General features: G+C 41.3%; 58 protein-coding genes and 2 pseudogenes (1 of these 60 running past the window's edge). 38 read left to right on the forward strand and 22 right to left on the reverse strand.

What is annotated here, in order from left to right; genetic code table 11:
• A pseudogene (locus tag DWZ47_RS30930) lies at positions 1-739 on the forward strand (mobilization protein); the annotation flags it as partial.
• Positions 740-944: 205 nt separating this feature from the next.
• Here the strand turns inward: DWZ47_RS30930 and DWZ47_RS10195 are convergent.
• The 4 genes from DWZ47_RS10195 to DWZ47_RS10210 all read right to left on the reverse strand — a co-directional run bounded on the left by DWZ47_RS10195 (position 945) and on the right by DWZ47_RS10210 (position 3,517).
• Positions 945-1,517, reverse strand: a complete 573-nt coding sequence (locus DWZ47_RS10195) for a porin family protein (protein WP_004295701.1) — start codon at positions 1,515-1,517, stop codon at positions 945-947.
• A gap of 195 nt (positions 1,518-1,712) precedes the next feature.
• Positions 1,713-2,228, reverse strand: a complete 516-nt coding sequence (locus DWZ47_RS10200; RefSeq protein WP_004295700.1) for an outer membrane beta-barrel protein — start codon at positions 2,226-2,228, stop codon at positions 1,713-1,715.
• A gap of 429 nt (positions 2,229-2,657) precedes the next feature.
• On the reverse strand, positions 2,658-3,137 hold the full coding sequence (locus DWZ47_RS10205) for a hypothetical protein (protein ID WP_117513014.1): 480 nt from the start codon (positions 3,135-3,137) through the stop codon (positions 2,658-2,660).
• Complete coding sequence (locus DWZ47_RS10210) at positions 3,134-3,517, reverse strand: helix-turn-helix domain-containing protein (protein ID WP_117513017.1); 384 nt, start codon at positions 3,515-3,517, stop codon at positions 3,134-3,136. The genes DWZ47_RS10205 and DWZ47_RS10210 overlap by 4 nt, the downstream gene beginning before the upstream one ends.
• 113 nt (positions 3,518-3,630) lie before the next feature.
• Between DWZ47_RS10210 and DWZ47_RS10215 the strand changes: the two genes are divergently transcribed.
• From DWZ47_RS10215 to DWZ47_RS10355, 32 genes and pseudogenes are all read left to right on the forward strand, one after another.
• On the forward strand, positions 3,631-3,822 hold the full coding sequence (locus DWZ47_RS10215; RefSeq protein WP_004318078.1) for a hypothetical protein: 192 nt from the start codon (positions 3,631-3,633) through the stop codon (positions 3,820-3,822).
• 21 nt (positions 3,823-3,843) lie between these two features.
• Positions 3,844-3,999 carry a hypothetical protein gene (locus DWZ47_RS30615; protein ID WP_008761316.1) on the forward strand — a complete coding sequence of 52 codons (156 nt, stop codon included), beginning with the start codon at positions 3,844-3,846 and terminating at the stop codon, positions 3,997-3,999.
• Between the two features lie 32 nt (positions 4,000-4,031).
• Positions 4,032-4,265 carry a hypothetical protein gene (locus tag DWZ47_RS10220; protein ID WP_004318077.1) on the forward strand — a complete coding sequence of 78 codons (234 nt, stop codon included), beginning with the start codon at positions 4,032-4,034 and terminating at the stop codon, positions 4,263-4,265.
• Positions 4,266-4,284: 19 nt separating this feature from the next.
• Positions 4,285-4,554: a hypothetical protein gene (locus DWZ47_RS10225; protein WP_008761315.1), complete on the forward strand. Its 270-nt coding sequence runs from the start codon at positions 4,285-4,287 to the stop codon at positions 4,552-4,554.
• 106 nt (positions 4,555-4,660) lie between these two features.
• Positions 4,661-5,617 carry a recombinase RecT gene (locus DWZ47_RS10230; RefSeq protein ID WP_117513019.1) on the forward strand — a complete coding sequence of 319 codons (957 nt, stop codon included), beginning with the start codon at positions 4,661-4,663 and terminating at the stop codon, positions 5,615-5,617.
• A gap of 18 nt (positions 5,618-5,635) precedes the next feature.
• Positions 5,636-6,832 (forward strand): hypothetical protein, encoded by a 1,197-nt coding sequence (locus DWZ47_RS10235; RefSeq protein ID WP_117513021.1) that lies wholly within the window; start codon positions 5,636-5,638, stop codon positions 6,830-6,832.
• A 2-nt stretch (positions 6,833-6,834) separates the two neighbouring features.
• Complete coding sequence (locus tag DWZ47_RS10240) at positions 6,835-7,497, forward strand: hypothetical protein (protein WP_117513023.1); 663 nt, start codon at positions 6,835-6,837, stop codon at positions 7,495-7,497.
• Positions 7,498-7,499: 2 nt separating this feature from the next.
• A complete protein-coding gene (locus DWZ47_RS10245) occupies positions 7,500-7,937 on the forward strand; it encodes a DUF1367 family protein (protein WP_032850348.1) in 438 nt (145 codons plus the stop codon).
• Positions 7,934-8,146, forward strand: coding sequence for a hypothetical protein (locus tag DWZ47_RS10250; RefSeq protein WP_008761310.1), 213 nt, complete (start codon positions 7,934-7,936; stop codon positions 8,144-8,146). Before DWZ47_RS10245 ends, DWZ47_RS10250 begins: the two co-directional genes overlap by 4 nt.
• Positions 8,115-9,551, forward strand: a complete 1,437-nt coding sequence (locus DWZ47_RS10255) for a DEAD/DEAH box helicase (RefSeq protein WP_073345834.1) — start codon at positions 8,115-8,117, stop codon at positions 9,549-9,551. Before DWZ47_RS10250 ends, DWZ47_RS10255 begins: the two co-directional genes overlap by 32 nt.
• Positions 9,552-9,902: 351 nt before the next feature.
• Positions 9,903-10,301 carry a hypothetical protein gene (locus tag DWZ47_RS10260; protein ID WP_117513025.1) on the forward strand — a complete coding sequence of 133 codons (399 nt, stop codon included), beginning with the start codon at positions 9,903-9,905 and terminating at the stop codon, positions 10,299-10,301.
• Between the two features lie 19 nt (positions 10,302-10,320).
• The gene (locus tag DWZ47_RS10265; RefSeq protein WP_008761307.1) at positions 10,321-11,235 is read left to right on the forward strand and encodes a hypothetical protein; all 915 of its coding nucleotides are present in this window, start codon (positions 10,321-10,323) and stop codon (positions 11,233-11,235) included.
• Positions 11,236-11,442: 207 nt separating this feature from the next.
• Positions 11,443-11,649: a hypothetical protein gene (locus tag DWZ47_RS10270; protein ID WP_004318054.1), complete on the forward strand. Its 207-nt coding sequence runs from the start codon at positions 11,443-11,445 to the stop codon at positions 11,647-11,649.
• Positions 11,650-11,662: 13 nt separating this feature from the next.
• Entirely contained in the window at positions 11,663-11,938 is a 276-nt protein-coding gene (locus DWZ47_RS10275) for an HU family DNA-binding protein (RefSeq protein ID WP_073345836.1), read from the forward strand.
• Complete coding sequence (locus DWZ47_RS10280) at positions 11,935-12,600, forward strand: DUF4494 domain-containing protein (RefSeq protein WP_073345838.1); 666 nt, start codon at positions 11,935-11,937, stop codon at positions 12,598-12,600. The genes DWZ47_RS10275 and DWZ47_RS10280 overlap by 4 nt, the downstream gene beginning before the upstream one ends.
• Entirely contained in the window at positions 12,542-12,970 is a 429-nt protein-coding gene (locus DWZ47_RS10285) for a VRR-NUC domain-containing protein (protein ID WP_004318048.1), read from the forward strand. Before DWZ47_RS10280 ends, DWZ47_RS10285 begins: the two co-directional genes overlap by 59 nt.
• On the forward strand, positions 12,955-13,935 hold the full coding sequence (locus tag DWZ47_RS10290; RefSeq protein ID WP_117513027.1) for a DUF4373 domain-containing protein: 981 nt from the start codon (positions 12,955-12,957) through the stop codon (positions 13,933-13,935). Before DWZ47_RS10285 ends, DWZ47_RS10290 begins: the two co-directional genes overlap by 16 nt.
• Complete coding sequence (locus DWZ47_RS10295; protein WP_117513029.1) at positions 13,932-15,101, forward strand: DNA cytosine methyltransferase; 1,170 nt, start codon at positions 13,932-13,934, stop codon at positions 15,099-15,101. Before DWZ47_RS10290 ends, DWZ47_RS10295 begins: the two co-directional genes overlap by 4 nt.
• Positions 15,102-15,113: 12 nt before the next feature.
• A complete protein-coding gene (locus DWZ47_RS10300; protein WP_008761301.1) occupies positions 15,114-15,311 on the forward strand; it encodes a hypothetical protein in 198 nt (65 codons plus the stop codon).
• Positions 15,312-15,322: 11 nt separating this feature from the next.
• Positions 15,323-15,496: a hypothetical protein gene (locus tag DWZ47_RS30620; RefSeq protein ID WP_008761300.1), complete on the forward strand. Its 174-nt coding sequence runs from the start codon at positions 15,323-15,325 to the stop codon at positions 15,494-15,496.
• Entirely contained in the window at positions 15,493-16,398 is a 906-nt protein-coding gene (locus tag DWZ47_RS10305) for a phosphoadenosine phosphosulfate reductase family protein (RefSeq protein ID WP_117513031.1), read from the forward strand. The genes DWZ47_RS30620 and DWZ47_RS10305 overlap by 4 nt, the downstream gene beginning before the upstream one ends.
• Before the next feature lie 26 nt (positions 16,399-16,424).
• Positions 16,425-16,907 (forward strand): DNA N-6-adenine-methyltransferase, encoded by a 483-nt coding sequence (locus DWZ47_RS10310; protein ID WP_117513034.1) that lies wholly within the window; start codon positions 16,425-16,427, stop codon positions 16,905-16,907.
• A gap of 28 nt (positions 16,908-16,935) precedes the next feature.
• Positions 16,936-17,163 (forward strand): hypothetical protein, encoded by a 228-nt coding sequence (locus DWZ47_RS10315; RefSeq protein ID WP_117513036.1) that lies wholly within the window; start codon positions 16,936-16,938, stop codon positions 17,161-17,163.
• 19 nt (positions 17,164-17,182) lie between these two features.
• Positions 17,183-17,662: pseudogene (locus DWZ47_RS10320) on the forward strand (methyltransferase); the annotation flags it as partial.
• A 229-nt stretch (positions 17,663-17,891) separates the two neighbouring features.
• Positions 17,892-18,500: a hypothetical protein gene (locus DWZ47_RS10325; RefSeq protein WP_117513038.1), complete on the forward strand. Its 609-nt coding sequence runs from the start codon at positions 17,892-17,894 to the stop codon at positions 18,498-18,500.
• A gap of 19 nt (positions 18,501-18,519) precedes the next feature.
• Positions 18,520-18,753, forward strand: a complete 234-nt coding sequence (locus DWZ47_RS10330; RefSeq protein ID WP_147330781.1) for a hypothetical protein — start codon at positions 18,520-18,522, stop codon at positions 18,751-18,753.
• Positions 18,746-19,018 carry a hypothetical protein gene (locus DWZ47_RS10335; protein WP_117513042.1) on the forward strand — a complete coding sequence of 91 codons (273 nt, stop codon included), beginning with the start codon at positions 18,746-18,748 and terminating at the stop codon, positions 19,016-19,018. The genes DWZ47_RS10330 and DWZ47_RS10335 overlap by 8 nt, the downstream gene beginning before the upstream one ends.
• Positions 19,019-19,223: 205 nt before the next feature.
• Positions 19,224-19,382, forward strand: a complete 159-nt coding sequence (locus tag DWZ47_RS30630) for a hypothetical protein (RefSeq protein ID WP_199488150.1) — start codon at positions 19,224-19,226, stop codon at positions 19,380-19,382.
• A 12-nt stretch (positions 19,383-19,394) separates the two neighbouring features.
• The gene (locus DWZ47_RS10340) at positions 19,395-19,631 is read left to right on the forward strand and encodes a hypothetical protein (protein ID WP_004318022.1); all 237 of its coding nucleotides are present in this window, start codon (positions 19,395-19,397) and stop codon (positions 19,629-19,631) included.
• A gap of 36 nt (positions 19,632-19,667) precedes the next feature.
• On the forward strand, positions 19,668-20,093 hold the full coding sequence (locus DWZ47_RS10345) for a hypothetical protein (protein WP_073345859.1): 426 nt from the start codon (positions 19,668-19,670) through the stop codon (positions 20,091-20,093).
• A 101-nt stretch (positions 20,094-20,194) separates the two neighbouring features.
• Complete coding sequence (locus DWZ47_RS30935) at positions 20,195-20,359, forward strand: hypothetical protein (RefSeq protein ID WP_195442786.1); 165 nt, start codon at positions 20,195-20,197, stop codon at positions 20,357-20,359.
• A 63-nt stretch (positions 20,360-20,422) separates the two neighbouring features.
• On the forward strand, positions 20,423-23,071 hold the full coding sequence (locus DWZ47_RS10355; RefSeq protein WP_073345861.1) for a hypothetical protein: 2,649 nt from the start codon (positions 20,423-20,425) through the stop codon (positions 23,069-23,071).
• Between the two features lie 91 nt (positions 23,072-23,162).
• Here the strand turns inward: DWZ47_RS10355 and DWZ47_RS10360 are convergent, their stop codons facing one another.
• The 16 genes from DWZ47_RS10360 to DWZ47_RS10435 form a co-directional block, all read right to left on the reverse strand.
• Positions 23,163-23,693, reverse strand: coding sequence for a hypothetical protein (locus DWZ47_RS10360; protein WP_117513044.1), 531 nt, complete (start codon positions 23,691-23,693; stop codon positions 23,163-23,165).
• Positions 23,694-23,702: 9 nt separating this feature from the next.
• Entirely contained in the window at positions 23,703-24,218 is a 516-nt protein-coding gene (locus tag DWZ47_RS10365) for a hypothetical protein (RefSeq protein ID WP_008761290.1), read from the reverse strand.
• Between the two features lie 23 nt (positions 24,219-24,241).
• Complete coding sequence (locus DWZ47_RS10370) at positions 24,242-24,691, reverse strand: hypothetical protein (protein WP_004318011.1); 450 nt, start codon at positions 24,689-24,691, stop codon at positions 24,242-24,244.
• A gap of 2 nt (positions 24,692-24,693) precedes the next feature.
• The gene (locus DWZ47_RS10375; protein ID WP_073345866.1) at positions 24,694-25,260 is read right to left on the reverse strand and encodes a DUF6808 domain-containing protein; all 567 of its coding nucleotides are present in this window, start codon (positions 25,258-25,260) and stop codon (positions 24,694-24,696) included.
• Positions 25,247-25,846 carry an N-acetylmuramoyl-L-alanine amidase gene (locus DWZ47_RS10380; RefSeq protein WP_117513046.1) on the reverse strand — a complete coding sequence of 200 codons (600 nt, stop codon included), beginning with the start codon at positions 25,844-25,846 and terminating at the stop codon, positions 25,247-25,249. Before DWZ47_RS10380 ends, DWZ47_RS10375 begins: the two co-directional genes overlap by 14 nt.
• Positions 25,847-25,848: 2 nt before the next feature.
• The gene (locus tag DWZ47_RS10385) at positions 25,849-26,451 is read right to left on the reverse strand and encodes a hypothetical protein (RefSeq protein WP_004318005.1); all 603 of its coding nucleotides are present in this window, start codon (positions 26,449-26,451) and stop codon (positions 25,849-25,851) included.
• A complete protein-coding gene (locus DWZ47_RS10390; protein ID WP_008761285.1) occupies positions 26,448-26,684 on the reverse strand; it encodes a hypothetical protein in 237 nt (78 codons plus the stop codon). Before DWZ47_RS10390 ends, DWZ47_RS10385 begins: the two co-directional genes overlap by 4 nt.
• A gap of 6 nt (positions 26,685-26,690) precedes the next feature.
• Positions 26,691-27,173 (reverse strand): hypothetical protein, encoded by a 483-nt coding sequence (locus DWZ47_RS10395; RefSeq protein WP_117513048.1) that lies wholly within the window; start codon positions 27,171-27,173, stop codon positions 26,691-26,693.
• Positions 27,174-27,480: 307 nt separating this feature from the next.
• Complete coding sequence (locus tag DWZ47_RS10400; RefSeq protein WP_233525032.1) at positions 27,481-28,731, reverse strand: RNA-directed DNA polymerase; 1,251 nt, start codon at positions 28,729-28,731, stop codon at positions 27,481-27,483.
• A gap of 251 nt (positions 28,732-28,982) precedes the next feature.
• On the reverse strand, positions 28,983-29,294 hold the full coding sequence (locus DWZ47_RS10405; protein WP_004317997.1) for a helix-turn-helix domain-containing protein: 312 nt from the start codon (positions 29,292-29,294) through the stop codon (positions 28,983-28,985).
• 4 nt (positions 29,295-29,298) lie between these two features.
• The gene (locus DWZ47_RS10410; RefSeq protein ID WP_008761282.1) at positions 29,299-29,643 is read right to left on the reverse strand and encodes a type II toxin-antitoxin system RelE/ParE family toxin; all 345 of its coding nucleotides are present in this window, start codon (positions 29,641-29,643) and stop codon (positions 29,299-29,301) included.
• A 179-nt stretch (positions 29,644-29,822) separates the two neighbouring features.
• Complete coding sequence (locus DWZ47_RS10415; protein WP_117513050.1) at positions 29,823-37,751, reverse strand: hypothetical protein; 7,929 nt, start codon at positions 37,749-37,751, stop codon at positions 29,823-29,825.
• Positions 37,748-38,386: a hypothetical protein gene (locus DWZ47_RS10420; protein WP_004317992.1), complete on the reverse strand. Its 639-nt coding sequence runs from the start codon at positions 38,384-38,386 to the stop codon at positions 37,748-37,750. The genes DWZ47_RS10415 and DWZ47_RS10420 overlap by 4 nt, the downstream gene beginning before the upstream one ends.
• Positions 38,387-38,403: 17 nt before the next feature.
• On the reverse strand, positions 38,404-38,913 hold the full coding sequence (locus DWZ47_RS10425; protein ID WP_117513052.1) for a hypothetical protein: 510 nt from the start codon (positions 38,911-38,913) through the stop codon (positions 38,404-38,406).
• A gap of 77 nt (positions 38,914-38,990) precedes the next feature.
• Positions 38,991-40,445: a hypothetical protein gene (locus DWZ47_RS10430; protein ID WP_117513054.1), complete on the reverse strand. Its 1,455-nt coding sequence runs from the start codon at positions 40,443-40,445 to the stop codon at positions 38,991-38,993.
• Positions 40,446-40,485: 40 nt separating this feature from the next.
• Complete coding sequence (locus DWZ47_RS10435; protein ID WP_073345888.1) at positions 40,486-41,265, reverse strand: hypothetical protein; 780 nt, start codon at positions 41,263-41,265, stop codon at positions 40,486-40,488.
• Between the two features lie 154 nt (positions 41,266-41,419).
• On the opposite strand from DWZ47_RS10435, the gene DWZ47_RS10440 reads away from it, so the two are divergent.
• From DWZ47_RS10440 to DWZ47_RS10460, 5 genes are read left to right on the forward strand one after another with little or no spacing between them, the layout of a single operon-like run.
• On the forward strand, positions 41,420-41,833 hold the full coding sequence (locus tag DWZ47_RS10440) for a hypothetical protein (protein ID WP_233525033.1): 414 nt from the start codon (positions 41,420-41,422) through the stop codon (positions 41,831-41,833).
• Positions 41,794-42,312: a rhomboid family intramembrane serine protease gene (locus tag DWZ47_RS10445; RefSeq protein WP_073345895.1), complete on the forward strand. Its 519-nt coding sequence runs from the start codon at positions 41,794-41,796 to the stop codon at positions 42,310-42,312. The genes DWZ47_RS10440 and DWZ47_RS10445 overlap by 40 nt, the downstream gene beginning before the upstream one ends.
• Positions 42,305-44,419 (forward strand): terminase, encoded by a 2,115-nt coding sequence (locus DWZ47_RS10450; RefSeq protein WP_073345897.1) that lies wholly within the window; start codon positions 42,305-42,307, stop codon positions 44,417-44,419. The genes DWZ47_RS10445 and DWZ47_RS10450 overlap by 8 nt, the downstream gene beginning before the upstream one ends.
• Before the next feature lie 33 nt (positions 44,420-44,452).
• On the forward strand, positions 44,453-44,782 hold the full coding sequence (locus DWZ47_RS10455) for a hypothetical protein (RefSeq protein WP_073345900.1): 330 nt from the start codon (positions 44,453-44,455) through the stop codon (positions 44,780-44,782).
• Positions 44,782-45,015: a hypothetical protein gene (locus tag DWZ47_RS10460; protein ID WP_004317974.1), complete on the forward strand. Its 234-nt coding sequence runs from the start codon at positions 44,782-44,784 to the stop codon at positions 45,013-45,015. The genes DWZ47_RS10455 and DWZ47_RS10460 overlap by 1 nt, the downstream gene beginning before the upstream one ends.
• Positions 45,016-45,061: 46 nt before the next feature.
• On the opposite strand, the gene DWZ47_RS10465 is transcribed toward DWZ47_RS10460, so the two are convergent.
• Positions 45,062-47,032 carry a hypothetical protein gene (locus tag DWZ47_RS10465; protein ID WP_008761277.1) on the reverse strand — a complete coding sequence of 657 codons (1,971 nt, stop codon included), beginning with the start codon at positions 47,030-47,032 and terminating at the stop codon, positions 45,062-45,064.
• 66 nt (positions 47,033-47,098) lie between these two features.
• On the reverse strand, positions 47,099-57,671 hold the 3' portion of the coding sequence (locus DWZ47_RS10470; RefSeq protein WP_117513058.1) for an LPD38 domain-containing protein. Its footprint extends 6,089 nt past the window's final position; the window shows 10,573 of its 16,662 coding nt (coding positions 6,090-16,662); its start codon lies off the right edge, out of view — the gene reads right to left on this strand; its stop codon occupies positions 47,099-47,101.

The following is a 57,671-nucleotide window of genomic DNA, read 5'->3' on the forward strand; positions in this document are numbered from 1 at the left end:
TTATCGGGATATACAGAAACTCTCCGACGACCTCAAAGCGGAAGTGGTGGATTTGCAACAGCAGAAAGAAACGGCACGGGAAGAACTAAGACGGGCGAAAAAAGAAATACAGACCGAGAAGCTGAAAGGGGCGGCAACCACCGCAGCCACCAACATCGCCGAGAGTGTCGGTTCTCTTTTCGGCAGCAACAAGGTCAAGACATTGGAAAAAGAGAACACCGCCCTGCATAGGGAGGTAGCCGACCACGAGGAAACCATCGAAGCCCTGCAAGATAGAATACAGACCATGCAGGCAGACCACAGCCGACAGATGGCGGAAGTAGAACGGAAGCACCGCAGGGAGATAGCGGACAAGGAAACGAAGCACAAAGAGGAAATATCTTTCTTGAAAACGGTAATCGCAAAGGCTGCGGCATGGTTTCCCTATTTCCGTGAAATGCTCCGTATCGAAAACCTCTGCCGCCTTGTCGGGTTCGATGAAAGGCAGACCGCAACGCTCGTCAAGGGAAAGCCGTTGGAGTATGCAGGGGAACTCTACTCGGAGGAACACGGACGGAAATTCACGACCGAAAAGGCTGGGTTTCAAGTCGTGAAAGACCCCACGGACGGGGCTAAATTGGTTCTTGCCATCGACCGAAAGCCCATTGCCGAATGGTTCAAGGAACAGTTCGAGAAGTTAAGGCAGAACATACGCCGACCTATACAACCGCAAAGGAAAAGCAGAGGAATGAAACTGTAATCGACTTATTACGCTGAAAAACACAAAAAGTACCGTTCATCAGTCATGTATGAACGGTACTTTTTGTACCTTTGCAGGTGGATTTTATAGTTATAAATGCATTTTCCCAAATACAGGGTATGGTTTTTTAATATCAGCTTTTTAAATAAAAAAGCCGCCGCGAATTGTCTTCCGCAACGGCTTTCTGTATTTCGGTGTTTTCTTATCAGAACTTATATCCCACGATAATAGAGAAGTTCATGTTTTTAGGATTACCAACTTTTTCCACATCAACCAGACCAAATTGACCATCCAAGCCTGCAATGATTCTACCAAATTCCAATGCAACTCCTACACCAAGACCTGCATCAAAACGCTTCAAAGCATCATCACCAAAAGTGTCGACTTTACGTTCTGTGTCATTACCTAAGTCAAACTTTGTTTTACCGGCAATACCACAAGCAAAATAAGGACCTGCATTCACCACCAGATTAGTATTATCTGCTACATTGAAACGTGCAGCAGCCATTACTGGCAATTCCAAATACATTGCATTAATGCTATTGCCATCTTTCTTTGCACCTTTACTAGTTAAGAATAATGAAGGTTGCAGTGACCATGTATCAGTAAAAGCATATTCAAAACCTCCACCAAGTTTGAATCCAACCTTTGCATTCAGATCAAGATCACCGGTGTAATTACTAAAGTTCATACCTACTTTGGCATTCCAACCTGTAATTTGAGAGAAACCTGCCACTGAAATCAGTGCAAATAAAACAAACAAAACACTCTTCTTCATAATTTTAAAGTTTTAAATTAATACTAAAGGTTTTTATTGACCTCATTGTTTAACAATACAAATGTATAATTGTAATTTGTATTAAACAACTTTTTCGTTAACAAGTGCGCAATTTATAGAGATTATACATAAAAAAAGGGAATTCCCTATTTTTGAGAACTCCCTTTCCTAATTTGTTGATTTGTTTTCTTCTTATTAGAATGCGTAATGGAAACCAATTGAAAGATCTTCACTAGTAAGTTCAAGACCAAAAGAATCTCCAAGCGTATTTATATTTCTACGATATCCCAGGAAACCATACTTGGCAATGAAAGAGAAGTGATCATTCAATTTAACAGCAATCCCCGGTCTAAGTCCCACTTGTCCGGCTTTAGTAGTGTCTCCGTCTTTAACCTTCACGAAGCCGAGAGCAGCAGTTCCGTCCAGGAACAGGCGAACCGCACCGGTTTCACAGTAAGACCAACGAATGTATGGAGCAACAATTACTGAATTTTTTGTTAGTCCACCATTATAATTATGTGAATAATCCAATTCAGCACCCAATGCCCATGTTTCATTAAAGTTGTATCCAACTTCCGGAGCAACTTTAAAAGAAGTAGTGTTGCCTGTGCTGTTACGCCAAACGTTCAAAGATCCGCCTACGTAAATGTCTTGTGCTTTTACAGCGATAGTTGCTAACATTACAACTACCAATAATAAACCCTTTTTCATTTTCTTTGTTTTTTTAAATTAAACGTTAGACCCCAATTCGGTCGATTTCTGGGGTGCAAATGTAAAGCTGTTTTTATGATTAAACAAACATTTAGTTAGTTTTTTATAATAAATACCAAATAAATATTGGGTGGTAAACGGACATCAGTACCCAACAGGCATAAAATAAAATAGACTGCAAATACTTTCACAAGTATTTACAGTCTATTTATCAGATAGTTAAGTACCTAACCAGCGTATTTGACTATCCTTCTATTGCTGCTTGCGCCGCAGCTAATTATCGTTGCTTTTCAACGAGTTCTATAATATTGTACAACTATTTGTTAACAGCGTTTTTTCATTCAATTATTTCACATTTTCCTATCTCCAGCATTGGTTTTATTCATATCGCCGTGAAGTATATACATATAAAACTCCACTAACCTTTTTTCATTTATATCGTTTATCACTTCTTGCAAAATCCTTATAATCAAATTGATTGACTCCTATTTGTCCATCGTTTAAATCATGATAAATGAAACGAAACTTTAACCCTGTACCCTTTAGATATTCATATAATTCACTTTGGGTAAACTGATAACTCCCATTCGAAATCATAGTAGGTATCTGTTTCTTCTGCTTATCTCTAATACCCTTCATAAACTCCTTCAACTCTATATCTTGGTAATCTGCCATATTTATCTCAACTGAATAATAACACATCATAGTCCAATTGACAAAAGCGACAGATTTGAGTGTAGTAACCTCATCTACTCTCATTGGCAACTGTTTATTTAATTGAGAACAAAAAGTAACATATTGATTTTCTATTTTCTTTTTTGTTTCCTCAATTGATTTTGTATTTTGTCCTTTACAGACCAAACACATAGAACAGAAAGCAAGAAGCAATATTAAGACTTCCTTTTTCATTTCCTCTCCATTAAAACCTTAATCAGCCTTTCTTTCTCCGCAAGCAGTTCCTCTAAATGTTTCACCTTTTCTTGCAAAACAATAATATCCATATTACCATTCACCGCATCACCATGAAGTGAAGCTGGTGAAAAATCGCCATGAGTTAAAACCTGCTCAACTTTTGCAGTCTCTTCCCCTGTGAGAAGCCAACGGGCGTCCACATTAAGTATATTGACGATTTTAGCAATCATATCAACGGAAGGTTTAGACGCTCTTTGCTTTCCTAAATAATTAGATATACTTGTTGGCACGATTCCAATGGCTTTTGCAAAAGCAGCTTTATTGCCATCAAATTTTTCATTGACAATCCATTGCAGCCTGTCGTTTATGGTTTCCATATTTTAATAAAAGTTAATTTACTTGTTAAATCAGTATATTTACTCCTACAATCAAGTAGATTGATTATCTTTGCACTATAAAGTTAAACAATAAACCATAAACCTCAAAGAAAATGGCAGAAAATCAAGTAAAAGTACGTCCAGCTTTAACGGATTTGAAAGTAGGCGGAGAGATTACTTTCCCCATAGCGAAAACCAAGAGTGTGCGTGCCCAGGCATCTGACCTCGGGTTAATTCTTGACCGCAAGTATCAAACAGAGACTGATCGCGAAAAACGCACCATAACAGTAACCCGATTAAAATAATCCATAAATAACAAAGAAGTAATGAGAAGTATACTAGAATCACTAAGAGATAAAGTTGAGAATGGTTCAATAACAATCAGAGAAGCGGCAATTGCACTACATAAAGCCGGTTGGACAAACTTCATCGACATAAATGCAACCAATGCGTTGCTTTTCAATCGTGAAAGAAATCACTAGATAAATACAATGTGTACGTAAAAAATTAAATTATGAATTTCAACAGAGTCACTAAACAAATCGTCGTTTTTGTAGCAGGCTTCATTATGTTCTTCTGCTTGCTCGGTATAGCAGGTACCACTGATCGTACAGAACAAATAGTTTATGCTATGCCACAAGAGGCATACGAGGCTATATATCTGAAACTCGGTAATGGATGCACCGACCGCCAAATAGCCGATGAATATATGGCCAATAAACAATATTACGATGCATTGTCACAATAATCAAAGAAAGTAACACTCTATGTTCACACTTGATTTCACAGATAAATCTGTCACTTATGACACATTCATCCACGATGTTGCTACATCAGTGGTTCGAATGCTTGCTGACACACGCAACGATCCCGAAATGGTTAGCCAGCGACAAGCATACGCAATGTTCGGTCGCGGCAATGTGGATAGATGGCGCAAGCAGGGTAAGATAAATCCCTGTAAGCGCCCGGGCAAAGTTGAATATCGCACAGTAGAGTTACGCGTCCTTCAACAAAAACAACAAGACTATTTCAAATGACAACCAGATCCGATAGTGTAGGAAGCACATCAATAGAAAGTAGTAGTTCAAATCTGCTTCGGATCACAAAAGCAAACTGTATTATAAACCTTTTAAATTTTTAATTATGAGCAATGCTATTTCATTGGCTAAAGAGTTGCAAGAAATGAAAGCAACCGAAGTAATACGTAACGAACGTGTACGTAGCCAGTTCATCAGCGTGTACAATTCCATTTGGAAAGAGGGAGGTGAACAGGTCTACGAGCGAGAGGCTATCTATTTCAACCAACAGCTTCGAGACAAATCAAACCTCCGTGAATGTTCCGGGACTTCTATCTTCTACGCATTCATTGACCTTGCGGTAAAGGGGCTAACCCTTGCCACGGGAGCACAGGCCCTCTGTTACCTCATCCCTCGTTCTGTAAAGATAGGAACGAACGACAAGGGTAGCGATGTATGGGAAAAAGTTTGCAATCTTACCATTTCCGGCTACGGAGAACTGGTACTCCGCAAAAATGCCGGACAGATACGCCACTCCGACAATCCTATCATCGTCTACGAAGGCGACAGTTTCCAATATGGCGAACAGAACGGACAAAAAGTAGTAAACTACATGTCCGCATTTCCCCGTAAGTCGAATAAGATTATCGCCTGCTTCATGAAAATCACCCGTGCAGATGGCTCTATCGACTACTCCGTCATGACGGAACAAGATTGGATGCGCCTGAAAGGATATTCCGACAAGCAGAACACCTATTTCGACCGCAAAGAAAACAAGTGGGTAACAAGACCCAATGAACTCTACGACAAGGACGGTCAGATAGATACGGGGTTCCTTATAGCAAAGTGTATCAAACACGCTTTCAAGACTTATCCTAAAATCAATATCGGCAAAGGTTCAGTCATGGAATCTGACATAATTGATAACCCGCAAGGAGGTTTCGATCCTTACAGTGGAATTGACACCACGCAACCCGAACCACAGGAAAAGCAGGAAGAACAGCATTTTGCACCTCAACCTGATATGTCGGCAGGGGTAACTATTGACCCAGCAAGTCAAGGAGATAACGATGATACTTTCTAACCTTAATACATTGTACATATGTCTTCAGAATTAGTAATCATCAAGCAGGAAAATATACAGACCATAGTGTCTGCTGCTCCACAATCATATAGTGACAACAAGCTGTCATGTGAAAGATGTATCAGTGCCGGGCAATCCATACTCAATACCATTACAACTAATGGTGGAATGACTGACGAACTTGATAAAGAGGCAGCTCTTTTCATCGAAAAAGCACGTAAAACAGTCAAGAAGATGAACGAGAAACGTTCGCCTGTCACAAAACTTTTTGATGACATCCGTCGAGAGTTTACGGTAATAGAGAATGCTATTGACCCCACCAAAGTTGATACTATCCCCTATAAACTCCAACAATACCGTAACCAATATGCAGCAAAGAAACGTGCCGAAGAAGAAAAACGCCGTCAGGAAGAGTACAAACGTCAACAAGCGGAACAAGCCCGTGTAAAATTGAGACAAGACATTGAAGGGGATTTTAAGGCACAATTTCAAACATATCTCAATCAATCCATCAATTGGCTCACTACAAAGGATAACAGTGTTACGCTCGAGAACTATAACACAGTGTACAGTGAGGTAAAGAACTTTTCGGTTTCTCTTCCTGCTGACTGGTTACATAATCTTCATACTCTCATCCGTATACCTGCCAATATTTCGGTAGACGAGCTTCGACAATTTGAAACTGACACAAAGGAACGCCTTGGTAAGCAATTTACCGAACAATACACTGCAGAAATCCAAGACAACAAGGATTTCATTCTTGACCGTCTGCCCTCAAAGAAAACAAACCTCGAACGCATGGCACAAGCTGATGCGGCCGAAGCTGCACGTGTCAAAGCTGAAATGGAAGAACGCCAACGCAAGGAAGCCGAAGAGCGAGAGGCAGAACGCAAACGCAAAGAAGAGGAAGAAAAGCAAAAGGCGGAAATGGCACGCCAGCAAGCTGAAATGAACGGATTATTTTCTGAACAGGCTTCTATGCAGAATTATCAACCCAAAGTAAAAGTCACTCAAAAGATAGAGTTACTTAATCCTGAAGGTATCATGCCAATACTCTCAATGTGGTGGAGTAAAGAAGGGTGCACACTTTCGGTTGAAGAGTTGAGTAAGTTATTCAAAAAACAAATTACGTTCTGTGAAAAACTGGCTAACAAGGATAGTGTCTATATTGAAAATGAGAGTGTACAATATATTGACGATGTGAAAGCAAAGTAACCATGAGTCACAATCCTGATACATATTACAATCGTAGTGAGGTTAGTAACTCTGACCTCACCGAACTAAAAAACATTCTCCATCCTCGGATGCAATTCGGTGATAAGGAAGCTGCATTTCGTTTCGGCTCGCTGGTAGATGCAATTATTACCGAACCTGCACGGGTAGACTACTACCGCCTAACAGTAGATGATGAACAATATACCGAAGATGAGTTCCGACATGCACAAGAAATGCAGAAAGCACTTCGCATGGAAGCACGCCACGATGAGTTCCTTTTTAAAGTGCTTGGTTATGCCGAAACACAGCGTTTCATGGTAAACACACAACAACAATTTACTTATTGTGGCTTCCCCTTTTCGCTTGATACACGATGTAAGTGGGATTGGTGGCTCGGCCTTTTTGGCGGTGATCTTAAAACCACATTTGCCTCAACACAGCAACAGTTTGAAGAAGCGATTGACTTCTTCGATTGGGACAGGAGTCGTGCTTGGTATATGGACATTGCAGGTTCCAACCGTGATTTCATTTATGCTATCAGCAAAAAGAACTGCAAAGTATTCAAGAAGTTCATCAATCGGGATGATAAGGTCTACAACCGTGGACGCGAGAAATATGAAGAATTGGCTTTCCAATACTGGTGTTTAACTCCACAAGACAATTAACAATGGACATATATTGCAAAGTAACTCAATATGGATTAGTTCCTCTATATAATACAGACCTCGAACTAAAGAAACACTTGAAGATTGGTAATGTAGTCAAGTGTAAGGTAAGCAATCCACGCAATTATGAGCACCACAAAAAGTTTTTCGCTTTGGTACGCCTTACTTTCGACAATTTGCCCCTGCCATTAGTCGAGAAGTGGCACATACATAATGAACAGGATATGCTTCGCCGATTCAAACGTGACCTTGGCTACTTCACTAATACTCTCAATGAATATGGTGAACATGAAATAGAGTATCTCAGTATATCGTTTGCCGCCATGGAACAACACGAATTTGAGAAATTCTATAACCAATGCATTGACCTTGTTCTCAATAAGTATATCAAAGGCATTGACAAAGATGATTTAATCACAGAAATAGAAGAATTCAAATGAAACCACAGGTAGGACAATATCATTACACTCCACACGGACGAGGATTCCGCATATACCGCTATACAGAGGTAACAGATAGCTTTCAGTCAGCCTCTCCGGTACTTAGTGAGCCAATCTTCTACGATCGTGAGAAAGCAAAGAAACGTGTTTATGAACTTAATGGTTGGAAATACAACAATGAACGGACTCAAACATCATCTGCGCGTTGAACCATACGACTATCAACGTGAAGGTATAGTTTATGGACTGGAACACCGCCGTCTTATTATCGGTGACGAACCGGGATTAGGAAAGACATTGCAAAGTATCGGCATTGTTGATACAGCCAATGCATATCCTTGTCTTGTTATCTGCCCGTCCTCGCTCAAAATCAACTGGCAACGCGAGTTCGAGAAATTCACGGATAAATCTGCGGTCGTTCTTGACAATGCTGTACGTACAACATGGAATTACTTGTTATCTATGGGAGTGCATCAGGTAGCAGTGGTAAATTACGAAAGTTTGCGCAAATATTTTGTTTGGGACATCAAAGCGGAAAGTAAGCAGTTCCGTCTCAAAGATGTTGTATTCTGTCCTCAAATACAGATGTTCAAATCAATCATCATCGACGAAAGCCATCGTGTGAAAGACCCGTCTGCACAGCAAACAATCTTTACCAAAGGTTTGTCTGTTGGCAAGGAATGGATAATACTCCTGTCAGGTACCCCCGTTGTCAACCGTCCGGAGGATTTGATAGCGCAACTTTCTATCATGAACAGATTAAACGACTTTGGCGGTCGCGGAAAATTCATAGCTGACTATTGCACTGACCCGAAAGACAAGGATGCGGAACCGGCTGTACCACTTTCCGAACTATCTCGGCAACTCTATGATACTTGCATGATACGCCGTGAAAAAGCAAAGGTACTTCCCCAGCTACCTGACAAAACACGAGTAGACCTGTATGTCGATATATCCAACAGTGCCGAATACAATCTTGCAGCTTCCGATCTCGCTACATACCTACAAGAATATACAGAATGTACAGATTGGGAAATACGCCGCAAGATGCGTATGGAAGCACTTGTGAAGTTCATGACACTTCGTTCCTTAGCTACCAAAGGGAAAATTGCACAAGCTGTTGACTTTATCAAGACATTCCTTGACAGTGGCAAAAAACTGATTGTGTTCTGCTCGCTTCATGAGATTGTAGATGAACTGCAAAAGGTATTTCCGAAAGCCGTCACAGTTACAGGGCGTGATAGCGCAATAAACAAACAGGCTTCTGTGGATGCTTTCCAAAACAACCCAAATGTGCAGCTCATCATCTGTTCCATTAAAGCAGCCGGCGTTGGTCTCACACTCACAGCTTCCTCAAATGTAGCCTTCATTGAACTTGCATGGACATATGCAGATTGCTGTCAATGTGAAGACCGTGCACACCGTATAGGGCAAAAGGACAATGTAACCTGTTATTATCTGCTTGGTCGTGGTACAATCGACCATACGATATACTCTCTTATTCACCGTAAGAAATCCATCGCATCCGAGATTATGAACTCTGATGACGATATTCCGACCGATGAAATGTATTTCAATGAATTGGTCAAATCATTCTTAACAGCATCGGGATAATGGAAGTATGCAAAACAGATATGCAGAAAATTATCAAATATCTTAATGATGCTGCAATAATGTATGACAATCATCCCGGACAACGTAATGTATGTCGCGCATGGGTAATAAGACAACTAATAAAAAAACTGAATAAAAAATTAGTAGTAACCAGTAAATAAAGTAATATGAGAATCTATTTCGATATAATATTTGTGGTTTTAAATGTCATCCTTTTTGCTTTGAACTTTCATTTTGCCTTAGAATCCAAATCATCTAAGTCATATACGTATGCCATCTTAGGAATGACTTTTGCCATTGCAGCTATCGTCTTACTTCTATCTACCGATTCAAATCAAGAATAAAAATAATATGGCAACACATCAAATAACAATAGCAAAAGCATCCAAGAATGACTTTGAGAAAGTATACAATCTGCTTTCTCCGATGGAGGAACTCTTCAACAATAGGTGGAGTAATGAGGAAAGCTGGACAGAGTGGGATGATGACAACGAGGATAAACTGGAACTTCTTGCCATCCGTAAAGAAATAGCCGAGGAAGAATACTGTGATGAGGATGAAGTGGACAACCGTCTTGTCTTATACGAGTTTATTAAACGCAGAATGAGATTATGCGGATGCAGCAACTGGCAGCGCGTTGTTACCGCCGCCGAATGTCTGATTGACACCTTCTGCGATCCACAAGAGTCTTGTCTTGTCTGGCGCCCGGATTTGAAGCGTGCGATGTATAATACGATGCTGGGTGAATAATAATTTAAAACAATAGGTAATGAACATTGGATTAATAGACGTTGACGGTCATAACTTTCCAAACTTCGCTCTTATGCGTGCCTCTGCATATCATAAGGCAAAAGGCGATCAAGTAGAATGGGCTACTCCTTTCAACAGATATGATAAAGTTCTAGCGAGCAAAGTGTTTACTTTCACTCCAGACTTTAATTATATGACATTACAAGCTGATATTATCGAAAAAGGAGGAACCGGTTATGATATTCATAAGAAGCTTCCATTTGAAATATCTTGTAGCACACTCATGGATTATTCCATTTATCCACAATATCATTTTTCTATTCAGTTCTTTTCAAGAGGCTGTATCCGGAAATGCCCATTTTGTCTGGTTCGGGAAAAAGAGGGCTACATCCGGTCCGTCCACCCTGTAGACCTGAATCCCAAGGGAGAATGGATAGAAGTATTAGACAACAACTTCTTTGCAAACCCGAGATGGAAAGAAGCTATTGACTATCTTATAAAAGCTGGACAAATGGTTAATTTCCATGGTGTTGATGTCAGGATCATGAATGAGGAGCAAGCATTTTACTTGAGTAAGTTGAAATTGAAAAGAAGAATCCACATTGCTTGGGATTTACCGGATATTGACCTTACTGAAAAGCTAAAAGAAGTGACTAAATATATCAAACCTCGTAATTTGTCTTGCTATGTTCTAGTCGGCTTTAACTCAACAATTGAACAAGATATGTATCGGTTAAACCGACTTAAGGAGTTGGGAATCTCACCTTTTGTACAACCATACCGAGACTTTAATAATGATCGCAAACCAACATTATACGAAAAGGATATTGCACAGTGGGCTAACAAACATCAAATATTTAAATCTTGTGATTTTGCCGACTTTTCACCACGAAAAGGATTCAAGTGCAAATATTATTTAAAACAATTAGAATAGAAGTAAAATAAAATAGCCCGTAAACACCTTGTAGTAATCAGTAAGTTTGGAATGGAACAGATGGCCAACATCGACAAACATTAAGATACCATCTATCCTCGTTAGTCTTGCTTGCGTTGGCAGTACGAGTTACAAGGTCGAAACAGTAGCAGAGGAAAACCAAATTAACGGGAAATGCGGGCTATTTATAAATAACTAAATAGAGCTATGGATGAATTTTATATGGTATTTGTAGAAGGATGCGCCACTCCTACCTACAAACATGAGAATTTGGAAAGCGCCGAAAATGAAGCGAAAAGACTTGCTACTCTTCTTAAGAAGAAAGCATACGTTTTATGTACAATAAAATCAATTGAAGATACTCAGTACAAAATTGAGGATTGTAGACCTAACGGAAGTGATTTACCATTTTAATAAAAATACAACAATGAAGAAAATTGAAATCGTTGAACACGTCATCAACAATACGACTATTAGTCGTTCACAAGCTATTCAAGCCGTAGATTGCGTTTTTGATGCTATTGAAAATTCTCTTTGTAAAGGTGAGAGTGTTTATATCCGTGGTTTTGCCACAATTAAGGCACACACCTCCAAAAGAAAGAAAGCACGGAATATTAGCAAGGGAACAACAGTTGTTATTCCAGCTCAACGCTCTGCCAAGCTCATCATTAGTAAACAACTTAAAGCTCGAATGAATTTATGATGCACACATGGTTTGAATGTAAAATCCGTTACGAAAGAGTAATGGAAAATGGAATGAACAAGAAAGTTACAGAACCTTATCTTGTCGATGCACTTAGCTTTACAGAGGCCGAAGCACGGATCATCGAAGAAATGACCCCATTTATCTCTGGAGAATTTACTATATCAGACATTAAACGTGCCAACTATAGTGAACTCTTCCCTAGCGACGAAGCGAGTGCCGACCGCTGGTTCAAATGCAAACTATTTTTTATCACACTGGATGATAAAAGCGGTGCGGAAAAAAAGACTTCGACACAAGTATTGGTACAGGCTGCCGACTTACGTGACGCAGTGAAGAAACTGGACGAAGGCATGAAGGGAACAATGGCAGATTATCAAATTGCATCTGTTTCCGAAACCGCTATCATGGATGTTTACCCGTATTCTGCCGAAGAATCCATTACAGATACCATCAGCGAAAATGCCAACTCCCCTATTGTACGCAATTTCATCCAATCACTTCCTGAAGGTTGTAAGACAACAATAACAGTTGGAGGAAAGAAAGTCGTAGTCGACAAAACAGGAAAGGACACCATTGTTACACCTAAAAATGAAAACAGCCATGACATTGGAAGAGATGCTCTCAAAGGAAAGAAAACAAAAAAAGAAGCAAAAACATAACGATGAGGAACACCGCATACAATGCGCTTGTGTAAAATACTTCAATTTGAGGTATCCGAAGTTGAAAGGTCGACTATTCGCCGTACCAAATGGTGGTAGACGTGATGCTGTAACAGCATCAAAACTTAAAGCCGAGGGTGTAATAGCCGGTGTATCCGACCTGATCCTATTGAAAAGCAATCGTGATTACGGTGCGCTACTCATTGAAATGAAAAAGAAAGGTGGCTATCAATCCCCATCGCAAAAACAATGGCAAAAGATGATCTGTGAAAACAGAGAATACAAATATGTTGTATGCCATTCGCTAGATGATTTCATTCGTGAGGTGGATGAGTTTCTAAAAAATGCAGAATTATGGGACGAAATGTAAAAAAAGGGCTCGACTATTTCCCTTTTGATGTTGACTTTTTTCAGGACATAAAAATAAGGAAACTGATCAAGTACCAGCGTGGCAAGGCTGTCACTGTATATGCTCTCCTGCTTTGTCTTATCTATAAAAATGGGTATTACATGTTGTGGGACGAAGAGTTGCCCTTCATATTATCGGAACAAACCGGTTTTGAAGAAGCGTATATACAGGAGGTCGTCAGATGTTGCCTGGCACTAGGGTTGTTTTCTAAAGAACTCTTTGATAAGGAAAAAGTTCTCACTTCAATCGGAATACAAGAACGCTATAAACGAATATGTGATGATTGCAGAAGAAAGTGTGAATTTTCAGAGTTTAACCTTATTTCTTCCGAAGATAAACGCATTTCTTCCGAAGAAAAGCCCAAAAACTCCGCAAAAAGTACACAAATAAAAGAAAAGGAAATAAAAGAAAAGAAAACTCCTCCTCAAACTCCCCCTAGCGGGGTCGTTTCGTCGGACAGAGGAGGAAGAATAACTTCGTCTCCTTCTTCTGAAAAATATTTTGATATTAAGGCAGAATTGCGTGGTAAACCGGGTATAACAGAAAATGACGTATGGGAAGCTATGCGCCTTGCCGAAAACGGTAAAGAATCATCTATCGGCACAGGGGTCATCAAACAATGGCTAGACAATCCCTCAATGTGTGACTTCTATATAATCATCCAAAATCTACAGAGAATGGAGCGTGAAGGACAAATAAGGGTGATGTCTCATGAAAACTACTTTGTGTATGTTTTTCTGCTAATGAACCTGACAAAATCCGATGCTGATTCAGTTCGCCTATATATCCAAGACCCGACACTGTTCGAAGAATGTAAAAAGCTGATTGCCGAAATTAAAAAAGGCGGCATCAACCAGCCCGGCAGATTCCTGCTCAAAAAGTTGAGAGAATGTCAAATGAGTATTAATAAACAAAATCTAAAATGAAATTAGTTCATGGCAGTTTATTCAGCGGTTTTGACGCCCCCAGTATTGCAGCTTCATGGATGGGATGGGAAAATGCCTTTCACTGTGAGATAAACCCTTTTTGCAACGAGATACTAAAATATTGGTTTTCTGATTCAGAACATTATGAAGATATTACAAAAACAGACTTTAGTCAATGGAAAGGAAGAATCGACGTCCTCACAGGCGGATTTCCTTGTCAGCCTTTCTCCCTCGCAGGCCAGAGAAAGGGAGCGGATGATAACCGTTATCTCTGGCCGCACATGCTCCGTGCTATACGAGAAATCCGACCCGCTTGGGTTATTGGTGAAAACGTTGCTGGAATCCTCACAATGGTTCAGCCCGGCAAGGAGACTGAAGTGGGAAGCCAAACCTCTCTTTTCGGAGAAGATAACCGAAAAAGAATATTGCTACGACAAGAGTATGTTGTCGAAACCATCTGTAAAGACCTTGAGCGAGAAGGATATTCCGTCCAACCGTTGCTTATTCCGGCTTGTGCCGTCGGAGCGCCCCACAGAAGAGACAGGGTGTGGTTTGTTGCACGACTTATTACCGACACCGCGTGTCGTGGAAGTGGTGGAACACCCTATGAAAGCTGCCGCGAGAACGAAAGACAGGACGGGTACGAAACTCAACAACCTATCTTCAGGAGCTACGTTCGGACTGCTTCCGACTCCCAATGCTCGGGAAGCGGACAAATACAGCAAAAAATACAATCCAAAAAGCCAAATGGGTACCGCATTAACAGCAATGGCAGTAAACGGAATGTTGCCGACTCCTACAAATTCAATGGTGACTTACCAGGATTTCATTCAGGCAGGATATCACAGTTCGAAGCGTCCGGATTACGGATTGATCCCAACACCTACTGCGAGTTCCCATCACAACGGATGCTGCAAGGAGAGAAAGGACGGTACAAGCAGAAAATCCGAACTGAATCATTACATAGCCGCTCAAACTGGGAAAACTTCCCTACTCAATCCCCTGTTTGTCGAGGAAATGATGGGCTTCCCTTTGATGTGGACAACCTTACCATTCCTTTCACAAAGTGGAGACAGGAATCAGTCAAAGGATACGGAAACGCCATAGTTCCGCAGGTGATTCTTGAAATTTTCAAAGCAATTGAAGAAATAGAACAATTAGAGTAAAACTAATCAGAAATGAGTAAAATAATTATAGATGGCAAGAAATATGAACGAATCAAAGTTAAGGGGAAAGAAAATTGCAACGATTGCGATTTAGCAAAAAATGTAAGAAGTTTAGCCTCTGTGCCTATTTGTTGGCAGGAAGGAAACGAAAAGATTATAAAATATTGTGAGAATCACCCTGATGTAATATACAAAGAAGTTAAACCATAACAAATATAAAAATGAGCGAAATCAAGAATTTAAAAATAGGTGACCTATTCTCTATTCGCAAAAATGGAATAGTGTATGAGTTTCTCGGATATTGTCCGATAGAGAACCTCCCTATTGCTTTTAATCGCAATAAGTATGAAACAGTATATTTTGAAGATGAAAATAAAAAAGTCTATATGCAATGAAAATAATAGTAAGTTTTTCCGGTGGTAAGGATTCGCAAGCCTGTTTAATCCAGGCTACCAATAAATACGGAGCCGATAAAATAGAAGCTGTTTTCTGTGATACTGGTTGGGAGCATCCCGAAACCTATCAACATATTAGTGACGTGTGCAAACAGCTTGATGTTAAATTAGTAGTTTTGAGAAGCAAGAAATATACTGATTTTGTAGATATGTCTATCAAGCGCTCCCGGTTCCCGTCTTCCCAAAGAAGGTTTTGTACTTCAGAATTGAAAATTAAACCGATGATTGATTACATTCTCTCACTTACTGAACCTTGCGTGATTATACAAGGCATCCGGGCAAAGGAAAGTGAAGAGCGTGCTAAACTTCCCTATGAATGCAATTACTTTGGGGAGTATTACGAACGCATTAAAAAGAATCGCAAAGGAAAGATTGTTGAAGTATGGAAGCAGGATTATCGTAGAAAAGATGTACTTAAATGGTGTGAACACTATGATGCAAGCGTTTCCCGTCCGATTTTTCAGTGGTCGGCACAAGAAGTAATAAATCATATCTTATCTGCCGGACAAAAGCCAAATCCTTTGTATTCTCGTGGATTTTCCCGTGTTGGTTGCTATCCTTGTATTATGTGCCGAAAGCAGGAAGTCAAACTCATTTCACAAGAAGAGTTCGGGCGTAACCGCTTGATAGATGCAGAGCAAAGGATGAAAGAAGAAACTCCAAAAGGTTCGTCTTTCTTCTCACCCGGTTACATCCCCAATCGCTTCTGCAAGAATAGAACTTACCCAACAGTACAGGAAGTTTTCGAGTATGTGAACCGTAACGATGTCGGTATGGATGATATGTTTGAGCCAGAAGGTGGATATAGTTGCATGAGCCTTTATCATGGACTTTGCGAATAAGAAGTTTAATTCAAATCAGAATAGAAATGAATACAACCTTTGAAAAATCGGCTAATACCACTGATGAATGGTACACACCGAAGGAAATTATAGACGCATTAGGAAAGTTCGATTTAGATCCATGTGCTCCGGTTAACCCACTTTGGCAAACAGCAGAAATCATGTACAACAAGAATCAGGATGGATTAACTAAAAAATGGATAGGCCGGGTTTGGCTAAATCCTCCTTATTCCCGTCCGCTTATTGAACAGTTTGTTAAGCGTTTGGCAGAGCATGGCAACGGAATTGCATTACTCTTTAATCGTTGTGACTCAAATATGTTTCAAGATATCATTTTTGAGAAAGCCACGGCAATGAAGTTTCTACGTAACCGGATTCGTTTCTTTCGACCGGATGGGACCCGTGGGGATTCGCCCGGTTGTGGTAGTAATCTCATTGCTTTTGGTGAGGATAATGCGGAGATATTAAGAACTTGCAATATTGCAGGTAAGTATATTAGAATCAATTAGAGTAAAACAGAATAGAAAGGAATAAATTATGCAATACATATTAACAGAACAAGAATATAGAGCTTTAACCCCTATTAGTGAGGTAGATAAACTCAAAGAAGAAGTACAGCTTCTGAATGATAAAGTTATGGAGCTTAGTGAACATCCATGTGGAAGTGACGCAGATTATAGAAGTATAACCTTTTATTGCGATGATTGCCCGATTGGTACATTGGGCACTGGAACTTGCACAAAGAGCCAACATTATTCTAAATAACCTTCAAAACAAATTAGTAATGAGTGAAACGAAAATCATATTAGATGCCTGTTGCGGTAGCCGGATGTTTTGGTTCGACAAGGAAAATCCTTTGACCTTGTTTGCTGACATCAGAGATGAAGAGCATACTCTTTGCGACGGTCGAAGTCTGAAAGTTCATCCGGACATCGTATCTGATTTTACCGATATGCCATTCTTGGATGAATCCTTTAAACTGGTAGTGTTTGATCCTCCCCATTTGCTAAAGGTTGGTAAAAATAGTTGGTTAGCCAAGAAGTATGGTAAACTTCCTGAAGATTGGCCAAGATTGATAAAGAAGGGCGTAGATGAATGCTTTCGTGTTCTGGAAGACTACGGAGTTCTGATTTTCAAATGGAATGAGGATCAGATAACAGTTAGGGAAGTATTGAAGGCCATCAATCGGCAACCACTCTTCGGCCATACTACCGGAAGGCATGGTAAAACCATGTGGATGTGCTTTATGAAGTTACCAATTAACGTAAAACAGAATAGAATGAATATAGAAGAAGCAATAAAAGCCATGCAAAGTGGTGCTAAATTAACCCATAAATATCTTCCAGCAATGGGTACTCAATATCTATATATCATAGATGGAGAGTATGTAGATTCTAAAGGCTATATATTAAACAAGGTGGATGTTGAAACCCGCCTTAAAGCTAACATATTTAAGATTGGATGGCAGAAAGTTTACTAATAACTGAGTAGATATGAGTAAAATAGATTTAAACGCCCTCCGTGATAGGGCATATAAAACCGCTTGTGAACACGGCTTCCACGATCAAGAATTGAGTAACGAGCACTGTCTTTGCCTTGTAATATCCGAACTAATGGAAGCTGTGGAAGCTGATAGAAGGGGAAAGCGTGCTAATGTTGATTGGTTCGAGAAGAAAATCTCAACCAGTCGTATTTGTCAAGGGTTAGACCCTGACATTCCCAAAGAGCGTGGTTACGAAGTTGCATACAATGAAACAATCAAAGGAGCAATAGAGGAAGAGTTAGCTGATGCTGTTATCCGCTTACTTGACCTTGCAGGACTTCGAGGGATAAGCCTTGAACTTGCCAACGGAGATATTGATGACTGTATTGAAGATATGGCAGAAGCCTGTAAAGACGAAACTTTCACCGAATCAATCTATTCCATCTCTACACTTCCTGTTAGATATGACGGAATATTTGATTTTCCTACAGCCGTGAATGATATGATACTATCAATCTTCGGGCTTGCCAAGCACTTAGATATAGACCTGCTTTGGCACATCGAGCAGAAAATGAAGTATAACGAACTCTGTGAAAAGATGCATGGGAAGAAGTATTAACTCTCATAACAAATTAGTAATGAATAAGATATTAAAGCAAGGTGAGATATATAAGTATCCCAAAGGTACAAAAGTGAGAATTAAAGATAGCGTACAATGCCATCAACAATACCATGACGGAGGTACTCTTATCTTTCAAGATAGGAAAGATGTAGATAAAGGGGAATATCGTGTAGGCATTCAAGTAGAATTAGGAGTTTGTTTTGATTTCCATCCAGATGATTACGAATTGATTAAAACAAAATATGAATAAAAAAGAAATCATACGAACCATTAGAGCTTTTAAGAAAGCCCTAAAAAAAGGTAGTCCTAAAACTGTATGGAAAGCCAGTTGCTGGGACATTCACGAAAAGCTATACACTGTTGATGAGATAGCCGCCCGTTTTTTGCGGAGGAAAGGTTATAATGTACAAATTGACATATCCGATAATACAGAATGCCCCTCTTATTCGTTCGGCTACATACGATTCTATCGTTATGTAAGAATCTGTTTTAACCAATATCAAAACAAGAAGTAATGAAAAAAATGCTACTAATGTGTATTGTCCTTACTCTAACAGTAGGGTGTAGAACAAAGAAGGTTCCATACGCGACTTTCAAAAGAGAATATAAAGAAAACCGCTTCACAAAACAATTTCAACAAGCGGATTCAATGTTTAAAGAACAATATAAATATAGATAAATAATGGATGCAAAAACACACTCTTTACCAAAGTTGTCCTGATGCGCAAAGCGCAAAAAGAATATTTTAAATGTCGTACTCAAGCTAATTTACGAGTTTGCAAAGCACTCGAAGCCGAGATTGACCGGGAGATTGAACGTGTTAATAGCATCATCCCTCCTCCCAAACAACCGAAACAAAAGAACTTATTCACAGATTAAAACCAATAGATTATGAATTCAACAGTATTAAAAGAAATCATTGCGTTCCTCTTCGGACGCAAATATTATGCCAATATTGTAGCTACCAAAGGTACAACCAAACAAGAAATCTGTTCTTACATTTTTGCAACAAAAGAAGCCGCTAACCGGCATCGATTGGAAATCGAAACAACCTTATCGTTTACTTTTGTCGAAACAGTTACCTTTCGTTCTCGTCGAGTACATCTCAATGCGTCAGTAAAAAGTTAAACTACAAAAGCTAATCATTCATCATACTTTCGTACTATGATTATCAGTAAGTTAAAATTATGGTGGCAATCACTTCTGTATTATGTGATTGCCGACCCTGCCGACAACTCGATAACGCTTTCCAAACGCTTGTTCTTGCATATCAAGAATAATGCCAGGAAGAGTGATGCAGCGCGTGTATTCGTTTTCCGTATTTCTGGAGACGATACATTCGGATTCATAATCAATCCAGTTATTGAACAAGCAACCCAAATGTGCGATATTCAATACAACGACAAGTATAAATGTATAGGATTTGAAACGCTCTGTCCGTCAGTCGGCCGCATCCTTTATGAATATGGACTATCCGATAACTGTCGAGTAAAATTGTCCGTATCAATTCAGAAAACTCCACAAGGAAAAACTTATTATAAATTCGACAAGCCAAATGCAAAGTATATTAGGAAACACCCGAAAAGCTGATATCACCTTTTACGCATCAGGAAGGATAGATATTAGTGCTCGCGTCGCAAAACATCTCCAGCTCTCACGCGGAGATGTTTTGGACATAATGATTGACCAAGATGAATTTTACCTTTACGTTAGACTTCGTTCACCAAACGGGAGGCATGAAGCGATGGTATTCCCAACGAATAAGGCAGGAAATCATTTCAGAACTTCATCAAGCAGACTTTGTACAGCAATTCTCCAAGAATGTAAAGCAACAGCTAAAGCAAGATTATGTGTAGGAGAACCAACAGAAAACGAATACGGTAAACTATTACCAATTATCACTAAATACCTTTTGTAATATGATAAAAGAGATTAAGTACAATGGATATTCTGCCAATCCATCAGATTACGAATGTGCAGATGGTGACTTGTCAGTTGCAATGAATCTTATTCCTGAAGATGGAGTATTAAAAGGCATTCAAAAGCCTCAATGTTTATTTACTCTCCCACAAGGAAAAAAAGTGATATACATACACAACATCTCGGTATATAAACATTACATAATTTACGATACAGAATCCGCCGCCTTACAATGGTTATCCTCTAACGACACTGATAAGCAGCCCGAAGATATAGTATCTATTTCTGGAGAACTCTATCAGGTAACATCACTTGGAAACACATTAATCATACTCACATCTGAGGGCATAATTTATGCCCTCTACAAGTCAGGAACATATGTACTCATGGGAAGTAACCCGGTATTTCCATCGCTCTCTTTCCGACTAAGAGCATCTATGGGAAACTCGGATATGTTATCTGCAAGTTTCCCCGGATTTACTCCGTCTATTATTCTTAATTCACTTATTCTCTCAATAGAAGCCAGCCAAGCTGTAAGAGATACTGTATTGGCATTTACCAATAAATATACCGCCGATGCCAAAACAGCAGGATTATTCCAATACCCATTCATGATAAGATATGCCTACCGTATGTATGACGGAACCCTCAACTACATTTCATCTCCAGTAAAAGTCTACCCATCATATGGCATACCTTATCTCATACATTATACAGGTTATGAAGTTAACAATGGTCTATACACCAAATTCAATATGGTTGTATCACATGTTGCATCAAAATTATATTACGAGATAACAAATTTCGATGAAGTGAAAGAATCTGTAGCCGAATGGGGGGAATTGGTTAAGAGTATTGATATATTTATCACTCCCCCACTCTATACTGTTGATCAGGACAGTATGTGCAAATCAATCTCCCCATATGCCTATTTGGGACCAATGGGTGGTTCGTCCGCATTTTTAAGTTATTGCGCTAACTCCGGTAATGAGAATATCAACGGTAAATTAATATATCGATGTCATAATGCAAGTGAATCAATCAATTCCAATCAACTTTTCTTTGGAATGTCAGGTAAATCACTTGTAGATGATGACTCTTCATTACCTTTCTACCTTATCTCTTCCATTGACGTAAAAAAAATACAATCGGGTGAGAACATTGTTTCTATTGAAAATGGTGCTCTCAATTCACTTGAGGCAAAAGAAGTAATGGAGGGTGACAGCAATTTAATGGGAACAATTGTCGCAAAACATGCATTTCCATACAACGCACGTCTAAATCTGACCGGAGTAACTATTATCCCTCCGACATTCCCACTTGAATCTTGTTTTCAATATGCTAATGGAGAGTATGATAACGAAACTAAAAAAGCCGTTGAGAAAACATATTCTTATAAAGCATACATCTTCATTGAAGCCGAGAAACGAAAAGTTATGGTACAGTTTCTTTCCGGTATACCAATGAATATCGTTGATTCATACTTCTTTTATCCCAACATCAATGCAAAAGAGCTTATTATTGAGCGTATAGATAACAATGGAGTAAAATCCTATTCATATAGCAAATTACATAAACATGAAACACTTAACGGAGTATACGGAAGTATCAACACGAGTTTCTCTAGTACCCCCGATATGAGCCTCATTACTGATACAGAAATCGGAATCCCATATCCAAATAAAATATATACTTCTGATGTAAACGATCCTTTTTCATTTCCCGCTCTCGGAGTCTGCACTGTTGGAACAGGTACAATCATTGGACTCAGTTCAGCCGCAAAGGCTTTATCACAAGGCCAATTTGGTCAATTTCCTCTTTACTGTTTCTCTACTGATGGAATTTGGGCCCTCGAGGTTTCTTCTACCGGTTCCTACTCTGCCCGCCAGCCTATCACACGTGATGTGTGTATTAATTCCGATAGTATAACCCAGATTGATAATGCTGTACTATTTGCAACTGACCGTGGTATTATGCTTATTAGCGGTTCTACAAGCCAATGTATTTCGGATATTTTGGACAGTGAATTGGCTTTCTCTATCAATTCTTTACCCCATTTGAATAAATTGGTTAATAATACAAGATTTAATTCAACAGAATTTCAATTTCTAACTTTCCGCGAATTTCTAAAAACATGTAGGATGATTTACGACTATATACACCAACGTATCATCATTCACAACCCATCATGTACCTATGCTTACTTATATTCAATGGATAGTAAGCAATGGGGAATGATGCATAGTAACATCATGAGTGGTTTAAACTCCTATCCTGATGCACTCGCTATGACTTCAGATAATGATCTCGTTAATTTCTCACAGCCTGATAACACAATAGAACCTATTACTGCATTGGCTGTCACTCGTCCGTTCAAAATAGATGATCCAAACATGTTCAAAACGATAGACACCATCATACAACGCGGATATTTCAAGAGTAGCCATGTCTCACAAGTTCTGTATGGCTCAAATGATTTATTCAACTGGCATGCAGTATGGAGTAGTACCGATAAATATATGCGAGGCTTCCATGGCACACCATACAAAGCATTCCGACTTGTACTAATATGCAAACTAGACAAATCTGAAAGTTTGTTGGGGTTTACCGTCCAATTCACCCCCCGTATGCTTAATAAACCAAGATAACTTACATAGGTTAGTTTTTTTCATATTAAGGTTAAGAAAGATTGTTAGCAAAAGAGCCGGAATGCGTGATGCACTCCGGCTCTTCCTTTTATCAGAAAGGTTTCAACTTTCGTTTTATTTTGCCTTTTCTCGACATTAGCGATGTCTGTATCTTAGCTCTGATACTCATTATCTTCTCCTCCCAATTAGCCTTACTACTTGGATTCGTTATACTCATCCAATCTGCAAGTACCTTACAGATAAGATACTCGTGTATCAGATGTTTTAGTAGCTTCACCGTAGATAAAGAAAAATCCTCCGGTAAAGTGAGTACAATATGATATTCTTCGGGAGCTACAAGAATATCATCAAGAGCTTCCTGTTCGTCCGAGATTTCCTGTTTGGTATATGGATATAGCATTTCCACACATTCTGCATGGGTAAGATTGAGTACACGTGTAACCCGGTTCACATTACCACTTTGTCCAATGTCAAACACCTGATGCCGGGCATGTTCATTCTCCGTTTCCATAATATCACCTTCCACAAAAGAGCAGTTCTCTACGTCATAGAGTAACTCTGAACGTTTGAATGTCAGCGTTACTGTTTTTGTCTGCTGGAGTTTCTTACAACAATATCCCATGAGAATACATTAAGAATAAGTCGGTCTTTCAGGTCGGCTACGTTTATAAAGCGCACGCTTTACATTCTCTAAACTTATCGCCGAATGCTGTACGTATGAAGCTGCATCTTCCGGGTTGGTAATGGCAAACCAATCTCCCAAAGCCATATCTACAAGGTAGGCATGAATACCATTGCCCAACGCATCAGCCGAAGAGTTGTTATAGTTACTCGGCAACTCGAATGCAAGTTCTAGTACACCATTATCATCAATTTCTTTTGCAATCAGATTGTTGCTTGTACTTTTGTCTTCTGAAAGATACTCTCCAAGCAGACTCTTCAAAGATGAAAACGCATTTGCCAATGAACGACGGATTTGATAGCTGTTTTCCTCATCATCACTCGCTTGCATATTAGAGGCGGCTTCATAATTCTTTTTACCCTCTGCCTCACGCGCCTGCCCGGTCAAGTATGCCTTGTTCTGAATATCATAAACAAGCTCTTTAACCTGTTGGGTCACTGTCAATGTTTTCTTGTTTTCTGCCATAATAAATAAAGATTAAAAATAATTCAATTGTACGTAGGACGTATAGGACGTTTTTTAAAAAATGCCTTACGCATGACGTCCTCCATATAGGTAGCCGCTTCCGTTGCATATCCGGTTGCTTCTTCTTTATTGGTAAATGTGTACCACTTTGCCGTAATATTCATAACAAAAAACGAGAACAGACTACGTTCCATACTTTCTGTTAAAGCTTCATCAAACGAACTTGATAACCCCAACGAAAGCTGATATATCCCCTCTCTTTCGACTTCGTTAAGAAGTATTTTTTTCAAGCTATTACAAGCAGTGTTTTTGCTTTCATTCCAAAAACGCTCTAGCATACTCTTATCCTCATCCGTTGTGAAAATACGGTTGTATGCGAGTTCGTTGTCCATCTTAGCCCCGGTATAAGCTGTGGTCTGTGCCACTTCTTCATATACACTTTCTTTATTGACGGTTAAAGCAATATCTGTCATAATTAAAAATTGAATAGATTACATGATACACCAACTCCAATATATGGTGTAAATTCCGGCACCCCTCTTAATGCTATTCCATATCCAATTTGAACACCAACACTCCAACGTTTCTTCCTCGACCTAGGATAGCAGTCGTTAATGGTTACCACTTCATGTTGCGAATGTAATACCAAGCTGTCAAGTTTCGGGTTATATCCGCTTACGTATGCCGTATATAAACTATCCTTGTATACCTTTTTGGTAATAGGAATAATCACATCTACACTATCCTCTGATACAGATTCATGGAAATTTTTCACGATTTTCGGAAATTCTGATACGCTTTCAGGCAATTTTTGTACGTTTTCCGGCAATTTCGAGACTGTAGGAAGACGTTCAGTAACATATCGAATAACAAAGCTGTCTTTAGGAATGGGCTTATAAAATGGTATTGTATCAACATAGGTTGTTCTTGTTGTATCTCTTGTTTTCTGTTGCCTACTTGCAAAATGTACTACATTCATAAACAACGAAGCAAGAAATACAATCATAAACAACACTACTGCAATATTCTTAAGTTTTCCCATACTTGGTGACGTATTTGATTATTGCATTTACATGAGTTTTAATGATAGCTTGCTTCCCCTCATCTGAGTTGAGGAAAGCCACATCTTCTTTATTATCCTGAAAAAAGTTTTCTGTAAGAACAGCCGGACATTTGGTTTTTACTAAAATGTAGAAGTTCTCTTCCCAATCTGGATCTCCGTCCGAATTATCCCTACGGATTTTTTGTCCGGCAAAATTCTGTTCGGCTTCCTCGTATAACATAGTGGCCAATTCATCCGATTTTGTTTTACCTTTTGAAGTGTATGCCGACCAACCTCTTGCACTCATCCATTCGCCGTTTCCCGCAGCATTGCAATGAATAGAAACAAGTAATACATTTGTTGCCCCATACCGTGCACAAATTTCATTCACACGTCTTGCTCGTTCTGCCAATGGCACATCTACTGTCTCATGCACAATACGCTCTATATCATATCCTTTCGCACGCAAGGCTCGTTCCACAGATTCTGCAATCTCGCGTGCATAAAGGTATTCTCGTAATTTCCCATCAGGAGAACGTTTGCCCGGTGTATTTTCCCCGTGTCCATTATCTATTAATATTTTCATAATTAACTATTTAAGCGTTGATAAAAGTCCGTTTTTATATTGTCGTATGCAAGTTTCACATTAGTATAGGCGCGTGCATTATTTTCTCCATCCTCATTATAGATTTCACTTTCAACTACACTCACCACATCTTCCACCCAATTCTCATTACAATATTCCGACAGAGGTTTTCCATGATATATAAAAGGGTCAAAGCGACTCTTTCGATCATCATGGATTACTTGAAGTGATTTCCGTATTTTGTTTACAGTTGCTTCACGATCAGCTATGTGATTCTCTATTCGAACCCGCTTTATCAACCTACAAACCTGTTCGATACTAAGGTCAAAAGCGAAACCCGTCAAATTCCGGATACGCAGTAAGGTTTCAGGTTGAAGTCTTTCCATTAAGTTTCGTTGCAAACTCACATTGTCTTGTACTGTATCAAGCAATTGATTCAAACACTCCTGTTGTTCCAGAAGGCGGTTTATCATACTCTTAAACCATTTGAATAGTGCTATCATCATAGCTGCTGAAAGCAAAAGAAAAAATGCAGCACTCACAGCCATCATGCCATAGTCACTAATGCCTTTAGCCACCTCCGTTACATGTTGCACTTCCGTCATACGATAGTTCTCACTAATTGTCCTACACACGTTCCGGCCACTGTTAAGCCGAAATCTATCCAGTCCCAATTGCCACCATATGCCTTGTCTTTATACTCCAAAGCACCTGCAGTAAGTACACCTGCATAGGTTGCAGAAAACCAATCAAACGCACAAATACCGATGCCAAATCCCCCAACAAGATGTTTCCACCTGTTGCTTTGTGCAAGCCATTCAATCAATTTTTTCTTCATTCTTGTCTATTTTATATTAAACACTGTCCAATCTACACTGTCTTTTTCTTTCCAACCATTTTGAACAGTTTCTATCACATACAGGCTCATTGCCTGGGAGAATGAGATAAATTCATCTACACTCTCGAAGGTGTAGTAGATGGGAGTACCATCTTCCTGTTCATTGATTTTTAGGGTAAGTGGATATGGAATATTTTTGTTACGTTCTATAGCAGCAAAATTCAATTGATTTTCAGCAGATAGGTATATCGGCTTTTCATTCCATATAAAGCCGTTCACGATCTTCTCCTGCGTGGCAGTATTTATAGTAGAGATAATAAGTTCCTTAACCTCGGAAAGTGTTGGACTGTGGTCAAATGTATGTCGGTACTCCCAACCTCTTTCACTTGCCTCATCATCCTTTCCAAAGCCATAAAATAATGTCCATTTGGTTCGGCCTGTATGTATAAGCCCATCCTGCCGCTGCTTCGTGCCGTAAATCTTTTCCATCTTTATGAATTTTGATTTTCAACAAAAGTAGCGGATGAGATGCGGATTCGTATGTTATCTTTTACCTGTTAGGTGAAATTATATTTTCGTTTACCTCCGTCAAAAACTTCACCTTTAATTATTGTCTCAAACGGAAAACCATCCTCAATGTCACTGACTTGCTCTAAAATTCCCTTCATTTCCGCTGAAGCCGTAAAGAACTTTCCCCATTCTTGTTTAGCAGGATTACGAAATGATACCAAATATCTGTTCTCACCTTCCTTGGTGTCTATACCAGTTTCAAAATCATGTATTTCAATAGGAATGTTTATATATCACTCAATCGTGTTACTTTACCTGGAAAGCGTTTCTTTCCGTCAGCTGGGGTGTATGTTACACCCATTTCTGAAAATTTCTTCATATTCTTTTTTGTAAGTATATAAAATAGATGCTTGCAATCGGCATGGCAAGCCATACCCTTAAATGATCCAATTATTTGTTGTCTACGCTTTCGGGATTTCAACTTAGACAGTTTTCTAGCAGCATTTACTTTTATCCGTTTCCTTAACAGAGTATGGCTACCATAATTTACATACCCAAGAGCATCCATACCAGCAGATATAGGGGCAACTCTCTCACTTGATTTTATCGTAAGCCCCATCTTATCTGCTTCGATGTGCAAGCAGTCACGTAACCTCCACAACTCGCGTTTACTTTCTCCAAGAATAAAAATGTCATCGCAGAATCGAAAGTAATATCTTGCTCCATGCACATCAATCATCCGGTGGTCAATATCATTGTGATAAAGATTACCGAGGAATTGAGACGATCGCAATCCCTTACTGATACCACATTCTCCATCAGGATAGAGTGCCTTCACAAAATTTTCAAGAATGGGCAAAAGAAGAGGATCGCCTACATATCTTTTAATAATAGAAATTAAAGTTTCGTGATTAATACTGTCATAATATCCTTTGTAGTCGCTTTGATAGTAATATTTGAGATTAGGATTTTCTGCCATTGCAGCTTGTATCTGATGAAACAACCCATGCGGTCCACGTCCTTGTATGGAAGCAGCGGTAGTTTCTATCAATAAAGAAGAAAGTCGATTTTCCAACGGTTCCATAATAGCATTACTCCCAATGCGTTCTATGACCGAAGGAGCTTGTACTGTTCTTACTTTCGGGCCGTCTTCAGTAAGAAATGATTTAAGGTTCTTGATACGGAATGTACCATTACCAATTTGGTTTTTCAACATTTCAAATATTTTTCCTTTATTTGTCACATAACGAATCATTCTTGGAGAACATTCGATACCGTCTATGATAGTTTTCGGCATAGACCTGTTCCCATTTCGAGCATCTGCATTTCGTAGATTCGCCATGACACGCTTAAATGAGCGTTCCAAATTTTCGTCTGATATAATTTCCGGTATAAGGTTATATAACGGATAACTGACCAGAGGTATATTTCCGGTCAGTTTAAATAAATCATCAATTTTACAGACCGCCTTCCGGTCTTGTGGGGAGAAGTCAAGCCACTCCCCACATATGGTTAATGTTATGTTCCGGCTTTCCATAAAATATATATATTATATTATTATGCTGTTGCCGAGGTTCTAATCCCTCGGAGAATATCGGTGGTAATCTCGTACCTTATATAGAGTCTCCGATTAGTTTAACCAACAGAATTTCAGCCGCGCCCCGTAGTTCGTGTTCGAGTTCGAAGATGCATTGTTCGCGTTCGCATAAGCGAGACCGCTGTTCGCATTCGAGTTGTTGCCAGACCGCAAAACACAACGGCGCGTGGGATTGTCCACCTTACTATGTTTTAAAGAGTTATACTTCCAAAACCTGCAATACTTAAAGAGGCCTCCATCCCCATTGCTCTGAATACACGCGCAACAGTCGAAAGTGTCAGATTCCTACCACTTTCTATTTTCGACACCTGTGCACGCTGAACACCAATCTTCTGGGCTAGCTCCTCCTGTGTCATATTTTGGGATTTCCGGGCTTTCTTAATAGCTTCACCGATAAGGAACGACTGCAATTCAGCCTCATATTTATCCCTATGTGGTGTCCCGACTTTCCCAATGTGCTTATCCTTAACTTCATCAAGGGTATAAAATTTAATCGTTTCCATATCACTATTTTTTTGAGTTGAAATACAATTTTCTAATAGCTTCCGCTTTGTTAATCTCTTTACTTGGGGTCTTTTGTGTCTTTTTGACGAATCCGTGCGTAGCAATAACCAATGTTTCCGCATCAGTATCCCAAAAAGCCAACAAACGATATTGAATACCTTTATAAAGAGTGCGGAACTCCCAAATATCCGTACCATCCAATTTTTTAAAAAGGTCTTTATCCATATATCCATTGGCAACCTTATCTACATTATAAACAATCTTGTCTTTAATGTCTTGGCGCAAAGTATCAAGAAAGGCATCTGCCTCGCTTGACATTATCACTTTGAATCTTGCTTTCAATTCCATACCTTGTTATTGCATTGCAAAGATACAAAAAATGTTCCATATATAGAACATTTTAAGGCACAAATATTCATGCTGCTCTATAATATATTACCCAACCTACATTAGAAAAAGAGAGAGGGAGCAGTCTCCCGTTGGTCGACTCTCCCTCTGACGCTTTTTTCGCAAGAACGAGTTTCGCTCTATTCAATTATTACGAATTTTCCGCGGAAGGCCAGCCGCGCCCCGTAGAACGTGCTCGAGTGCGAAGATGCATAGTTCGCGCTCGCATAAGCGAGACCGCTGAGCGCATTCGAGTTGTTGCCAGACCGCAAAACACAACGGCCTTTGCTACTATTGATCCAATAACCAGCCGCATAATGAGTAACATACTTACTCGTATCTGCATTATGAACCCTGCTTGGCAAAATATCGCATTTTGCTCCATGTACCAAGCGTACCACACAATTTGCATTGGAAGATTCAACTGATTTCACTGTACGTTCAGTCTTTTTCACAGGATCATAAATATGGGCTATATAATCCGAAGGATACGAACTATCAGTATCAATACATCTTGCTTTGTAGAATGTTTCATAACTTGGGATATTAAATGCAATATAATCCATCCACTCTGAATCACAGCCTACATAATGCTTCAAACCAAGTATAGAATTAAGAGAATTGCCAGCATTACTACTATCTGCCATACCAATGGAATCCAGCTTATTTAAAATAGCGTCATGTCCTCCATTACCGACTACAGATTGTTCGTTGGTTGTTCCGTTTAATGCCCACCAAAGATTACTAATCTCTTTGTGTTGTTCATAATCCTGTAATTGGTAACCTGCACCTCTCAAACGGGAAATATTTTGGAAATCCTTTGCTGTGTAGTTTAGGGTAGCAATCGGCATCTCAATAGGATTACCACTACTATCGTATTTCCATTCACCTGACGTAGTGGACGTACCATTACCTTTCTTTGAGCGTACCTCACCAGAAAGACTTCGTGGCATCTTCAAACCGTCAATAGTAATAGGATAAACACCTACAAGACTGTCATTATCACCTACTGTATGTTCAGTCCATTCCGGCTCAAGAGCCTCAATGCTGGCACTATCCACAGAAAGACACTCAACATTACCAATGTCGCGAAAAGAAGTAAAATAGAACCATTTTGCACCGCTAGGTACATCGCAGAATACACACTCACCTATAGAAAAGTCAAAATACGTATGACTTACGGACATAATGAATATACCAAGTACACAATTACTTTCATCAGTGAATACACCACCTAGTCGCGCATGATTCAATCCCGGCCATTTCACCTGCTTCATACCTTTTACGTCCATCTTATAGCTGTTAGTATTAGAAGCTGTAGATATAACATCCTCACTCATAACCTCACCAATAACAGCATCATTCGCATACACTCCAGTGTTCTCCTTGTACAGAAGTTCAGAAAGTTTAGCCTTCTTGCTGTGTAATGCAGTCGAAATAGGCTCGTTTTCCGTAACAGAAGTAATAAAATACTTCACTTGGTTCTTATAATCATTTACGCCCTTATACCAATAGTGAGGAGCATGCCAAAATATATCAAAACCCTCCCCTGCCGTATCTGCAACATCAAAGCTACTACCATCTTTCAGATAATTAAAGTCTGTATCACTCAACTGTACACCTTCCATTTGATTCTTCTTCGTGTTGAACGAGCATTTAAAAGCATGGCAACCTTTCTTTATAGCAAGAGTATGCCCACTAGGAATATATGTGTTATCGTAGTCTTCACCTGTCTTGTTTTCAGGATTGCTGTACTTCTCACATGAATCGTTATCCACAACATCATTGATTTTCACAATAGAAAATTGCGAATTATGAAGCTCTAACTGTGGAAAATATGCAGTAAGGACATTTACTTCACTCTCTTCTACAAGTTCACTCAATATCCAACGTCCTGTAATACCACTACATTGTCCACTCTCATCGTATGCGTTCCCGTTTGCATCAAGCCCAATTGCTCCACTATCCTTTATAGAACGTAACAAATCAACACTAGCAGTTGCATTTACATTAGGAATACGTACAGTTCTGATCGCACTCGCATTAATTATCTGCTCTAAAAGTGTCATAGCATCCACATACGGACATTCATTTACGAATATCTTTGCTACCTTGCCTACACCTCCTAGCGTAAGTCCTCCGGGATAGGTCAGGTTTGGCAGATTGTTCAATACAAGTTCCGTCATCGTATCGGGCAGCGTCAATGTACTAATGGGAGCAGTTTCTGCAAGGTTTATGGTCGATAACCCTGTGCCATCCGCATATACTTTCTCCAAACGTGGACACTTCGATGCGTTAACGCTCAATAGTTCCGTATGCCGCACATCGAATACCCGCAAGAACGGCATATCGCCCAAATCAAGATTGGTCATATAGCCAGTGTTACCAGGCGACATCGTCCAATCTCCGTGCGTGTTGCTACCAAGGAAAAGTTCCTGCAACAACACCATCTTCGACAATGTATTACCGAATTGAGGGTCAATGCTGATTTCACTCAAGTCAATCATACTCATACGGTCGGCTTGATAGATGTAGAGCATGATGTTCTCGCCATGTTGGAAATTACTGAACACACCCTCTTCTCCTGCTTTCAGATAGATGCCCTGCGTGATGTTTCCACTGTCGTTACCAATTCCGAAGTAGCCTGTCTTTGCAGCCTTAAAACGAATAACCGCCCCCTCTTTCGCACCGATACGACCGCCTATATAACCGCTCTCTGCTTTGAAGTCGCCACAACGGTAGTAACCGTCGCGGATTCTCCAACGTTGTTCGATGAACGCCGGTAAAGAAGTAAGTCCCAATCCCTGCAAAGCATAGAAATAAATATCGCTGTATCCGGTGTATTTGATGTACTTACGCTCTCCATCGTAACTTGACACCACTTTTGGCCACTTCTTCAATATTTCCGTAACGAAGTAATGGAGCGCACCTTTCGGAGAGAATGGCCCCGAACCAATGCCGAGTGTGTCCGGAAGTGAACGCATGGTGTCAGCGATAGCCGAAAGCGTAATGGTGTTACCGTTTTGATCCACCTCCATAGTCTGCTGTCCGCGTATGTCGTTCCACAACACGCTGCCTCGTCCTGCGTACGCGCTACTCGTCAAGTCGCCAGGGTCAACCTCCGGATCAATGGTCTGGCCACCGTCATTGTCCTTGCCGTTACAGGTATCACAATCATACACCTTGTTGCAGTACATTCTTCTGGCTTCCATACCGTTTGCTCCACTATATACTCCGTCTTTCACGCTGCAACCGTCCTCCAAGAACCACATAGGTTGCATATTCTTCGCCTGTTGGTCAACGGCGGCAAGGTAGTCCGTAAAGAGATAGTACGACACAAGGCTATACGGATTTATGTACTTCCACATCTTCGTTTTCCAAATCTCTTTCCAAGTGTCTTTAAGTTCCTCCTTGGCATAGTCGCAACTGTCGCAGAACACCAACACATTAAACAAGTCGCAAGGCACTTTGCGTCCCATAGCCAAATCTATTTGCAGTTGGTCATCGTCTATCATACACTCAAAGTAGCGTGTCCACATCGGATAGGTCGGTTGTCCGAGTTTCAGTTTTGTTACCCACGATGATTCTGCCGTGGTCGGTTCCATCATGTCATCAATGCTTCCCACTCCCTGCCACCAGTTCATGGCATCATAAGTCAGCAGTTCATAACCGCTTACAGGATTCAACACCTTACCTGTTATCTGCCACTTGCCATCTACCTGCTTCATTTCTCCGCTTTGTGCAGTCCAAGCACCGCTCTCGTATGCCATAAAGCGGTAGTTCTCGCCACAATAAAGGGAGAGCATATAGAGTTTACTTTTGTCTGTGGTACTATCGCTCTTGAAGCGTGATTCAATTTCATCAAGGGTTTCGTCTCTTCTGCCGAAGTATTCGATGAAGTCGCCATAGTTCAAACACCCTTTGTTGTAGCCGGGTGTGTCTTTGAAACCGAGTGCCACCTGCTCGCCTTTATCCTCTTTCCAATTACCTTTGGCATGAAACCAAGCATCGGTAAGACTTTCCATAGTCGAACGAAATGCGGCAATCGGGTGGTTGGCAGTCGAATGGTTCATCGTCAATCCGCTCAATGAGATGTCTCCTTTTACCCATGTTCCGTCAAAGGCACGTTGCGCCGGAGTCAGATAGTTGCTGCCAAGGGCACGATATGTAGCGTTCATAAGGTTACAAACTCCGCAGTCATTGGCATTGCTACTATCGGAGTAATCCACCTTTACTGTGATGATTTTCACAGGTATAGAATTCTCGCCTACACGTACATAGCCTAATTTCATCAGGTCATACGAAACCTTTGCATCTTCGTTGGTATATTCCGGATAGATAGGAGAAACTTCCCAACCGTCATTCTTCTGAAGATAGAAACGGTCATTCTTGATAGGGCGCTTCGCCGATGTCGTTCCCTGTCTGCGCCATTGCACATTGATAGCCTTGAAGCTGCGCCAAGGTCGTTTGGGATCATAGTAGAATAGTGTGCATTTGAACTTCTTGCTCGTGTCAATATCTCCGTCAAAGGTGTCAAAAGTCTGCTGATCATTCACAACTACATAGTAAGGGATACCTTTGGCGGCAAGAGATTCAAGAGTCGGACGGTTTTGTGTATCAAGCAAATTCTCCCTCTCATATTCATCAATCATCGCCGTTGTGTCGGTCAGTTTGCACAAGTAATTTCTAAATGCCTGTGCCCACTCGTAGTAACTGTTGTAGGCAAGGATGTAATAAAGGTATAGGTCTCCCTCTGTTCCGTCAAAAGTGACAGTCTTTGAGTTGAGAATAGCTCCGCTATTACTGATATATCCTATACAGCCCACCTCTTCACCATCCAAATACAGCTTCATGCATGAATAGTTGCTGCCACCACGGGTTACAAAGATAGTTGAAGGCTCTACAACGATAGCCATAGTGTGCTTTTCTCCGTTCTTAAAAGAGCGTTCTACCAATGCCGGCTGACCTGTTTTGCAGAAAATAGCAACCTTGTTTCCGCATACATAGAATCCGGCACCGCTGTCGGCATCGTAACACTCTATGAGTTTTGAGCTGGCTTCCTTGATATTCTTGGTCGCAAAAGCGAATTGGAAAGCACAACCACTAGCACTTTCTACGGACGGATTTCCGAAAGGACGGTAATCCAATATCTCGGCTGTTACATTCTCGGCAATGCGCAAAGAGCGTTCGTTCAGATAGTCTATAAATCCATTGCTTGACCAGTTCGCACCTTTGATTTCCATCTTTACCCCATTGTTGATAATGGTGTGGTCACTTTCACTGTTGCTTCGTGTGGAGAAGTCATACCCAAACAAAGCACCGTCCTTGATGGCAATGTCAATGGCACTTCCTTTAACCGTCACTTCTATTTCATTGGTGCTGACACTTCCACTTTCAGCGTGTACAGTAATACTTTGGCTTCCGTCCGCCTTATAGCCGCTTATCTGCTTGTTCACGGTAATCGTTTCAGCAATCATGGCATCAACAGAAGTAACCTTTTCTTCATCATAGAAGACATCAATATGCGTTTCTGTCTTGCCAGGTGTATAGGCAGCTACTTCTACGGTCAGATTGTCATACAGACGCAATGTACCATTGTTCTTGTCATTGAAACGGAGGGCGACAATAGGTGTGCTATTATTCTCGTCTATGCACATAAGGGCTGAATAGATGGTATTGCCTTTTACCCCCGACTTGCTTTCCGTACCGAAGATACGCACAGGATATGCACCATGCGAGAGCCGTTCACCACCACCAAACACATCGTTCGGATTTACGGATATACTCTTGGTATAACTGTCGCTTACCATTGCTTCACCGAGTTTCTTCCATTCTCCGTTGTAGTACATTTCCACGGTCACAAGTATGGATGATGTGTTATTGGGAAATTTATAAAACTGTCCGATGTTCTTGGCGGATCCACCTACGGTAAGAACAGTGTCACTTGTGTAATTCAATGCCATAGGCTGCTCCACGGTGATGTCCACGGCTACTACTGTAATGGCTTTCTTCTTAGTATTTCCGTCAGCATCTGTAGCTTGCACAAAGAAACTCTTGCTCGCCGCTCCGCTGAAATAGCCAGTAAAGTCAAGTTCAAACTTGTAGTCTGTGGCACTTGCAGAACCTACGATATTCATGTCCTCGCTAAATAGGGTTAGTCCCGTACTTGCGTCAATTATGCTCACATTACGGATAACGCCAAGTGTTTCTACACCTCCCGGATAACTCACACTACGTAGGGCCACATTAATTTTTATGTCAGAACCGAACGCTACAATGGGAGCGACATCCTCAAAATAAATGGATAGGGTGCTGTCCTCGCTGGAACCGCCTCCACCTCCGTTCTTAGGTATTTTCAGTATCACATCTTCTATTTGTCCACCATTCAGGTTCACGGCTTTGTAGTAGATATAATCCTCATCGCTTTCCTCGTCAAAACCAGCGATTGCTTTTTCCTGCATCGCGTAAGCACCGCCTGTTGAAAGTGCATCTTTTCCTCCCTCTGCTGGAGTGTCCGATGTTTCCACCTTGCCACCTCCGTTTCCAAAGGCTACCCACGGCTTCAAATCATCCGGGTTTACATCGCTTACTTCTCGTGTAAATTGATAGGCAAGCCATACAGGTGCACCGTTGGTGTCGCTCTCTGCGGTCTTGAATGTCACTACAATACCGCTCTTAATGTATGCCACTCCGCTCTCTTGCTCAAGGTCAATAATGGCTTTTATGGCGGTGGATAGCGTATATTCCACATCTTTGCACAGGGCGTTTACATTGATTGTGTTACCAACGCTTTCTCCATTGGAAGCTCCGAAGTCCGTCCAATTGCTTTCCTTATTCCAATCATCAATGATAACCCATTGTTTGGACTGCCAACCTGCTTCAGTCTGAAAGGTAAGCACAACACCTGGTATTTGCAAAGATTCAGCATATTCGGATGTCGCACATCTATCAAGAGCCACCGAGAATGTTATCTTACGATTAGTAAGCCCAAAGAGTTGGTTCACATTTACTACGCTTCGTGCTACTATCTGTTTGTAATGGGACAACAATACGTTCTTGTTTTCCGTAATATCTTCATTGGCTTGTAGCATTTTCTGCTTCAAATCCGCACCCTCATCGCCCGGAAATGCGGTCGAACTTGTATAGCCAAGGGCGAGGTCTGAACCAATGATAACAAGTGCCGAACCGCTCCAACGATAAGTCTTGTTTGTAATTGTGTCAGAATACACCTTATCCGAAACAGGAGTTATCCCGTCAATAGTTTCATTTCCAAACAATTCAGAATCCAGCCAGTTGTTGTAATATACACCGTCATAGAAAAGAACAAGCGAATCGGTGTCCTTGTGGTAGTAAATCTTACATCCATCATCCGTTGAACTTTTCCCGATAGACGATGGTTGAACAACCACTTTTTCCACGAAACCGTCGAAATCTTTCACATCATCCATAGAAGCCGGTAAATAACGGCTAGGTACTTTACCATACTCATTAAGAGGTGCAATACCACCATTTTCTCCTTTCGTTCCCTTAAAGTCATTCAATTGGTTTCCTACCTCATTCGCTTTGGCACTTGCTTTGTTGGCGGTGTCTTTGGTTGTGTTTACCTGTTCCTGCAAAGAATTGACACTATTCCCAAGTGTAGTAAGACTAGTATCTTGCGAGCTATTTTTATCCTCAATATCCGATACATCATCTTGCAATTTAGTAATGTCTTCTTGTAGTTTTTCAACAGCTTCGTTAAATTTACCACTGTCTATGGATGGATTGCCACCTGTCTGTCCGGTTGCAACCCACTCACCTCCATCACCCACGTATATAGGAGCAGGTAAAGAAAGCCCAACAAGTGCCCACCAACCGTCATGCGGGAACGGGTAAGCCGCTTTCAATTTCTCAATGGTAGTAAAGAGTCCTTTGTTAGCTGCCTTTATATTTTTTGCCTCAATCCACCCCTCTATTTTTACGTTTCCTTTTAAATGGGTTTTACCTTGGACGGTAACATCTCCACCTACTGCCGCATTACGACTGACGGAAACATCACCGTCTATCTGTGTTGATTTTATCGAACTCATATTAATACTGATTTAGCTAATTCGTTCAATGCAGAGCTTTTCTCCACATCGCCGAACGTTGTTAATACTAATGCGGCAATAGTATACACCACCGCGTCATAACATCGCTGACAAATCTCTATCGCACCGTATTTGTCTATCTTGGGATAAGGAAGATAAACCGCACGACTGACCGTTGCATCCTGACTTTTACAAGAATAAAACTCTAATACTCTCCCCTCTGGTCGTATAGAAATAGCACATACAGGACGTTGTGTAGTGCCACGTATTCCTTTGAACCGGGAAGATTGCTTCTCGTATTCAGGATCGTCGACATTTATAGGGTAGAATACTGCACGCTCCCAATCGCTCATCTGGAAAACAACAAAACGCATAAAATCCTCCGGCAATAACACCCAGCCACTTTCACATTTCTGCCAATACACCTCATCTCCGAAGTTATGTCCTCCATCGAGTAGATAAGGAGGTGCAGAACTGTGCACACGTTTTACAGCCTCAATAATCTTTGATTTAATGATGTCGTTTAATGCAAGCGTGTCTACATCACCAATTTCTTTCAATACATCACTCGTTGTGTTTTGGTCAAGTGCTATACGAACATCTCCAGCTATCTCGTCAAGATGATATACCGTCATACGCTATTACTTTATTATTACAATCCTTCGAACTCTATTCCATGAGCTGCTGCTTGTTCCAGAATGGCTTTAGTAGAACGCATAGAAGTACGACTGATACCGAATTTGTCAGCAAGATAATCCTTAGCAGCTGCAATATCACTCACTTTGACCTTGCAAACAGTTTCATCATCCCCTGCCCCTGCGTTATCTTCCGTCTCTCCATTTTGCTCAACGTTCTCGTTGTTATCCAATTCAGTTTTGTCTACATTCTCAGCAGCCGGAATTTCTTTCTGATTCTTTAAAGAAGTAACCTTTTGTTTGTCTGTCACCTTTCTTTCAGCACTTTGCTCCTGTGAAGTTTGGAGTCTAAACAACTTTCCAAAGTTGTAATGTCTCTCTATTGACCTTTGTAAGATTTCATTATCTGTGGTAAACACACTACTACCATTTGACAAAGGAGTAAACGTTATATGAAAATTCTTTTTGCTTGGAAGCACAACATTAATACTAATATTGGTGTTCGCCATGTAAGTTTTAATAGTCATATTGTCGAATGAATTAAAAAGGGGATAGGACTTCTATCCCATCCCCCGATTAATAATTTGATTTATTTATACTCTAATTAAGCAGCTTCTGAACCACTATCTTCTACTGTTGCAGGTGCCTTTGCAAGTCTCATACGCGCATGTGCCTTTGCATAACGCAGATATAAGCAACTTACTTCCTGAATCACTACTGCATCGGTACGACGAATACCCGCTTTCTTCAAGTCAAGCACATTGCGTGCCCAAGACACGTGGGTTTTCTTGGAAAGGTATTCCGGATCCATGGCAAAACCGCAATCACTCATACCATTCACATCAAATAATTCATGATGAATGGTAAGAACTTCTCCGAAGTCAGTATCCCAAGATTTAAATTTCAAGTTCCAAACCTCAACGGTATCTTTCAAACGAAATTTCTCACTCTTAATCTTGGAGAATGCCGAAAGCATATCACTTCCGCAGAATAAAATCTTACGCTTATTACCGATACCAGTACCGACAAAAAGGTCTTTGGTTATATCCACGAGATTTTCATCAGTAATCTCGGCACAGTTCTTTTCGCTGTTCCATTCACCAACCTCGATATCCTTTCCTGCCATCCACCAGATTCCCCCTGTAAACCAGGTATTCATACCGTCCTTGGCAACATGTTTGATAACCTGTTTAACGCCAAACAAGTAGGTATTCTCCATGGCAAGGCGCATATCATATACGCCATCTTCTTCAATATCGGAAAAGTTCCAATTCACTTCTTTGGCAGCAATCTTGTCAAAGGTAGACTGTTCTACCTGTATCATGAAGTTCTGACAGTACTGTGTTTCCGGCATAGGAATATTGTTGAAACGCCCAGTCTGCACATCCAGTTCACCACAGGCCTTTCCCATACGGACAAGGGTTGTTCCTTGCGGAATCTCTGGTAAAAGAATGGGTTGCTTGCTTGAATCATCCATTTTCCCATTTACTGCATAGACTGTCGGCAAATTAGTTGAACTATCCTTTCCACACACACAAAGTTCAAGGTCAGGAACATTGCTGTCACTTTCTGAATATGCAGTCCCATCCGGTTTAGTAATAGCACTTACACCTACCACACGGATAGTGTCATCCAATGTGAACATATTCAGATCGCTCACTGGCAAAGAAACACTTGCACCACCCGTCATTGCTTCCAATTTTTTATTAGTACTACACTTTATTTCGCGTGTACCCACACTATAGTACTTCACCTCAAAAGAATTAGTACTACTTGATTTCGCATAACGACTAATTTGATCAATAGGTGTCGCCATCGGACGAATTTTCACAATGCGCTTATCTACATCGCTTAAGTAAAAATTCGGGTCTCCATTTTCACGACCACCGGTTTCTGTGGCAATACCATCTGTTCCACCCGTACCGTCTGCACCGGCTGTCACTTTACCTGCATCTGGCAGGTTTGATGCGTCAGCCATCATGACACCGCTTGATGCACTCGTCACAAACGCTAATATCATTAGCGTAATGCGACAAAAGAAATTCATTACTTTCTTCATTGCTTGAAATTTTAATTGTTAATAAATGAATTGTGTATCTTTATTTGTTTATTGACCTACGTTTTTCGCCTCCACGTTCCCAAATATTTTGTGCACCATCATATCGACTTATTGCACCAAGATCTGGCATTTGCCGTGAGTCTGCATTACCACCTCCATTCTTTCCTGCAAGATTAGCAGTACCGTCACTCTTGCTCCCTTTGCGTAGTTTTTCCTCAATCTTACTATTACGTCCTTTCACTTCTCCCTCATGACTGGCTGTTTCTACATCGCTATCATGTTTGATAGCCTTGATAGCCATTTGAATACTATCACGAGTGAATTTACCAAGAAGTCCGTCCTTCATAATTCCAATCAGAAACTCCATTGCTTGATCTATTTCATCATCAGAAATACCTTCCTCCTGCTGCATTTGTTCAAGAGTAGAAAGAGTTGCATTAATGTTCTGCTGATACTGTTCTTCAAACTCCTTCTCTTTGGCTATTCGTTCCGCATACTCTTTGTTGGCAGCAGCAAGAGCTTCTTGCTTCTCCGGGTCTTCAAGTGCAGCTTTAAAATCATCACCAAATTTGCGTATCATACCGATGATTGGATCCTCCCCTTTACGCCAATCAGTGAGAAATGCTGCACTACGTGGATTACTCGCAAAAAGATCGGAAAGTGCTTTTTCCCGTTCTTTATAGCCAGACAATTCTTTGTCCAAACCGTCGTATTCGTCGTTAATTTGAGCGAATAATGCCTCGTCGTCGGCAAACTCTTTATCGGGATACTTTGCTTTCAATCGATCTGTGTATCGCTCGCGATTGCTCTTAACTTCCATATTATTAGGTATAATGTGAGAAAAATAAATTTTAGTCTTTATCTACAAAGCAAAAATAGCGAGGGAAAGAAGGATTCCACGTTTATCTTTTTACGCTCCAATCTATAACTTTGGAACATAGATAAATAGAAAAATGAAGCATAAAGGCGCTATAATGGAATACTCAAAGGAACGTATGGACGATTTAATGAGAGCATACGATGAATACATTTCATCATGCGACTATATCCGTATGTCCGAGGTATACAAAATAATAGTCAATATGCCCTCTCGCCGCTTTTGGGTTAGTGATATACGTGCTGCATTGATTATTTCTGCAATGATGAGAGGTAAAACAGATTTGAGCACAATGTGCCCATTGAAAAAAGAGATGTATGAAGAAATTTATAATCGGGTATTTAAGCTTCAAAAAGAATATCCTGAATTAACTATTTCCGAACTGTGCGCCAAAGTTATTGCACAACCTGCTCCTAAATTCTACCTTACGCCAGGCAGTGCAAAAGTAATGGTATGTAAAGCAAGAAAACAATGGATACAAGAAAAATGGAAAAGATTACGGCTCTTGTAATTTCTACTATTGTTGTAGGTTTGTCATTTTTCAAAGTATGGGATTGGCAAACTGTAGGCATTTACGCAGGAAGTGATATTGCCGGACGTGTATTGTACCCATTTTTTCACGCAAACATTCTGCACGCTTCCCTTAATTCATGGTGTTTGCTTTCAATGGTTTTTATTTATGACATTGGAATATGGCGGTTAGTACTAGCTTACATAATTGCTGTTACGATTCCAGTTGACACTATTGAGTGTTTTATTGGTGAAATGACATCACCAACAGTAGGATTATCGGGAATAGTATTTGTTTTATTTGGCTCAATCTCGTTTGAAGTATTACGCAAACAATATTACCAGTTGTGGATGATACTCTATCTTACTGCAGGTTTCTTATTTCCACACACCAATGCAATATTACACCTATGGTGTTATATGTTAGGTTTCCTTGTGGCTCTGCTTAACAAGCCGATAATAAAAAAGTCACATGATTAAAGGTAATATAAACATAAAAGCCATTACCAATATACTAATAGAGAATGAACGCCGTAATTCAATTATTTATGCAAAATTTAATCCTATTACCGGCGAAGGTTCTGTAGGGGGACGTGTCAAATGTACCATTAGTGATTTTCCTATACGCAATCAATGGCTACCAAAGCGTGTAATGAAAATACCGCTTGTACGTCAACTTGTGGAAGCAGGTTCTATTGCCAAATTCCTTACGGATTACATGGGAGTAGAAGACAATCCGGATGATCGGCTGAAAGTTATAGAGCAATTTGTACGCATACGTAGCCGCGAGGACTTTCCATTTTGGGCAGCTACATTCGTTTATATCAAGAATAAAGGTGGTGGAGAAGATGTATTGTTCCGTCTTACAAGACCGCAACGTCGCTTTGTGGAACGGCTCGAAAAATTACGTATTGCAGGAAAGCCAATACGTATTATTCTACTAAAGGCGCGACAATGGGGCGGCTCTACCACTTCACAGCTTTATATGGCATGGTTGCAACTCCTTCACAAAATAGGACTGAATTCACTCATAATAGCACATCAAGGTGCAGGTTCCGATGAAATCAAAGATATGTTCGACAGGATGATTAAAAAATATCCAGTCGAAATGCTTCACAAGATTGATGAGCTTTACAATGAGAATGAGCCGAAACTTGTAGGAGTGGGTAAATCGGGTAGCATATACCGTGTTCCTCAACGAAACTGTAAAATTAAAATTGGTACAGCGGAACGCCCGGATAGTTGCCGAGGTGGAGATTATAACCTTGTACATCTTTCAGAAGTAGGAATATGGAAAGCAACGGAAGGTAAGAAACCAGAAGATATTGTGCGGTCGGCCTGTTCGGGTATTCTCCTAAAACCATACACTATGATTGTCTATGAGAGTACAGCGAATGGTACAGGAAATTTCTTTCACAGGGAATATACCGCAGCAAAGAAAGGGGATTCCCAGTTCGAAGCCATGTTCGTATCATGGTTCGACATAGAACAATACACGCTAGCTTTCAATTCGGATAAAGAAAAACAAGGTTTTGCAGAATGGCTCTATAAAAACCGTAACAATGAAAATACTAGTTCCGAACGTGAAGAATGCGGTAAGTATCTTTGGTGGTTATGGGAGAAAGGGGCTACGCTCGAAGCTATCAACTGGTATATAGCCGAACGTAGGAAGTATAATGACCATGGACAAATGGCTGCCGAATTTCCGTCCGACGATATTGAAGCCTTTGTTCATTCAGGAGCGCGTGTGTTTGACAAATACAAGGTGGACGCAATGCGTGGTACCTGCAAGAAGCCTAAATATGTCGGCGAAGTCTACGCCGATGCAGACGAAGGCAAGAACGCTTTGCAGAACTTGCGTTTTGTGGAAGACAAACAGGGGTTGTTACATATTTGGGAACTGCCTGAAATAGATGAAAAGGAAGTTGTCACAGACCGCTACCTCACTGTTGTCGATGTGGGAGGCCGTTCCAATAAAGCCGACTTCTCTGTCATTGTCGTGTTCGATCGTCTATTCATGATTGATGGCGACAGGCCAGTCGTGGTTGCCCAATGGTATGGACATTGCGACATCGACCAGCTTGCGTGGAAAGCGGCACAAATAGCAGCGTTTTATGACAATTCGCTTTTGGTGATAGAAAGCAACACGTTGGAAACTCATGATAAGGAGCGGCAAGTGGATGGTGACCAATCCGGATTTATTCTTAACCAAATAAAGGATATATATCCCAACCTGTATGCACGCAAACAATCAGAAGAAGATGTACGCGAGGGATTACCTACAAAATACGGTTTTCATACCAACATTTCCACTAAACCGATGATTATATCAACATTAGTCAAAGTTATTCGTGAAAACCTGTACACAGAACGTGATGAACGTTGTTTGGATGAATATCTGTGTTATGAGAAAAAGCCGAACGGCGCTTTTGGCGCAATTACCGGTAAGCATGATGACTTATTAATGACAAGGGCTATCGGACTGCATATCTGCTTCTTTGAAATGGATACTCCCAAAATTGTACCTCGTGTTGGCCGATTTACTGTTAAAAGAAGAAAGAAAGCTGTTTCGGCAGCAACAATATAAAATTAAACATTTAATTTAATAAACTAATAAACAATGAACATTATCAGAAAATTACGTGCATCAATCCGTTTAAATGAAGCGGTAGTGAAAGCAGACAAAGCACATGAGGAAACAGGTGAACGTTATTACGTTATGCCCAATGGAAAGAGTGGTAAACTCATCATTATGGATAGATTCAACTTCCGCAAACTGAAACAGAAAGGTTATTTATCTCGTTCAACATTCGTGAATGATTTGGAGCGTGAGTGTTTCTATTGTACTCCTTATAAAAATGGAAGCGGCGCATTACCTGAATTAATTGTGAAACTCAAGCGCAAAGAATATTTCACTTACCTTGATTCACTCAAAAAAAGAAAAAAGTAATGGGAAGTAGATATGATGCAAAACAGGGGATAGACGGCATTGTCACACTTACTAATGACCCTCTAGCTATTGACAATATCCGAAAAATAAAAGCTGGCGACCGAGTTGTGTGTAATGACGATGGAAATTCAGGAACAGTATTAGCAGTAGACGATGATAATTACGGTTGTACAGTACTATTCGATGATACATTAGAAACATGGATAGAATGCGACCAATTGTCCAAAGAGTAATTTTCTAAACGGCGAATAGAGCGGGGTTCTATTCGCCGTTTAGAATTTAGCCTTGCATTGCCCCATGCAACTGATTTACAGCTTCCATATTTGCATTTTGTTGCGCTTGTTGGAGTAATTGAGGTGAAAGCCCGTCAGGAACTCTCCCCTGTGCGAGTTGTTCCTTTTGGCTCTTGATACTCTGTAATAGTTCATCGGCAAACGGGAAATCTCCATGTTCAAGCAACTGCTCTACGCTGATCGCTTGGGACTGGTACAACTGCATTAGCATATCATTAGCAAGATGCCTGTATGCCGGTGTTGAAGTACTTTCAGTAATGCTTAAGTCAAATTCTACATCCCGGATTTTCTTCGGGTCATATTCAATTTGTGCACCACTCCTACCAGCAATATTGAACACACGTTTCGTATCATAAAACTGCTGCATGTTCTTCACATCTTTGTATGCCCCGTCCACAACAAAGCAACTAAAACACTCAAGCAAATCTAGTAGTGATTTTGTAGCATTCTCTGTCTGTTGATTGTAATGTGATGCACTTTCCCCCGAATATCCCGGCTTTCCCTGCAATGCACCAGTTACCCCCGAAATATCCTCAAAGAATTTCAATTGCATATTCAGTAGTTCGGCAATACCTATGTTCGTGGAGTTGTTGGCTACCTGTTCCGGTACCTTGCCACTTTTGCTTGGTCTGTACACAATGACACCATTGAACTCCGTCCAGCTCTCTGCAATATCGTCAATGCTCACACCATCAGGCAAAGAATCTTCCGGCATCATCAATACACCTTTTGCGCTTGCCCTCATAATCCAGTCATAAAGCGTTATCAATCGATTGGTGTATCGTTGCTGGTCTATCACATCCGCCACGAATGAGTGTATTTCACCATCAATAAACGGATAAGCTTTGAAAACGTATGGATGACTGCCATGTTCGTAGGGCGTCTCCCCTTCCCTCAATATATCACCGAATGGAGATAGATAATAGAAATACCAGTAATCATCTACAAACCAAGTAGCTTTTATCAACGGTACTTCTTCTTCAGGCATACCCACCTCCTTGGCCATACGCATACGTTCTTCGTTTTCGGCAAGTACTACTTGTGCATAATCTTCCTCATCTATCTTGAAAATGTCACCATTTTGGTAATCATGACAACGGTATCTCGGCTTCTGTTCCTTACGCCATATTTCTATTACCCTGCATCTTCCCGGCTCACTGGTAAAGAGAAAATCATAATTTTCTAACCGACTATACCCAAATCGCTCTGCGTAAGTGGCTATATAATCCTTTCTTGCAGCCCACTTATAAATATCACGAAGCTCACGATATTCTTGCGGACTGGAAGCAAATTGCTCACACAGTTGCCCAAAAGATATATCATGTACTTCTCCAAGCACGGACACATCCCAACCTCTAAAATCCCTCATATTGTTATCAATGAAGAAATTGTTCGGCTGTACATAATCCGTCCAGCAATCTTCTTTACCATTACGCCAACCATATGATTTACGATGAACAATAAAGCCACTGATTAGAAATTCTTCCATACTTCGAGCGTACACATCGGGCATTCGGTTGAGTTGCATATTGCATTGTAATATAGTACTCATTGTTTCACCGAGCTTCTGTTCATCTCTATCACGTGCTGTACAAGTAGGTTCTTTACTTTGGCTGCGGTACACCCCCAATACACTGCGTACAAGCCGACGAATAAGATTATTTTTCAATGGCACATTACCTTGGCTCTTGATATATTCTTCTTCAGTCATGGATTTACCATCAACACAAATCATATCATCCCATTGAAAACCATAAGTATAGCGTTTATTGCGTTCCCGGTCTTTTCGAAAGTCCTCCATCTGATTCCAATAGTACTGCGCTTCCATTAGAATATCAAATGCTCTGCGACCACCATACCGCTTTGCAGAAGCAACGGTATCAATTTCAGATAGCTCATTCCGTTTCGGCGCAATTCGGCTCATTGGTAACAATTTTCCTTTGCCTTTATTATGCATATTTTCGTTGTTTAATGATTGCTTAGAGTACAAAAGTAGTACCCAAAGCAATCATTTTAGGTTTAACTATTTACGTTCGTCTTGCTCCATCTCTAAAATAAATGTCCGCTTTAACTCATTAATCCTCTTTTCAAGTTCTTCTGCTTTTGAGGTATCTCCGATTTCCTTAGCAGTATCATAAGCTTTCTTTAGTTTTGAGTAAATACGTTCCATTCCTTTCATTTTTACATATTCAGGATCAATGATAATCTCGCTTATCAGTTCTGCTTTCTTCTCCAACGGTAAACTCAAATCACCTTTAATGGCGCTGAATTCACTCGCCTTTGCACGGTATGCATCCAAATAACCAAAGAACTTCTCATCCAGCCCCCTACCTACATTACGTTCATCGCCACCGCTCATCAACATTCGGTTAGCAAGCGGAACATAACGCCAATCAAAATCTTTTTCACCTGTTCCCACATTGATCAAATTACGAATTTGGTTGGTTACAGTGAAGAAGCCGCCGGTGTATTGTTTCAATAGATACTCAATGGCAGCAGGATTCAAGTCAATAGTACCTTTCCTATACTTGCTTCCTCCACTGACTTCGTTCAGTGTTTCAGAAAGGTTTACAAGGTCTTTATTCGCACTCTTATAGGCTTTCGTCCAATTCGGCATATATTTATTGTAGGGTGTATCTTTCCATATCGGACTACCGTACCAACTCTCGTTATTCGATACTTCCACCATCGGCTTGACGCTGCTTGGCCACAACGCTTTTGTCCCCTCCATCATATCTACGGGAAGCAATTGGCTCATCTGTGCCAATACATCGCTAACCTCCAATTTCTCGTTATGGAACAGGGAAGAACCGGTAAGTTCTCCCATCGCATACACAGCTCGGTACTCGATAGGCAAAGGAATCTTTATCCATGCGTTACCGGGCCCCTTGACAATGAGGTTCTGTCTGCGAGTATGTTCGGGTATGTCATAGTAGCTGTCATCGTCATCATCACCTCCAGCCGAAGCAAGTGCGGTAACAAGCATGGCTAACCCATACCATGATGCAACGACAGTACCCATTTTGCCGGGATGCCTCATCGCATACTTCAAGAAGTTTCCGAACGTTCCTTGCAGGGCGGCATTCCAAAAGATATATCCGGCTCGTCCTGCACCCGATACACCGGCTGCTACATTTCCCAACATGGTTTGTCCTTCAGCCCCCAAGAACTTATCACCTGCGCCTTTCTTGTTGAAGTTCACACTGATTTCCTTGGCATCCCAAATACTGCGGTCTATTGTCCGTCCCGCATTCCTGCTTGTTACAAAGGCGGCAAATCGGGCACGCATCTCTATACCTCGTCCCACTTCGCCTATCCAGGTAGCCATACATTCACGTACCACATGGGCAGGAATTTTTTCATTCGCCGCTTTCAGCATCTTCTTGATTTCTTTCTTATGCTCGTCAATGTCTGCCATTCTTGAAAATCCTGTCTCGCCACCGTTCATCATGAACTGATAAAACATTTTCTCTATTTCATCATTCATATCAAGCGTTCCCCTGCGGTATTTATCCAATAACATAACCATTCTTACAATAGGTAACTTCGCAAAGTTCATGTTATATTGAATAGCATATTTCGGACTTTCCTTAACCCACACCATAGAATTAGAATATACCATATCACGCAAGAAGTTACTTGCAATAAAGTCCGGCTGTAATGTGGTGTACAATGAGGACAGTGTTCTGTTCACATCTCCAATGAGATGTACAAGCTGACCGATACTTCCGCTGATATCATTATCCGGGTTCGTCTGTCCGTTCAATGCTTGTGCAGCTCTCGGATTACCGTTAATGGTAATCACATAGTCTCTGCCGTTTCGCTTCACCACCACTTGATGCTGTCGCAAATCTCGGCTCTCAACAACACGATACGGAATGTTTGCCGCATCTTTGCCGTGCTTGTAGTTATCGGGGGCAGATTCAGCAAGCTGCTTCATCTTATCCTCAAACTCGTTCAACTTTCGCTCTACCTCTTCGGGACTATCGTTAATGTCAATATTGTCGGGGAATATCGGTTTCCATTCATCGGAAACTGCATCGTACTGCAACCACAAATCACTCACACTAACAAGGTCGCTCGGATGGTTGAGGGCAAAGTTCAAGAACTTCTGCTTCACGAGTTTGTTGCGGTTTCCCTGCATGATAGTACCTTCTGCCATTGATTGCAAGTAGGCAAATGGATCGTCTGCTTTCGACTTGCGTCCCTCCGCCTTCTTGATTGGAGCATTGAACGCACTTTGCCTGTGCGTCAGATATGCGTATGCTTCAGAACTCGTTTTTTCATCAAATCCACGCAAAGGGATATAAAACTCATACATATCTCTCACACTGTCGTAGGTTTCCTTGCTCATCATTCCGCATTCGTAGGACTTGGAAAGGACTGCCTTGCTGACGGCATTAACCTTGCTCCACAATGCGGTGGTGTCGTGTGCGTTTTCGTACTCATCTACCATAACCTGTGCTTCGGCTTCTGCATCTGCAATCTCTTCCATACCTGTGAGGGCGGTAAGACCTGCATAATCACGCTTGCGGCACTCGTCGATAAAGTTCTGCAAGGTATTTGTACTCTTCGAATGCTGCTTCTGATATTCCGCGAAGTCTTTTTGTGCATCACGCTCTGCCATTACTCTATTGCGTTCAAGACCGTGTTTAGCCATCATATAATCGGTCAGTTCCTCGCGCTCTGCTGTATTATGCGCAAGTTTGGCTACCTCTTCAAGCATTGGCTTGAACAATAGGTGCGCAAAGGCATCGGCTTCGGCTTTGTTCACACTTGATAAGCGGTTCTCACCCAAGTAGGCATTTTCAAATCCATCAACATCTTCCATTCGGGTATTCTTGCCGAGAATTGCGTTCATTGCTTCTTTCAAACCAAGCATACTATCCTGCAAGGCTTCCTGTGACTGATACATTCCACTCTTCACACGTTGTTCATATTTTGCTCGTGCCAAAGTACGCTCGTGTATTTCGGGATCACCGTCTCGGTTCAGCACATCATCGGTTGAGGTGTCGGCAAATTCGCCAACCATCAACTTGTGCTGCATAGCAATGTCGGCAGCTTCTCCGAACAGGTTGCTGTGCTTACCTTCTTTCAGATTTTCATAACTACGCCAAAGGATATAACGGAGTTCATTGTCCGTCAGAGTAACCCCTCTAAAATCGGAAAAGCCCAATTTGTCGAGCATTTCAAAGAAGAATTGTTTTATCCTCTGCCACCAACCGTTTTTACGTGCTTCCTCGAAATTAATGTGTTCGGCAAGTCCGGCAAGGTATTCTTCGGTAGCCTTGCGGAAATCCCAACCATTCTTTGAAGCCATATCGACAATACGTCTGCGTATAATTTCATCGGCATTGTTGAATACATTATCAAGGAATGTATCAAAATGTTCTCCGAACAACTGCCGTAAGCCGTAGTGTGCCACAGCCTCGTGGAGTAGGGTCTGCTCAACATCAAACATGCTCGTGTGATTAGGGATGACAATAGTTATCTTCCCTGTACTCTTTGAGTAGAATCCTTTCGCACGCTGTTTCTTACCATCCAATGTTGAGGCATCGGTAACAACCTCCACATTGTCAAGATGCAGTTTCTCTGTCAGGCTTACCACGCGCTCTGCCATTCTTTGGCGTTCACGTTGTGCAAATTTCCTCCGTTGCTTTGCAGTTCTCCTTGACTGTCCAAGCAGTTTTGCCACCGAGTCATTATCATAGCTGACCTCATCATCGGTGTATGCACCATCATCTTCACGTTTTAATTCATCATCTTCTTCCGAGGTAGAAACATTATTTGCCGTTTCTACTGTGGCATCCATTTCTGCATACTTGGCTTCCTTTTCTTCCAATTCTTTCTTCATCAGTTCGGCATATTCTTCCAACTGTGATTTCGCTTGTGCCAATTCCTCTTCATACTCGAAAGGTTTGCCCTCTCTTGACAAGAGTTCTTTCAATTCGGTCTCATTGTGTTTCATGCTTCGTTCAGCGGCTTCCAATCTTTCGGCAAAGTTCTTTCCTGTAATCACATTGCCGGTAATGTCCTCAATGGCATTACAGAGCAGGTTTTGACGTACAGGAACATCCTCGATACCGAGTTCTGTACATGAATAGGTCATTTTTCTTTCAACGTCATTGAACAAAGTTGTACCATCACGCATGGTCTGTCTTGTCAATTTAGTTGTTACAATGAATGGGAAATTGCCTATCTGTATAGTCAGTTCTCGCTTTTGTTCCCCTGCAATATCACCGTCTTTCATCTGCTTCATTTCAGCAAGAACAGTCTTGTTGTGTTCCTTGAAGAAATCATCCATTGTATCAACAGAGGTAAAGCGATGTTTGCCGATTACAATCTCTTTGAATTGTTCATCGGGGAATGATGCACGTACAGCCTCCAAGGATCGGCTGTTATCCTCAATGCGCTTTTCAGCATCTTTGATAAAGGCTTTTAACCTTGGCTTGGCATTATGGATGTAGGCTTGGTCTGTTTCCCATTGCTTTTTACAGCTTGCATACTTGCGTACATTCTTTTCCGCATTGTTTTTCAGCATGGCATACTCACTGCCGGAGAGTTGTGCTATAGTATCTCCAAACACATCTTCTTCCTCCTCAAGCACACGGTTGGTCATACTGTTCGACATCATCTGCTTGCCATTCATAATACTATCGGCAATGGCCCCCTTTGTTTTCAGACGTTGGTAGGCGGTAACGTCCAGACTATCCTCTACACCGAAACGCAAGATACGTATAGGTTTATTCATATCCTTGTGCAGATTTCCCTGTCGCAAAATACGTCCGTTACGTTGGGTATAGTCCATTGGACGGTTAGGCGCATCCAAATGTATCAGCGTGTGCAAGCGTTCCTGAATGTTCACGCCTGTACCGAGTGTAAAGGTCGAACCGAGAATCACACGCACCTCGCCACGGTTTACCTTTTCAAAGATTTCAAGTTTTTTCTTGACAGTCATTCCCGACCTCATTATCACAATCTCATCTGCAGGAACCCCCTCTGTAATCAGCTTATCCCTAATGTCATCATAAAGGTTGAAGCCACTCTGTTTGTTTTGGTAATTGTCGGCAAAAATGGCAACCGTACCTTTGTAATCGGCTGTTTCTTTCAGCGAGCGCAATGTCTGTCGAACGGCTTCATGAGTCTTACTGTTTACATCATCTTCGGCATCAGACTGTACCAATCGGGCATCCACGGCAGCGGCTTTGGCAATACCGTACATCGTGAGCGGGATGTGGCTGTTCTCTTTCTTCTCCTTTCCGCTCATCTGTTCATAATGTTCAAGTTCGTTCTTTACGAACTTCATGATGCTACGTAATGCGCGTGTCTGTGGCAGATAAAGGTCTTGTGCCTTTCCTCCCTCCATTTCGGGTATTTTGTCCTTTACGCCGCCGGCTTCTTTGGTTAGGACGGTATCGGACACTCCCGACCATATACGCACCAGTTCAGGCAGATTGACATACCCAGCAAAGCGGTTGTTCTCTTTGAACTTTCCGCTTGTGGTGAACTCCAGCATCTGCTGAATGTTACCGAAGTTGCGCACAAAGTCATCAAAGTAATAGATACCGTACTCTTTCATCGTATCAGCAGGCATGAGATAGCGCATGAACGTCCAAATCTCTGCGGCGGTGTTGCTGATAGGTGTACCGGTTGCAAAGATTACGTTCCGTCCGTTGTTTTTTTCCAAGATAGCCTGTGTCTTCAGGAACACGCCTTGTGACTTCTTGCTGTATGACGGATCCACACCTTTAACTCCACGCTGCATGGCAGTGGCAAATCCGAGGTGCTTATACTCGTGCGCTTCATCTACAAGTAAAGCATCAATGCCCATATCGTCAAAGTTCTCCACATCGTCAGTTCGGCGGTCAAGCATTTCCATAGCTTTAACCTCTGCGTTCTGCAAAGCTACAGCACGTTTCTTTTCATCATTGGCGGTACGTTTCTTTGAAGCATTGTCTGCAAGTCCGGCAAGCTGCTCCTCCAATAATTCGATTTCCCGTTCAGCCTGTCGGGTAATCATATTTTTTCCGTCCGGGTCTTCTTCTTTCATCTTTTCAAGAATGAGCATCTTCTCCTCAATCTTGTCCTGCACGAAAGTCATTTCCCTTTCCTCGCTGTCGGGGATAAATTCAAAGGTAGACTGCGGAACGACAATCATATCCCAATCGTTGTAACGTATCTTGGCATAAAAGTTCTTTCTGCCCTCTGCACTGCGGTCTGCTTCTTCAAGTGTCAGTATCTTGGCGTTGGGGTACAGTTCCTTTGCACTTGCAACGAATTGTCCAACGGTAGCATTCTGCACCACAATCATGGGTTTGCGTGCAGTACCCAAACGGCGCATTTCCATTGCTGTAGAAATTAGAGTAAAGGTTTTCCCTGTTCCAACCTCATGGGCAAGCAACAAAGGCTGTTGTGTGCCTCTTACAATGGCTCTGCCTTGATGCGGACGCATCTTAAACTTGTGCGAGGCACCTCCGAAATACTCCGGTACAAACTCATCTGGTATGCTCATAGGCACAAAGTTATTGAACGTGTCATTATAGATACGCTCAATCAATGCCGACATTTCCGGGTCGCTCTGCATCTTCTGCCTTGCCCAATCCTTGAAATCTTGACGGATTTCATCAATTTTGGCGGCACAAGCCTGTGTCGCTTCCTTGTCGGTAATGGTTTCGGTAGTGCCGTCATAGTGTTTCTTGGTGGTGGAAACGGTGATGCTTCTGTTCTGAATGGCAGCTTCAATGAGAGTATGCCCCATAATGGTACGGTTAAGCATTTCGCTGGTTACCCCCATTGCACGGTTCTTCTCATAATCGGTGAAGTATGGTTCTTTCATAAACCAAGTACCGCCCACAGCTGTAAACCGTACGTCAACCTCCGTGCGTTCCTTTACAAAATCCTCATACAGTTTCGGGTCAATCCAAGAACTTCCGAGGGTAAAGTCAATCAAATGTGCGGGGATTTCCATAGGCATGACCTCCTGCAATGCCTTGATGTTGCGGTCAAATTCCCCATTTTCGTTATTTACCTCTGCTTGACGCAGTTTTTCACGAATATTTCCGCTCAAGTAGTGATACGATGCTTCCATCTGTCGGGTTACAGGGTTCTCGAAACCGTAACCGCTCTCGATGATTTCTTTCTTCACATCCTCGATACCTGTGCCAAGTTGTCCGGCGATATACGGTATATCTACACGACCGAATTTAAAGATACTTGCAATGATACCGTCCTTGACATTGGCAGGAGTGGGTTCTTTTTCTTTTTCAACAACACGTTTGCTGAATACATCGGTCTTGTCAAATTTCTGTATCTGGTTTCCTTTTTCATCTGCCGTTTCTTCAAACTTTTCAAGAGCGTATACATTGGCATAGTCCACATCATTTCGGAGAAATGCAATGGCGGTGTTCTTGTTGAAGTGTCCGTATGTGCCGACAAAATCATCGTATACTTTGTTGAGTTTGTCAAGCAACGGTTTAAGTCCCTCATCGCTTTCATTCGCAGTCTGATAGGAAAGGACTTCCGCAAGAGCTTCCTTGATAGCGGTGTATGCCTCAAAGCATTCCACTTTCGTATGCCCCTTTACCTTGTTGGCATTCACTTCGAGAGGTTGTGCGCTTGCAGTTGAGTTGATGTATAGTTTTCCGTCTTTGACAAACACTTCGCCAATCTTCTTGCCGGGCATTACATCGGTGGCAAGCTCGGTATTGCGCTCACCAAATTCCTCTGCACGGAATGAGCGGACAAATTCAGCCAACATTTCTTCCTGTTTCTTATTCTGTTTAGGATATAAGCCTTTGCTGGTCGGGCGGAAAGTATCGCCTTTCTCAAATGCAAAGTGCATTTCACCTGCCATGTTTTCGGGGTGTTCAATGAAATAGCGGTTGTAGTCCATTGAAAGCTGCTTAATGACTGGTATCTCCTTGCCTTTAACCTTGCGCGTTTCCCCGGTATCATACTCTGCCATGCGCTCTCCGCTCACATCACTTACATCAATGGCATGGACAGACTTCTGCCCGTTCACACGCTTGCGGATAACAACGATGTCAGAGGTTACTCCGGTGCCGCCGAAAGTCTTGTTGTGCATACGGAAAGCACCCACGAAGTCTGCGCCTCCCTCGCCCACAATCCAGTCACGGAGTTTCTTACTGTTGTCAAGCGTACCATTGGACGTGATGAAGATACCCAAACCGCCCTCACGCAGTTTGCGCACATTCTTTGCTATACAGAAATCGTGTATGTTGTGGAATTTCTTCGACAGGTCTTTGTCGCCCGTGGTGTCATTCACACGGAGTCCGGTAACGAACGGAACATTAGTAATAGCCAAGTCCACACTTCCATTAGGAATACGTGTCTGCTCAAAACCCTGTATCTCTACTTTGGCATCAGGATAAAGGAGTGAGAGAATACCACCCGAAGTCCCGTCAATCTCAATAGCATGGATGTCGCTGTGCTCGCTGATATTTGTAGGCATCTGCCCCAAAATGTTTCCGATACCTGCAGAACCTTCAAGAATGTAACCACCCTTGAAACCCATTTGTGTAACAATATCCCAAAGAGTATCTACAACATAAGCAGGGGTATAATACGCACTATTAGCACTCATTACAGCTTCTTGATAGGCTTCTGTGCTCATCAACTGCTGTAGACGTGTCGAATATGTATTATCACTAAATACTTTACCTAAACCACCCCAACCGCTAAACTTGCGAAGTACTGCCATTTGTCTAGGAGTAGCAAGCTCTCCACTCTCAATAAGTTGCTGTGCCAACTCTATAGCTTTAATATTGGCCTCTATGCGTGCATCTACCGAAGTTGGAGCATAGTTCGTCCCCCGGTCTGAATGATTATTGCGAATATTTTTCGGTTCATCTATGGCATCATCGGAAAGTCGTGTTCCTCGCCCCCGTTGTATTTCGTCTGTTCCTTCCTGTACTCTACGATTTCCTCGTCCGTCATCCCTGCCTCTTTGTAAATCTCCGTCCACTCTTCCTCGCTCCATGTGTACGGTGCTTCTAGCGTTTCCGCTTTGTGGCGGTAGCATGCTGCGTCTATCCGTTCCTCCAGCTCCATTTTCGCTATCGACTTCTCGCTGTGTCCCTGTAATCTTAGTACTTTCTTGGTGTATTCGTCCATTTTCGTTGTTGGTTTCGTTATTATCAAACAAACTGCCAAACAAACCAAGCTCGTTTGACTGCTGTAAATTTACAGTTTTTTTCTCACTCTTCTTGCGCGTTGAACGAGTTTTCTTTATACGTTCCTGTGCAACTTCAACCTCCCCCGCCACTTCCGCCTCTTTCGTTACGGTTTCAGCGGTGGCGAGTGCATCAATGCCGGACTTGTCAAAGTTGGCCACGTCGAACTTCTGCACCTCATCGTAAGAGGTCATGTCGGTATTAAATCCGTTTTCTAACACCTCAGGCAAATCTCTCGCACCATTGTAAAATGCTTTAAGGTACGGACGTATGGAATCACCCAAGTCTGCAATCATAGCCTTTGCATATTCTGCAAACTTCCGTGAGCCTTTCTCTAAATGGTAAACAGCCATTTCTGTGCCAATAGCAAGTATTTCAGGGTCAATACCAATATTCATTTGACCGAGTAACTTCTTACGCATACGCTCACGAAGTTCCGCATAACGCTCATCAGTAACAAGACGGTTACCACTCGCTTCAGTCTTTTTCTGTAAATTGTCTTGTTGCTGCTTACTCCTCATATCGTTGATAAGAGTTCGAGCTTCATTAGCAAACTTGTCTGCACTATCTTTGGTCAGGAAAATAATATTTCCTTCATGATAAACGTCTCCACCACGCTTCTCTCCTAAATCCATCACAGCCTGCTTTTCCGCGTCAATCATCTTCATCAAAGTACGAACAGAATATCTGTTATCCATTTCCTTATCAACAACGAAATCTGTCCTTCTGTCATGAATTTCATCCTTTGCCTTGCGATCAAGTTCTCGGGTCTTAATTTTATTTTCAAGCAAAACTCCAACTGCATCCAAAACTTCTTGCATGCCATTCTGCGGATTGCGAAGAATGCCTAACATTTCCTCCGGGCTGTTGGTTGTCTGACGAAAACGTGCATCACCAATAGGTATGGGACCACTCACATCTTCACGAGTCAAAGTCGTATATCCGGTTTCCTTATCAACAAAAACAGAGTATTGCCATACAGGGGTGTAATCCTGTTTTTCATCCTTTGCTGGTGCTTTGGGTTCAGTAAACAGCACATCACCATCATTTAAAGCCTGTATATCCAACATTGATATGGGAGGTTGGCCTTGTGCATCTACTGCGTATTCTGCTAATCGTTTGGCATCTTCTTCGCTACGCATCATAAAGCCGTGTTTTTCCCTATCCCACCAACCTTTCATTTCTTTGGCGAACATACTTACATGCTTTTGAACTTCCTTGCGTAATTCCGATTGGAACTCAACAAGTTGCATATCTAACACCTTACCTCGCTTGGTGATGTACTGCGCCGGAGTAATGGTGTACGGAGCATCAGTCGGTGCAGTCGCTTCTTCACTGGAAGCGTCTTGTTCCAACTTGCGTTGTTCGGTAAAAAGGTCGTTAATTTCAGAAATAATACGAGCC

Origin of the sequence: Bacteroides sp. AF32-8BH (assembly GCF_003435205.1) — a bacterium.
Lineage (GTDB): Bacteria > Bacteroidota > Bacteroidia > Bacteroidales > Bacteroidaceae > Bacteroides > Bacteroides ovatus.

What these genes read in the sequence shown, in the direction of transcription:
- DWZ47_RS10270 (WP_004318054.1), top strand. Translation starts at nt 11,443, where the DNA reads ATGGATGAATTTTATATGGTATTTGTAGAAGGATGCGCCACTCCTACC.
- DWZ47_RS10315 (WP_117513036.1), top strand. Translation starts at nt 16,936, where the DNA reads ATGCAATACATATTAACAGAACAAGAATATAGAGCTTTAACCCCTATT.
- DWZ47_RS10285 (WP_004318048.1), top strand. Translation starts at nt 12,542, where the DNA reads ATGACATTGGAAGAGATGCTCTCAAAGGAAAGAAAACAAAAAAAGAAG.
- DWZ47_RS10210 (WP_117513017.1), bottom strand. Translation starts at nt 3,517, where the DNA reads ATGGAAACCATAAACGACAGGCTGCAATGGATTGTCAATGAAAAATTT.
- DWZ47_RS10280 (WP_073345838.1), top strand. Translation starts at nt 11,935, where the DNA reads ATGATGCACACATGGTTTGAATGTAAAATCCGTTACGAAAGAGTAATG.
- DWZ47_RS10405 (WP_004317997.1), bottom strand. Translation starts at nt 29,294, where the DNA reads ATGGAAACGATTAAATTTTATACCCTTGATGAAGTTAAGGATAAGCAC.
- DWZ47_RS10385 (WP_004318005.1), bottom strand. Translation starts at nt 26,451, where the DNA reads ATGACGGAAGTGCAACATGTAACGGAGGTGGCTAAAGGCATTAGTGAC.
- DWZ47_RS10455 (WP_073345900.1), top strand. Translation starts at nt 44,453, where the DNA reads ATGAACATTATCAGAAAATTACGTGCATCAATCCGTTTAAATGAAGCG.
- DWZ47_RS10195 (WP_004295701.1), bottom strand. Translation starts at nt 1,517, where the DNA reads ATGAAGAAGAGTGTTTTGTTTGTTTTATTTGCACTGATTTCAGTGGCA.
- DWZ47_RS10340 (WP_004318022.1), top strand. Translation starts at nt 19,395, where the DNA reads ATGAATTCAACAGTATTAAAAGAAATCATTGCGTTCCTCTTCGGACGC.
- DWZ47_RS10310 (WP_117513034.1), top strand. Translation starts at nt 16,425, where the DNA reads ATGAATACAACCTTTGAAAAATCGGCTAATACCACTGATGAATGGTAC.
- DWZ47_RS10300 (WP_008761301.1), top strand. Translation starts at nt 15,114, where the DNA reads ATGAGTAAAATAATTATAGATGGCAAGAAATATGAACGAATCAAAGTT.
- DWZ47_RS10250 (WP_008761310.1), top strand. Translation starts at nt 7,934, where the DNA reads ATGAAACCACAGGTAGGACAATATCATTACACTCCACACGGACGAGGA.
- DWZ47_RS10255 (WP_073345834.1), top strand. Translation starts at nt 8,115, where the DNA reads ATGAACGGACTCAAACATCATCTGCGCGTTGAACCATACGACTATCAA.
- DWZ47_RS10400 (WP_233525032.1), bottom strand. Translation starts at nt 28,731, where the DNA reads ATGGAAAGCCGGAACATAACATTAACCATATGTGGGGAGTGGCTTGAC.
- DWZ47_RS30620 (WP_008761300.1), top strand. Translation starts at nt 15,323, where the DNA reads ATGAGCGAAATCAAGAATTTAAAAATAGGTGACCTATTCTCTATTCGC.
- DWZ47_RS10420 (WP_004317992.1), bottom strand. Translation starts at nt 38,386, where the DNA reads ATGACGGTATATCATCTTGACGAGATAGCTGGAGATGTTCGTATAGCA.
- DWZ47_RS10240 (WP_117513023.1), top strand. Translation starts at nt 6,835, where the DNA reads ATGAGTCACAATCCTGATACATATTACAATCGTAGTGAGGTTAGTAAC.
- DWZ47_RS10265 (WP_008761307.1), top strand. Translation starts at nt 10,321, where the DNA reads ATGAACATTGGATTAATAGACGTTGACGGTCATAACTTTCCAAACTTC.
- DWZ47_RS10390 (WP_008761285.1), bottom strand. Translation starts at nt 26,684, where the DNA reads ATGAAGAAAAAATTGATTGAATGGCTTGCACAAAGCAACAGGTGGAAA.
- DWZ47_RS10290 (WP_117513027.1), top strand. Translation starts at nt 12,955, where the DNA reads ATGGGACGAAATGTAAAAAAAGGGCTCGACTATTTCCCTTTTGATGTT.
- DWZ47_RS10415 (WP_117513050.1), bottom strand. Translation starts at nt 37,751, where the DNA reads ATGAGTTCGATAAAATCAACACAGATAGACGGTGATGTTTCCGTCAGT.
- DWZ47_RS10460 (WP_004317974.1), top strand. Translation starts at nt 44,782, where the DNA reads ATGGGAAGTAGATATGATGCAAAACAGGGGATAGACGGCATTGTCACA.
- DWZ47_RS30615 (WP_008761316.1), top strand. Translation starts at nt 3,844, where the DNA reads ATGAGAAGTATACTAGAATCACTAAGAGATAAAGTTGAGAATGGTTCA.
- DWZ47_RS10295 (WP_117513029.1), top strand. Translation starts at nt 13,932, where the DNA reads ATGAAATTAGTTCATGGCAGTTTATTCAGCGGTTTTGACGCCCCCAGT.
- DWZ47_RS10430 (WP_117513054.1), bottom strand. Translation starts at nt 40,445, where the DNA reads ATGAAGAAAGTAATGAATTTCTTTTGTCGCATTACGCTAATGATATTA.
- DWZ47_RS10200 (WP_004295700.1), bottom strand. Translation starts at nt 2,228, where the DNA reads ATGAAAAAGGGTTTATTATTGGTAGTTGTAATGTTAGCAACTATCGCT.
- DWZ47_RS10325 (WP_117513038.1), top strand. Translation starts at nt 17,892, where the DNA reads ATGAGTAAAATAGATTTAAACGCCCTCCGTGATAGGGCATATAAAACC.
- DWZ47_RS10225 (WP_008761315.1), top strand. Translation starts at nt 4,285, where the DNA reads ATGTTCACACTTGATTTCACAGATAAATCTGTCACTTATGACACATTC.
- DWZ47_RS10220 (WP_004318077.1), top strand. Translation starts at nt 4,032, where the DNA reads ATGAATTTCAACAGAGTCACTAAACAAATCGTCGTTTTTGTAGCAGGC.
- DWZ47_RS10215 (WP_004318078.1), top strand. Translation starts at nt 3,631, where the DNA reads ATGGCAGAAAATCAAGTAAAAGTACGTCCAGCTTTAACGGATTTGAAA.
- DWZ47_RS10435 (WP_073345888.1), bottom strand. Translation starts at nt 41,265, where the DNA reads ATGGAAGTTAAGAGCAATCGCGAGCGATACACAGATCGATTGAAAGCA.
- DWZ47_RS10260 (WP_117513025.1), top strand. Translation starts at nt 9,903, where the DNA reads ATGGCAACACATCAAATAACAATAGCAAAAGCATCCAAGAATGACTTT.
- DWZ47_RS10440 (WP_233525033.1), top strand. Translation starts at nt 41,420, where the DNA reads ATGGAATACTCAAAGGAACGTATGGACGATTTAATGAGAGCATACGAT.
- DWZ47_RS30630 (WP_199488150.1), top strand. Translation starts at nt 19,224, where the DNA reads ATGCGCAAAGCGCAAAAAGAATATTTTAAATGTCGTACTCAAGCTAAT.
- DWZ47_RS10235 (WP_117513021.1), top strand. Translation starts at nt 5,636, where the DNA reads ATGTCTTCAGAATTAGTAATCATCAAGCAGGAAAATATACAGACCATA.
- DWZ47_RS10345 (WP_073345859.1), top strand. Translation starts at nt 19,668, where the DNA reads ATGATTATCAGTAAGTTAAAATTATGGTGGCAATCACTTCTGTATTAT.
- DWZ47_RS10370 (WP_004318011.1), bottom strand. Translation starts at nt 24,691, where the DNA reads ATGACAGATATTGCTTTAACCGTCAATAAAGAAAGTGTATATGAAGAA.
- DWZ47_RS10275 (WP_073345836.1), top strand. Translation starts at nt 11,663, where the DNA reads ATGAAGAAAATTGAAATCGTTGAACACGTCATCAACAATACGACTATT.
- DWZ47_RS10445 (WP_073345895.1), top strand. Translation starts at nt 41,794, where the DNA reads ATGGATACAAGAAAAATGGAAAAGATTACGGCTCTTGTAATTTCTACT.
- DWZ47_RS10410 (WP_008761282.1), bottom strand. Translation starts at nt 29,643, where the DNA reads ATGGAATTGAAAGCAAGATTCAAAGTGATAATGTCAAGCGAGGCAGAT.
- DWZ47_RS10465 (WP_008761277.1), bottom strand. Translation starts at nt 47,032, where the DNA reads ATGCATAATAAAGGCAAAGGAAAATTGTTACCAATGAGCCGAATTGCG.
- DWZ47_RS10425 (WP_117513052.1), bottom strand. Translation starts at nt 38,913, where the DNA reads ATGACTATTAAAACTTACATGGCGAACACCAATATTAGTATTAATGTT.
- DWZ47_RS10205 (WP_117513014.1), bottom strand. Translation starts at nt 3,137, where the DNA reads ATGAAAAAGGAAGTCTTAATATTGCTTCTTGCTTTCTGTTCTATGTGT.
- DWZ47_RS30935 (WP_195442786.1), top strand. Translation starts at nt 20,195, where the DNA reads ATGAATTTTACCTTTACGTTAGACTTCGTTCACCAAACGGGAGGCATG.
- DWZ47_RS10355 (WP_073345861.1), top strand. Translation starts at nt 20,423, where the DNA reads ATGATAAAAGAGATTAAGTACAATGGATATTCTGCCAATCCATCAGAT.
- DWZ47_RS10395 (WP_117513048.1), bottom strand. Translation starts at nt 27,173, where the DNA reads ATGGAAAAGATTTACGGCACGAAGCAGCGGCAGGATGGGCTTATACAT.
- DWZ47_RS10305 (WP_117513031.1), top strand. Translation starts at nt 15,493, where the DNA reads ATGAAAATAATAGTAAGTTTTTCCGGTGGTAAGGATTCGCAAGCCTGT.
- DWZ47_RS10380 (WP_117513046.1), bottom strand. Translation starts at nt 25,846, where the DNA reads ATGAAAATATTAATAGATAATGGACACGGGGAAAATACACCGGGCAAA.
- DWZ47_RS10375 (WP_073345866.1), bottom strand. Translation starts at nt 25,260, where the DNA reads ATGGGAAAACTTAAGAATATTGCAGTAGTGTTGTTTATGATTGTATTT.
- DWZ47_RS10365 (WP_008761290.1), bottom strand. Translation starts at nt 24,218, where the DNA reads ATGGCAGAAAACAAGAAAACATTGACAGTGACCCAACAGGTTAAAGAG.
- DWZ47_RS10360 (WP_117513044.1), bottom strand. Translation starts at nt 23,693, where the DNA reads ATGGGATATTGTTGTAAGAAACTCCAGCAGACAAAAACAGTAACGCTG.
- DWZ47_RS10245 (WP_032850348.1), top strand. Translation starts at nt 7,500, where the DNA reads ATGGACATATATTGCAAAGTAACTCAATATGGATTAGTTCCTCTATAT.
- DWZ47_RS10450 (WP_073345897.1), top strand. Translation starts at nt 42,305, where the DNA reads ATGATTAAAGGTAATATAAACATAAAAGCCATTACCAATATACTAATA.
- DWZ47_RS10335 (WP_117513042.1), top strand. Translation starts at nt 18,746, where the DNA reads ATGAATAAAAAAGAAATCATACGAACCATTAGAGCTTTTAAGAAAGCC.
- DWZ47_RS10230 (WP_117513019.1), top strand. Translation starts at nt 4,661, where the DNA reads ATGAGCAATGCTATTTCATTGGCTAAAGAGTTGCAAGAAATGAAAGCA.
- DWZ47_RS10330 (WP_147330781.1), top strand. Translation starts at nt 18,520, where the DNA reads ATGAATAAGATATTAAAGCAAGGTGAGATATATAAGTATCCCAAAGGT.